Raw genomic sequence first — 57,671 nt, forward strand, 5'->3', positions numbered from 1 at the left:
ACCGAGCAGGAGCAGGTCCTCCAGGATGTCGGCGGTGGCGAGCACACCGTCCACACCGGGGCGGGACAGTGCCAGGCACAGGCGCTCCAGGAGGTCGAGGCGGTTGGCCATGGCCAGCTTGCGGTCGCCGACGGCGAGTGCGCCCCGCGCCGGGTGGTCGGCCGCGATGATCATCAACCGCCCGCTGTCGCCGATCAGGGGGCGGCGGGTGCGGCGCGCCGCGGCCTGGGCGACGGCCTTCGGGTTCCGGGCCCGCAGCGTCACGATGTCGGAGATCCGAGTGGTCAAGGCGGTTCTCACCTTCTGGTGGGACGGGTTCGTACGGGGGCACCGGGCAGGGCGCTCGGATGGGCACTCGGGCGGGCTTTCGGCAGGGCGGAGGCTCGGTGACACTGAGAGGGCCGGGCCGGGCAGTCGGACGTAAGGCGGCCAGACGTACGGCGACCGCCCGCGCGCTCACCGAGCGGCGAGGAACTCCTCGACCTCGGCGCACGTCGGCATGGCGGACGAACAGGCCAGCCGCGACGCGACGATCGCGCCGGCGGCGTTGGCGTACCGCATCATCGGCTCCAGCTCCCAGCCGGACAGCAGCCCGTGACACAGCGCTCCCCCGAAGGAGTCACCGGCACCCAGGCCGTTGACGACCTCGACGGGAGTGGGCGGCACCTCGGCAGTACGGCCGTCACGGTGCATGGCCAGCACGCCCTTGGGCCCCTGCTTGACGACGGCCAGTTCGACGCCCATGTCCAGCAACGTCTGCGCGCACCGCTTCGGTTCGCGGACACCGGTGGCGACCTCGGCCTCGTCGACGTTGCCGACCGCGACCGTCGCACGGGCGAGCGCGGCCTCGTAGTACGGGCGCGCCCGCTCCCTCGCCGCCGCGCCGGTGACGCCGCCGGCACCGGACGCGCCGCCCTCGCCGCCCCAGAACATCGGCCGCCAGTCCAGGTCGAAGACGGTGGTGCCCGCCTTGGCGCGCGCTTCCAGTGCGGCGAGGGTGGCCGTACGGCTCGGCTCCTCGCACAGTCCGGTGCCGGTCATCCAGAACACGCGGGCGGCCCGTACGGCGTCGCGGTCCAGCTCTTCGGGGTGGATGACCAGGTCGGGCGCCTTGGGGCGGCGGTAGAAGTAGAGCGGGAAGTCGTCCGGCGGGAAGATCTCGCAGAAGGTGACGGGCGTCGGGTGCTCCGCGACGGGTGTCACCCAGCGGTCGTCCACGCCGAAGTCGCGGAGCGCTTGGTGAACATATTCGCCGAAGGGGTCACGGCCGGTGCGGCTGATGACCGCCGTCCGCCGCCCCAGACGGGCGGCGGCGACCGCGACGTTGGTGGCCGAACCGCCGAGAAACTTCCCGAACGTCTCGACCTGGGCAAGCGGAACGCCCGTCTGCAACGGGTAGATGTCCACTCCGATGCGGCCCATGGTGATCAGGTCGTACGGGCCGGTCTGTGCGGTCTGCCGCGGCTCGGTCATGTGCGCCCCTCCGGTTCGTCACTGAGCACAGGTCTAACCGGGCGCCCGAGACCCTGTCAATACTTTGTCCTTACATTCTGACGTCGAGGTCCGGGGTGCGGCGGTCGGCGCCACCACGGGGGTACCGGCCCGTACAAAGTCCTTAAGTCCTTATGTCATGACGAAGTCTTGACACTCCCCGGACCGGGATGGAGGCTGTGCCCCACAACCCAGCCCCGCGCCTCCCGGTCACCGGCGACCGGCGAGAGGAGAGCCGCAGCATGTCCGTTCCCCCTGCCGTCCCGCGCGTTCTGGACCGTCTGCGCATCGGATCGGCCCCCGACTCGTGGGGCGTCTGGTTCCCCGACGACGAGCAGCAGGTCCCGTGGCAGCGCTTCCTGGACGAGGTCGCCGAGGCCCAGTACGAATGGATCGAACTCGGCCCCTACGGCTACCTGCCCACCGACCCCGCCGTCCTCCACACGGAGCTCGCCCGGCGCGAACTGAAGGTCTCCGCCGGCACGATCTTCACCTCGCTGCATCACGGCCCGGACGTATGGGACAAGACCTGGGCGCACGTCAGCGAAGTCGCCACCCTCACCCGGGCGATGGGCGCGAAGCACCTGGTGGTCATCCCGTCCTTCTGGCGCGACGACAAGACCGCGGAAGAACTGGAGCCGCGCGAACTGACCACCGAGCAGTGGCACCACCTGAACAGCGGCATGGAACGGCTGGGCAGGCGGGTACGGGAGGAGTTCGGCCTGGACATCGTCGTGCACCCGCACGCCGACACCCACATCGACACCGAGGAACACGTCGAACGCTTCCTCGACGGGACCGACTCCTCCCTGGTCAGCCTGTGCCTGGACACCGGGCACTACGCGTACTGCGGCGGCGACAACGTCAAACTCATCAAGACCTACGGTGAGCGGATCGGCTACCTCCACCTCAAGCAGGTCGACCCGGAGATCCTCGCGGACGTCGTCGCGAAGGGCACGCCCTTCGGGCCCGCGGTCCGGCAGGGCGTGATGTGCGAACCGCCGCTGGGCGTCCCGGCGCTGCCGCCCGTCCTGGAGGCCGCCCAGGACCTGGACGTCGACCTCTTCGCCATCGTCGAACAGGACATGTACCCCTGTCCCGCCGACCAGCCCCTGCCCATCGCGCAGCGCACCCGCCGCTTCCTGCGCTCCTGCGGCGCCTGAGTCCCGACCGTACGGAGCGAGGAGTACCAGAAATGAGCCAGCAGCACGGAACGCTCGGCGTGGCCGTCATCGGCACCGGCCGCATGGGCGCCGACCACGTACGCCGTATCAGCGACGTCATCAGCGGAGCACGGGTGGCCGCGGTCGTCGACATCGACGCGGACCGGGTGAAGCGCGTCGCCGACGCCGTCGAGGGGTGCACGCCCTACACCGAACCGGCGGCCGCCATGGCGGACCCGGACGTCGACGCCGTACTCGTCGCCTCGCCGGGCGTGGCCCACGAGGACGCGCTGTCCGCCGCGTTCGCGCGCGACCTGCCGGTGCTGTGCGAGAAGCCGCTCACCCCGGACCCGGCTTCCGCGCTGCGCGTCCTGGAGGCCGAACAGCGGCTGGGCCACCGGCGCGTACAGGTCGGCTTCATGCGCCGGTACGACGCCGACTACCTCAAACTCAAGTCGCTGCTCGACCAGGGCGCGTACGGCCGCCCCCTGATGCTGCACAACAAGCACCGCAACGCCGGCACACCACCCGGCTTCACCAACGCCATGATGATCCACGACTCGGCCGTCCACGAGATCGACGTGACGCGCTGGCTGCTGGACGACGAGATCACCGCCGTACGCGTACTCCGCCCGACGCCCCTCGGCAACGCGCCCGACGGCCTCAGTGACCCGCAGCTCATCCTCTTCGAGACTGCCGCCGGGCAGATCGTCGACACCGAACTGTTCGTCAACTGCGGCTTCGGATACCAGGTCAGCTGCGAGGTGGTCTGCGAAGGCGGCACCGCGCGGATCGGCGACGACCACGGCGTGTTCGTCAACGCGGCCGGCAAATGGGGCGGCTCCATCACTCCGGGCTTCGTGGAACGCTTCGAGGAGGCGTACGACCGGCAGGTGCAGCGCTGGGTGGACGCCACGCGGCGCGGCGCGGTCGAGGGTCCGAGCTGTTGGGACGGCTACGCGGCGGCCGCGGTGTGCGCGGCGGGCGTACGCGCCCAGGCCGCCGGCGAACGTGTCGAGGTCGAGCTGGGCGAGCGGCCGGCGCTGTATCGCTGAGTCGCGGTCGGTTTCCGTTCCGTACGTGTCGTACGTGCCGTACGCGTCAGCCGTGTCGCCATTCTTGGCATAGCGGCGCGCCGTTGCGTTGTGCCGCGGTCGGCGCGCCGCTGCCTACGAGCGCGGCCTGCGTGCCGCCCGACTTTCGTTGCGACGAGGGTGCGGGCCACTGTCCGTTTCGGCGTGCGCGCTGCCGCTCGTCGCGGTCGGCACATCACGTCGCGTCGCGGCCGGCACAACGTCTCGCGTTACGTCCCGTGCAGCACCTCGCGTTACGGCCTGTGCGGCACCGCACGACCGCAGTTGGCGCGCCCCCTTCACGCCCCACCCGCACGCCCCCGCACGTCCCGGCCGTCTCGCCACCTGCCGCACGTCCCGTGCGCCGCCGCCCCACGCCACAGCGCGCGTTCCGGCCTGCCCCCGAACGATGACGCGGCACGCATCACCGGCCGAAAGGTCTACGTCAAGAAGAACTGGAGCCGCTGCCCATGGCCGCACCCAGCAGGCCCCCCACACCCCCCACGCCTTCTGCCCCCTCTACCTCGTCCACACCACCGTCCACAACTCCCGTGTGCACCACACCATCTGAACCTAACGCCTCTCTTCACCCTTCCTCCTCTCCCGCCCCTCCTGCCCTTCCCGACCCTCGCAACGCCAAGCGCTTCGTCCTCGGTATCGCTGCCATCGCCGCTCTCGGCGGCGCCCTCTTCGGTTACGACACCGGCGTCGTCTCCGGCGCGCTCCCCTTCATGGAGTCACACTTCGGCCTCACCTCACTCGGTGAAGGCATCATCACCAGCGCACTGTTGATCGGTGCCGCGTTCGGCTCGCTGGCCGGCGGGCGCATGTCGGACAAGCTGGGGCGGCGCACCGCGCTGCTGTGGGCGGGCGCGGTGTTCATCGGCGGCGCCGTGGCCGTGGCGCTCGCCCCCACCGTCCCCTTCATGGTCGTGGCGCGCTTCGCGCTCGGTCTCGCGGTGGGCAGTGCCTCGGTGATCACACCGTTGTACCTCTCGGAAATCGCACCCCCGCACATCCGCGGCCGACTGGTCTCCTTCAACTCCCTCATGATCGTCAGTGGCCAGCTGCTGGCGTACCTGATCAACGCGGTGCTCGCCCGCTGGGAAGCGTGGCGCTGGATGCTGGGCCTGGCGGCGCTACCGGCCGTTGCCCTGTTCGTCGGGCTGTTCTTCCTGCCGGACACGCCACGCTGGTACATCAGCAAGGGACGTACGGAGCAGGCCGCGAAGGTTCTGCGGCGCACCCTGCCCGCCGAGGAGGCCGAGGGGGAACTGGCCCGCATCGGCCAGGCCCGCGCGCTGGAGGCCGACGCGCGACGCGGCGCCTGGCAGGAAATGCGTAGGCCCTGGGTACGGCGCATCCTGCTCATCGGCGTCGGGTTGGCGATCGTCCAGCAGATCACCGGTGTCAACGCGGTCATCTACTTCGCACCGAAGATCCTGGAATCCACGGGCCTGGACACCAACGCCGCGATCGCGGCCACCATCGCGGTCGGCGCCGTCTCCGTCATCGCCACCGCAATCGGCATGTCACTGATCGACAAGGTCGGACGACGACCGATGCTACTCACTGGCCTTTCAGGTATGACCATCTCACTGGTCCTCCTGGGAGCCTCCTTCCACCTCCCGAAGTCCACCGGAGTCAGCTGCCTCGTCCTCGGCCTCATGGTCCTCTACATGGGCTTCATGCAGGCGACCTTGAACACCGGAGTCTGGCTGCTGCTCGCCGAAATGTTTCCGCTGACGGTGCGCGGCCTGGCCATGGGCGCGACGGTGTTCGTGATGTGGCTGGCCAACTTCACGGTGGCGCTGGTGTTCCCGGTACTCCTCGACACGGCGGGCGCGAGCATCACCTTCTGGCTCTTCGGCCTGATGTGCGCACTGTCCCTGCTCTTCTGCAAGCGGTACGCCCCGGAAACCAAGGGCATGGCCCTGGAGGACCTGGAGCACGAACTGCGCAGGACGGGTCGCGGAGGCGAAGACGGGAAGTGATGAGGCGAGCAGGTGAGGAGGCGCGGGTGTGAGGTGAGGAAGTGCGGGCGTGAGGTGAGCGGCGGTACGGAGATGTGAGGATCAGCAGCCTCCACCATCCCCCATCCCCCATCCGCCTGCCTCTCCATCTCCCCGACCACTTCTCCACCCATCTCCCCCTTCTCCGCCCCGTGACAGCGATGCCCCGTTCGTCACAGCTGTCACCATTACGCGGGTCTTCCGTCACAGCCGATCAACAGCCCCTCGCCCCTGCTCACCTGATGTCGTTCACCGGGCACAGGCTGAGTGATCACCAAACCGCGCGCGGTTCTTCCGTCGGCTCCCCCGGGTCGTCCCTGCGCGCGGCTGAGGGAGGTGCGAGACAGATGACCGACCGCAGACTCTGGTCGTACAAGGAGATCGCCGCACACATCCGAGTCCAACCGGACACCGTGCGGTCCTACCGGAAACACGGGCTACTGCCGCCACCGGACCTCGTGGAGGGCGGCAGACCGTACTGGTTCGCCGACACCATCCGCACCTGGGTCGCCCAGCGCCCCGGCCACGGCGGGCGCCGCGACAAGGACTGACGCCCCTCCTCCCCCGGGCCCCGCGCAATCGTCGCGCGGGGCCTCCGCACCCCGCCTGCGGCGGCGCTACGCTCGGCACATGCCGCGCATACCCGTACCGGCCGAGCCTGTTCGCATCGCTGTGATCGGTGGCGGCGCGATCGGCGGATTCGTGGCAGCACTGACCCGCCTGACCGGGCACGACGTCACGCTGTGCCTGCGCACACCGGTGGACCGGCTCGTCCTCGAAACGGACGGCGAGGTCATCGACGCCCCCGTACGTTTCGCCGTCGACCCGCAGACGGCCGAGCCCGCGGACTGGGTCTTCCTGGCCACCAAGGCCCAGGACACCGCCGGCACCGCCGGCTGGCTGCGCCGACTCTGCACCTCCGGCACGGTCGTCGCCGTACTCCAGAACGGCATCGACCACACCGAACGCGTGGCCCCGCACGCCCCCGGCGGTACGGACATCCTGCCCGCGGTCATCTACGCATCTGTCGAATGCACCGCCCCCGGCCGCGTCAGGCACTACGCGGGCAACGAGATCCACGTACCCGAAGGACCGTTGGCCACCCGCCTCGCCGGTCTCCTGACCCCCTGCCGCCTCAAGGTCGTGCCCGTACCGGACTTCACGACGGTCTCCTGGCAGAAGCTCCTCGCCAACCTCGCGGCCAACCCTCTCACCGCCCTCCTCCAGCAGCGCATGGGCATCTTCACCGATCCCGGTATGGCCGCCCTCGCCCGGGACATCCTGAGCGAAGCGGCCGCGGTCGCGCGGGCCGAGAGCGCGGACATTCACGACGCCGACATCGACCGCGTACTGGGGATGTACGCGATGGTCCCACCGGACGGCGGCTCGTCGATGCTCTACGACCGCCTGGCCGGCCGCCCCTTGGAGCATGAACACATCACAGGTGCCGTGGTACGTGCCGGGGCTCGCCACGGCATCCGCACTCCGCTCAACGGGATGCTGCTCACTCTTCTGCGCGCGGTCGACCGCGAAATCGCCGCCGGTAAGAACACGGGCGAACAGCACGCGAAGCCGTAGGAAACGCCTCGCCACTGAGCTGTCGGAGCACCCGAGCGCCTACCGCCAGGGGTTGACATCAGTATGTCATTACATGCACGCTGCGGCGGGGCCTCGGCGAGCCCCGGGCGGCCACAGCCCCAAGCCCTAAGCCGCTCGATCCCGAAGCCTCACCCCCCCAAGCGCCGCGAAGAAACGTTCCCTCAACCGGCCGCCGTCCATCCAGACGACAGGAGCTGGCACATGAAGATCGGCCTGATCGGCACCGGACGCATCGGAGCGTTCCACGCCGAGACCCTGAAGTCCGTCCCCGGCGTGGACAGCATCGTCGTCGCCGATGCCGACGCGGCCCGCGCACGCGTGCTCGCGGACACCCTCGGTACCGAGGCAGCCGAGACTCTCTCCCGGCTGTACGCGGGCGGCCTGGACGGCGTAGTGATCACCGCAGCGACGAGCGCGCACGCCGGACTGATCCACCAGGCCCTGGACGCCGAGGTACCGGTCTTCTGCGAGAAGCCGGTGGCATTGGACGTCGCGGGCACGCTCGACGTCGTGAAACGTTGCAGCGCCGCCGGCACCGTTCCCGTACAGATCGGTTTCCAGCGGCGTTTCGACCGCGGCTACCGGGCTGCCCGCGAGGCCCTGCGGTCCGGTGACCTCGGCTGGGTCCACACGCTCCGCGCCTGCACCAGCGACCAGTCGCCGCCGCCCGCGGCGTTCATCCCCTCCTCCGGTGGGCTCTTTCGCGACTGCAGCATCCACGACTTCGACATCCTGCGCTGGCTCACCGGCCGCGAAATCGTCTCCGTGTACGCGCTAGGCGCCAACCGCGGCGACCCCTTCTTCGCCGACGGCGACGACGTGGACACCTGCGCCGCCCTCCTGCGCTTCGACGACGACACGTTGGCCACGGTCACCGCGACCCGCTACAACGGCGCAGGACACGACGTCCGCCTGGAAGTGTGCGGCTCCAAGGGCGCGCGCATCGTCGGGCTCGACGACCGGGCCCCGCTGCCGAGCGCCGAACCGCACGTCTCCTGGCGGCAGTCCGCCCCGTACGCGACGTTCATGGAACGTTTCCGCGACGCGTACATCACCGAGCTGGCCGCCTTCGTCGACGTGGCCGCCGGCCGTACGGAGAGCCCGTGTTCGCCTGCCGAGGCCCTGGAGGCGCTGTACGTCGCCGAGGCGTGCGACCGCTCCCGCCGCTCCGGCGAACCGGTGAGAGTCGCGGATGTGCGCACCGCCGCGTAAGGCACAGAAGGCACAGAAGCCGCAGCGGAAGCGGGTGCGTACGACCCCGACGACGCGCGCTCCCTCGGAAAGCGCGGAGCGGAGCGGAAAGCCCGGGGTGAGCGGCGAGGCCGGAGAGCGCGCGGAGGCCGAAGCGGGCGAGGGAACCTGCCCCGCTCACCAGGACTCCGACGCCCCCTTCCGCGGACCTTCCGGAATCGGCGTCAACCCTTCCGCGCCCGCGCGCAGCCGCATGGCCACCAGCGGGAAGACCAGCACGGAAATCATCGCCGCCCCCACCATGGCCGCCGCCTCGCCGGCGTCGAGCACACCGCTGTCCTGACCGATCGTGGTGATCGCGACGACCAGGGGCAGCGCCGTCGACCCGTACAGCATCAGCGCGGCGCGGTCCTTGCGGCCCAGGTCGCGCGGCGCGAGCAGGACGAGCGGCAGTCCGCGTACGACGAGCAGCAGAACGAGGAAGAGCGGGAGCAGCAGGAGTGAGCGTCCGTTCTCGAACAGGGACGACAGGTCGAACTCGATTCCGGTGACGATGAAGAACAGCGGCACCAGGAAGCCGAACCCCATCGCCTCCAGTCGCCCGAGGATTTCCTGGCTGCTGTCCGGCGCGGCCTCGTGCAGGACGAGGCGCATGATGATCCCGGCCGCGAACGCGCCCAGCAGGATGTCCAGCCCGAACACCTGCGAGATGCCGAGCATCACGGCCAGCAGCAGAACGAACAGCCGGATGGCGAACTGGCCACTGCTGTGCAGCGTGCGGGCGATGATCCGGTAGAACCAAAGGGGGCTGGGCTTCAGAGCCCAGTAGACGGCACCGGCGGTCAACAGGGCGAAGGCGAAGAGCAGGATGGTCGATTCGCCGGGGTCACGTCCGCTGAGCAGCAGCGCCATCGCGATGATCGGCCCGAATTCGCCGACCGCACCGGTGGCCATCATCACCGATCCGAAGCGGGTTCCCAGGTCGCCGGAGTCGCGCAGTACGGGCAGGACGGTGCCGAGCGCCGTACTGGTGAGCGCGGTACCGACCACGATCGCCTTGGTGAAGTCGCCGGCGGCGAATCCGAGCGCGACGGCCAGGCCGAGCACGAGCGCGGCAATCCATGCGTAACCGGCGCGCTTGAGGGTGTCGCCGCGGACCTTGGCGAACTCGATCTCGTACCCGGCGATGAACATCAAGGTGGCCAGCCCGAGGTCGGAGAGGGCGTTGATGACCTCTCCGGAGTGCGCCCAGCCCAGGACGTCCGGGCCGATCAGGATGCCCAGCACGATCTCGAAGATGACCAGAGGTACGGGCAGCCAGCGGCCGAGACCGTACGCGAGGAGCGGAGCGGCCACGGCGATCGCCATGATCAATACGAGCGTTGCGGACTGCGACATAAGCCGCTTTTCTACCACAGAGGACAGAACGGTCTCACTCCGCAGGGCGACAGGCCGGACACCTCTTCCGACTCGTCGACCAATGCGCCCGTCCACCCCGCCATCGCGCACGGCGGACACGGCAGACACAGCAAGCACGTCAGGCCCGACGGATTCGACGGATACGGCGAACGCGGCGAATCCCGGGATACACCGGCATCCCGTTCCCCACCCCTCCATTGCCGCCCCTGGACGGCGCGACGACCGACACGCCGCAGCACCCGTTCAGCACTCGTCCGCAAGGAAGTCCGCTCGGGACCCGCCCCAGGACCACCCGCCTTCACACCCGGTGAAGCATCCCGGACCGTACGGGACCGCCGGAGCACCATGCAACCAGGCACCTCAACAGATCACCGAAGACCGCGCCACCCCTCCCCCCTGCCCCCATCGACACAAGCACACACCTGGCATCCATACCCCCTAGGGGTATAGAGTTGTGGCCGTCGGGAAGCACCGGGGACTCCCGGAACGTCGGAATTCCCGCGCCACACGTGCATGTCAGTGAAAACTTCGAGCACGGCGACCACACGCACCAAGGAGAAACCCATGACTGCCGAACAGACCAACGGTTCCTGCTGCTCCCCCGAGGGTTCCTGCAACTCCGGGGCCACCGACGTCCAGGTGGGCGATGTCACCACCACCTACAAGGTGAGCGGCATGACCTGCGGTCACTGCGAGGGCGCCGTCTCCGCCGAGATCTCCGAGATCCCGGGCGTGCACTCGGTGCAGGCGTCCGCCGCCACCGGCCTGGTGACCGTCGCCTCCAAGGCGCCGCTCGACGAGGCGGCCGTGCGCGCGGCGGTCGACGAGGCCGGCTACGAACTCGAAGGTCCGGCGGCCTGAGTCCGATGAGCGGTACGACCACGCAGGCGCGGGTCGAGCTCGCCATCGGCGGCATGACCTGCGCCTCGTGCGCGGCGCGCGTGGAGAAGAAGCTCAACCGGATGCCGGGCGTGAGCGCCACCGTCAACTTCGCCACCGAGAAGGCACGGGTCGAGTACGGCGACGAAGTCTCTGTCGACGATCTGATCGCGACAGTCGAGAAGACGGGCTACACCGCGCAGCGGCCCGCGCCCGCCGTATCCGCCAATCCGCCGGAGCCCTCCCCGGGCGGCACTTCCGGTCAGGGCGCCGCGGCCTCGTCCACCACGGAGGACGGATCCGGCTCGTTCAACGGCTCACACGACGGCTTTCACGACCGGGAACTGGCCGGGCTGCGCCAGCGGCTCATCATCTCCGCTGCGCTGGCCGTTCCCGTCGTCCTGCTGTCGATGGTCCCCTCGCTCCAGTTCCAGAACTGGCAGTGGCTGTGCCTGACGCTGGCCGCACCCGTCGTGGTCTGGGGCGCATACCCCTTCCACCGGGCCGCCTGGACGAACCTGCGGCACGGGGCCGCCACCATGGACACCCTGGTGTCTCTCGGGACGCTCACCGCCTTCGGCTGGTCCTTGTGGGCGCTGTTCTTCGGCGACGCGGGGATGCCCGGCATGCGGCACGGTTTCGACTTCACGGTGGTCCGCTCGGAGGGCTCCTCGGCCATCTACCTTGAGGCCGCGGCCGGGGTGACGGCGTTTCTGCTGCTCGGCCGCTACCTTGAGGCGCGTTCCAAGCGGAAGGCGGGCGCTGCGTTGCGTGCGCTGATGGAGCTGGGCGCGAAGGACGTGGTGGTACTGCGGGCCGGGCGCGAGGTGCGCGTCCCGGTGGAGCAGTTGGCCGTCGGCGACCGGTTCGTCGTACGTCCTGGAGAGAAGGTCGCCACGGACGGCACGGTCGTGGAGGGCTCTTCCGCCGTGGACGCTTCGATGCTGACCGGCGAATCGGCGCCGGTCGACGTGGCCCCCGGTGACAGCGTGACGGGTGCGACGGTGAACACCAGCGGCCGACTGGTGGTAGAAACCACCCGGGTGGGCAGTGACACGCGACTGGCGCGCATGGCGACTCTGGTCGAGGACGCGCAGAGCGGCAAGGCCGAGGCGCAACGGCTCGCCGACCGCGTCTCCGCTGTCTTCGTCCCTGTCGTGCTGCTGGTGGCGCTCGGCACTCTGGCCGGGTGGCTGTTGGCGACCGGCGATGCGACCGCGTCGTTCACGGCGGCCGTCGCCGTACTGATCATCGCCTGCCCCTGCGCTCTCGGCCTCGCGACGCCCACCGCCCTGATGGTCGGGACGGGCCGGGGCGCCCAGCTCGGCATCCTCATCAAAGGGCCCGAGGTCCTGGAGTCCACCCGCCGCATCGACACCGTCGTGCTGGACAAGACGGGCACGGTGACCACGGGACGGATGAGTCTGTACGAGGCCGTGCCGGCGCCGGGTGTCACGGAGGACGAGCTGTTGCGGCTGGCCGGGGCGCTGGAGCATTCCTCGGAACATCCCATCGCGCGCGCTGTCGCCGAGGGAGCGCGTGAGCGGCTGGGCACGCTCCCGGAGCCGGAACACTTCGAGAACGTGGCGGGTCTCGGTGTACGTGGCGTGGTGGAAAATCGTCGCGTCCTCGTCGGGCGCGAGCGGCTGCTGCGCGAGGACCCGGAAGGCGGGACGGCGTCCGGCACCCTTCCTGAGGCCCTGAGCGCCGCCAGGGACGCCGCCGAGACCGCGGGAAGGACCGCCGTGCTCGTCGCCTGGGACGGGCGGCCACGCGGCCTGCTGTCGGTCGCCGACACCGTCAAGGAGGGCAGTGCCGAGGCGGTACGCCGTCTGCGCGCGCTGGGGTTGTCGCCGGTACTGCTGACGGGCGACAACCAGGCGGTGGCCGACGCCGTGGCGGCCGAGGTGGACATCGACGAGGTGATCGCGGAGGTACTGCCCGAGGACAAGGTGGCGGTGGTCGAACGGCTCCGCGGCGAGGGCCGCAGCGTGGCGATGGTCGGCGACGGCGTCAACGACGCGGCCGCCCTGGCCGCCGCCGACCTCGGCCTGGCGATGGGAACCGGCACGGACGCGGCCATCGAGGCGGGGGACCTGACCCTCGTACGCGGCGACCTGCGGGTCGCGCCGGACGCCATCCGGCTGGCCCGCCGGACACTCGCCACGATCAAGGGAAACCTCTTCTGGGCCTTCGGCTACAACGTCGCGGCCATTCCGCTGGCGGCGGCCGGCCTGCTCAATCCGATGATCGCGGGGGCGGCGATGGCCTTCTCGTCGGTCTTCGTGGTCAGCAACAGCCTCCGGTTGCGGCACTTCCGCTGACGGATGCGCGCGGCGCGGACTTTTTTCGCCTTCACAACTTCCCTACAACTGACACAGCACCCATACGGAAGGGTCTCGATCTGCAGATCGAGGCCCTTGACCGCATTCGCCCAGTTATGGCAAGAGACCCAGATCACACCGCTTCGAACGTAACCATTGTGGGGGGTCGCGAGTCTAACCGTGCGGTGCAGGCACCTCGGCGGGGCCTGTACCGCAACGGCCAGGCTGGTCTTGGGGGACTTTGCCCGGCAACGCGTGGCCGGGGCGACGTGCCCGGGGAGCTTTGAGCGGCCCTCCCGTACGTGCGCGTCCCGGCAGATCGCGGGCACCACCCTGAAGCGCCCGGACGGATCCCGTGGGGGGAATCCGACCCGGGGAACAAGGGAAGCGCCCCGCGCTCCGGACCCGTGGGGGGATCTGGAGGCGGGGCGCTTTCTGCTGGACGGACCGGCCCGGGCCGCCACACGGGCGGCCGGCCGGTCAGCAGCTGTCCCGGCGGACGGAGTCGCTCAGCGCTCCTCGACCGGGACGAAGTCGCGCTCGACGACTCCGGTGTAGATCTGGCGCGGGCGGCCGATACGGGAACCCGGCTCCTTGATCATCTCGTGCCACTGGGCGATCCAGCCGGGCAGCCGGCCGAGCGCGAACAGCACGGTGAACATCTCGGTCGGGAAGCCCATGGCCCGGTAGATCAGACCGGTGTAGAAGTCCACGTTCGGGTAGAGCTTGCGCGAGACGAAGTAGTCGTCGGAGAGCGCGTGCTCCTCCAGCTTGAGCGCGATGTCCAGCAGCTCGTCGGACTTGCCGAGCGCCGAGAGGACGTCGTGCGCCGCCGCCTTGATGATCTTCGCCCGGGGGTCGAAGTTCTTGTAGACGCGGTGCCCGAAGCCCATGAGCTTCACGCCGTCTTCCTTGTTCTTCACCTTGCGGATGAAGGCGTCGACGTCACCGCCGTCGCGCTGGATGCCCTCCAGCATCTCCAGCACCGACTGGTTGGCGCCACCGTGCAGCGGGCCCCACAGCGCGTTGATGCCGGCCGAGATCGAGGCGAACAGGTTCGCCTGCGAGGAGCCGACCAGGCGCACGGTGGAGGTCGAGCAGTTCTGCTCGTGGTCCGCGTGCAGGATGAGCAGCTTGTCCAGAGCGCTGACCACGACCGGGTCGAGGTCGTACTCGGCGGCCGGCACCGAGAAGGTCATGCGCAGGAAGTTCTCGACGTAGCCGAGGTCGTTGCGCGGGTAGACCACCGGGTGGCCGACCGACTTCTTGTACGCGTACGCAGCGATCGTCGGGAGCTTGGCCAGCAGCCGGATCGTCGAGATGTGGCGCTGCCGCTCGTCGAACGGGTTGTGGCTGTCCTGGTAGAACGTCGACAGCGCGCTGACCACGGAGGACAGCATCGCCATCGGGTGGGCGTCCCGCGGGAAGCCGTCGAAGAACCGCTTGACGTCCTCGTGCAGCAGGGTGTGGTAGGTGATGTCCTGCTTGAAGGTCGCCAGCTGGTCGACGGTGGGCAGCTCACCGTTGATCAGCAGGTAGGCGGTCTCGACGAACGTGCTGCGCTCTGCGAGCTGCTCGATCGGGTAGCCGCGGTACCGAAGAACCCCGTTCTCACCGTCCAGATAGGTGATCGCGGATTTGTACGCGGCAGTGTTGCCGTAACCGGAATCCAGGGTCACCAGACCGGTCTGGGCGCGCAGCTTCGAGATGTCGAAGCCCTTGTCGCCGACGCTGCTGTCGACGACCGGGTAGCTGTATTCGCCGTCCCCGTAACGCAGTACTACAGAGTTGTCGCTCACGTCATCCCTCACCGACGTTGTGCCTCTTCTTCGAGGTGCCCTGACTGCCTATACCTTCCCCCATTTGGACCTTGGCTGTGCACTCGGGGTCGGCCATAGGGCCTGTGGGCGGCACTCAGTGCCGCTCCAGCTGCCCATCCTGCTCCCCTTCGCCCCGATTGGGGAAGAGGTGACCACGCACCGCACCGACGAGTCGGTGGCGCAGCGCGGTCCACCTTCGACCGGCGGACACGGTGCGTACAGCCTGCCCCAAAGCCTTGCGCGAGCCGACCAGCACCACCAGGTTCTTCGCCCGGGTGACGGCCGTGTAGAGCAGGTTCCGCTGCAGCATCATCCACGCGCCGGTGGTGACCGGAATCACCACCGCCGGATACTCACTGCCCTGGGAACGGTGGATGGTCACCGCGTAGGCGTGCGCCAGCTCGTCCAGCTCGTCGAAATCGTACGAGATCTCCTCGTCCTCGTCCGTGAGCACCGTCAGCCACTGCTCGTCCCGGTTGATCTTGGTGACGACACCGACCGTGCCGTTGAAGACGCCACTGTGCCCCTTCTCGTAGTTGTTGCGGATCTGCGTCACCTTGTCGCCCACCCGGAAGACCCGGCCTCCGGAACGCCGCTCCGGCGCTTCGGGCCGTGCCGGGGTGAGGGCCTGCTGGAGGAGGCCGTTCAGCGTGCCGGCACCGGCCGGGCCGCGGTGCATGGGGGTGAGCACCTGGACGTCCCGCCGCGGGTCCAGGCCGAACTTCGCGGGGATACGACGCGCGACCACGTCGACCGTGACCCGGCCGGCCTCCTCGGAGTCCTCCTCGACGAACAGGAAGAAGTCGTTCATCCCCTCGACGATCGGCAGGACGCCCTCGTTGATGCGGTGGGCGTTGGTGACCACGCCGGAGTGCTGGGCCTGGCGGAAGATCTGGGTCAGCCGTACGGCCGGGACCGGGCAGTTCTCGGCGAGCAGATCCCGCAGCACCTCACCCGCCCCCACCGAAGGAAGCTGGTCCACGTCGCCCACCAGGAGGAGGTGGGCACCCGGCGGCACCGCCTTGATGAGCTTGTTGGCGAGCAGCAGGTCGAGCATGGACGCCTCGTCGACCACCACCAGGTCGGCGTCGAGCGGCCGGTCCCGGTCGTACGCGGCGTCCCCGCCCGGCTTGAGCTCCAGCAGCCGGTGCACCGTGGACGCCTCGGCGCCGGTGAGCTCCGCCAGCCGCTTGGCGGCCCGGCCCGTGGGAGCCGCGAGCACCACCTTGGCCTTCTTCGCACGGGCCAGCTCGACGATCGAGCGGACCGTGAAGGACTTGCCGCAGCCGGGCCCACCGGTGAGCACGGAGACCTTCTCGGTGAGCGCCAGCCGTACGGCGGCCTCCTGCTCGGGCGCCAGCGAGGCTCCCGTACGGTTGGCCAGCCAGGCCAGCGCCCTGTCCCACGCCACGGTCCGGAACGACGGCATCCGGTCCTCCTGCGTCCGCAACAGCCGCAGGAGCTGCGCCGCGAGAGAGGTTTCGGCCCGGTGGAACGGGACGAGGTAGATGGCCTTTATGGGGCTGCCGCCCTCCGGCGACGGCACGGTCTCGCGGATCACTCCCTCCGGGTCGCCCGCCAGCTCCCCCAGACAGTCGATGACCAGCCCCGTGTCGACCTGGAGCAGCTTGACCGCCGCGGCGATCAGATCTTCCTCCGGGAGGTAGACGTGCCCTTGGTCGGTGGACTGCGAGAGCGCGTACTGCAGGCCCGACTTGACCCGGTCCGGGCTGTCGTGCGGGATGCCGACGGCCTGCGCGATGCGGTCGGCGGTCAGGAAGCCGATGCCCCAGACGTCGGCGGCGAGGCGGTAGGGCTGGTTCTTGACCACGGAGATCGAGGAGTCGCCGTACTTCTTGTAGATGCGCACCGCGATGGAGGTCGAGACGCCCACCCCCTGCAGGAAGATCATGACCTCCTTGATGGCCTTCTGCTCTTCCCAGGCGTCACCGATCATCTTCGTGCGTTTGGGGCCGAGCCCGGGCACCTCGACGAGGCGCTTGGGCTCCTTTTCGATGATGTCGAGGGTGTCGAGGCCGAAGTGTCCGGTGATGCGGTCGGCCATGACCGGCCCGATGCCCTTGATGAGGCCGGATCCGAGGTAGCGGCGTATGCCCTGGATCGTCGCGGGCAGGACCGTCGTGTAGTTCTCGACGGTGAACTGCCGTCCGTACTGCGGGTGGGAGGCCCAGCGGCCTTCCAGCCGCAGCGACTCCCCCGGCTGCGCGCCCAGCAGCGAACCGACGACAGTGAGGAGATCGCCGGAGCCGCCCGTGTCGACACGCGCGACCGTGTAACCGGTCTCCTCATTGGCGTAGGTGATCCGCTCCAGGACCCCTTCGACCACGGCTGGAATGAACATGAACCGACGGTACCGCCGAGGTCCGACATCGCGTTCGGGCCTGTGGATAACTCGGTCGGAAGGCTCTGTGGTGCGGCCCGACGACTGCTGTCCGGCGACTCCCACAACCGTCACGGACAACTTCGCCGCGCCGGATCGCCACCCGCGCCGAGACGCTTCGAGGGGCCCGGTCCGAAGACCGGGCCCCTCGATTCCCCCTCCGTGCGGCCCCCAGATCCCCCCTCGGATCCCCCCGGTTCCCTCTCCCCTCGGGAGCCTGACGACAAGTACGACCCGCCGGGCCCGGGAACGGTTGCACGGATCCGTTGAGTTATCTCATCGTTACCTGGCGTGCATGATGTGACGGGCGAACCGCTCGACGACTTCGGCCAGCACCTCCGTCCCCGGCCGCTCCCACAGCGCCGGATTGAAGATCTCCACTTCGACGGGCCCCCGGTAGCCGGCGGCGTCCACCTGCTCCCGGAACCAGCGCAGGTCCACCACGCCGTCCCCGAGTTGCCCCCGCCCGAGCAGTACGCCGGCGGGCAGTGGCGTCACCCAGTCGGCGAGCTGGAAGGCCGCGATACGGCCTCCGGCGCCCGCGCGGCCGATCTGCGAGCCGATCGTGTCGTCCCACCACAAGTGGTAGGTGTCCACGACCACGCCCACCTGCTCGGCCGGGAACCGTTCGGCCAGCGCCAGGGCTTGGGCGAGGGTGGACACGACGCAGCGGTCCGCCGCGTACATGGGATGGAGCGGTTCGAGCGCGAGGCGCACCCCTGCCTCGGCTGCGTGCGGGACGAGTTCGCCCAGTGCGTCGGCGACACGTTCACGGGCACCGTGCAGATCGCGGCTGCCCGGCGGCAGCCCGCCCGAGACGAGCACGAGGGTGCTGGTCCCGAGAGTGGCAGCTTCCTCGATGGCGGCCCGGTTGTCGGCCAGCGCTTCCGCGCGTTCCTTCGAGTCGAGGGCGGTGAAGAAACCACCGCGGCAAAGGCTGGTGACGGTCAGCCCCGCCTCCCGTACGAGCCGGGCGGCGGCGGCCACTCCGTATTCCTGCGCAGGAGCGCGCCAGAGACCGACGCCGCGTACTCCCGCTTTCACGCAGCCGTCGACGAGTTCGGGCAGGGACCATTGCTTGACGGTCTGCTGGTTGATGCTGAAGCGGGAGAGCAGAGCTTCGTCCGCTTCTTCCGAACGAGGCGGCAGGGCGCTGCTCATTCCGTACCTCCGTACACCGAGGCGAGTCGGCGCATACGGGCCGCCGCCAGCTCCGGGTCCGGGAACAGGTCCAAGGCGTCGGCCAGTTCGTACGCCCGCTTCAGGTGGGGCAGCGAACGTGCCGAGTGGAGGCCGCCGGCCATCGTGAAGTGCGCCTGGTGCCCCGCGAGCCAGGCGAGCAGGACGACGCCGGTCTTGTAGTAACGCGTCGGCGTCTGGAAAAGGTGGCGGGAGAGCGCGACGGTCGGGTCCAGCAGTTTGCGGAAGCCGGCGGTGTCGCCGCCGTCCAGAAGGCGTACGGCGTCAGCCGCCAGCGGAGCGAGCGGGTCGAAGATGCCGAGCAGCGCGTCACTGAAGCCGTGCGCGTCACCGGCGATCAGCTCGGGGTAGTGGAAATCGTCGCCCGTGTAGCAACGCACGCCCTCCGGGAGGCGCCGGCGCAGCTCGACTTCGCGGTCGGCGTCCAGCAACGACACCTTCACACCGTCCACCTTGGCGGGGTGCTCGGTAATGATCTGCAGAAACGTGTCGGTTGCCAGGTCCAGGTCCGGGCTGCCCCAGTAACCCTTTAGAGCGGGGTCGAACATCGGGCCGAGCCAGTGAAGGATCACCGGCGCGGCGGCCTGGCGCAGCAGATGCCCGTAGATTTCCACGTACGGTTCCGGTCCGGTGGCCGTCGCGGCGAGCTGCCGGGAAGCCATGACGACGGCTTGGGCGCCTGCCCCCTCCACGAGTGAGAGTTGCTCCTCATAGGCGGCACGGACATCAGCCAGGCTCGCTTCAGGCACGGTCAGTTGGTCCGTGCCGACTCCACAGGCGATACGCCCGCCCGTTGCCGCGGCTTCGGCGGCGGAGCGGCGGATCAGTTCGGCTGCCGAGGACCAGTCGAGGCCCATGCCGCGCTGCGCGGTGTCCATGGCTTCGGCGACGCCCAGGCCGTGCGACCAGAGGTGGCGGCGGAAGGCCAGGGTGGCGTCCCAGTCGATGACGGCAGGGCCTTCGGGCGTGGTGTCGGCGAAGGGGTCGGCTACCACATGGGCAGCGGCGAAGACGGTACGGGATGGGGTAGGAGGTGTGCCGGCCGTGGATGGCTCGCTGGATGCACCACTCCCCCGACCGCTCATCGCCCGAGCTCCGGTACGTCCAGGCGGCGGCCCTCCGCCGACGACTTCAGTCCCAGCTCGGCGAGCTGGACACCGCGCGCGCCCGCGGCCAGGTCCCAGCGCCAGGGTTCGTCCCGTACGACATGGCGCAGGAACAGTTCCCACTGCGCCTTGAAGCCGTTGTCGAATTCCGCGTTGTCCGGTACCTCCTGCCACTGTTCGCGGAACGGTTCGGTTGCCGGAATGTCGGGGTTCCAGACCGGCTTGGGAGTAGCGGCGCGGTGCTGAACGCGGCACTTCCGAAGCCCGGCGACGGCGGAGCCTTCCGTGCCGTCCACCTGGAACTCGACCAGTTCGTCGCGGTGAATCCGCACCGCCCACGAGGAGTTGATCTGCGCGACGATGCCGCCGTCCAGTTGGAAAATTCCGTACGCGGCGTCGTCCGCGGTGGCCTCGTACGGCTTGCCGTTCTCGTCCCAGCGACGCGGTACGTGGGTGGCGACCTGGGCCTGCACGGTGCGTACCCGGCCGAAGAGTTCGTGCAGGACGTACTCCCAGTGAGGGAACATGTCGGCCGCGATGCCGCCACCGTCCTCGGCCCGGTAGTTCCAGGACGGGCGCTGCGCCGACTGCCAGTCGCCTTCGAAGACCCAGTAGCCGAACTCACCCCGCACGGAGAGGATGCGCCCGAAGAACCCTCCTTCGACCAGGCGGCGCAGCTTGAGCAGGCCGGGCAGGAAGATCTTGTCCTGTACGACGCCGTGCTTGACGCCGGCCTCGTCGGCCAGGCGGACCAGTTCCAGCGCGCCATCGAGACTGGTGGCGGTGGGCTTCTCGCAGTACAGGTGCTTTCCGGCAGCAAGCGCTTTCTTTACGGATTCCTCGCGCGCGGCAGTGATCTGGGCGTCGAAGTAGATGTCGACGCTGTCGTCCGCGAGCACCGTGTCGAGATCGGTGCTCCAGTGCTCCAGGCCGTGGCGCTCGGCGAGCGCCCGCAGCTTGGGTCCGGCGCGGCCCACAAGAATGGGTTCCGGCCAGATCACCGTGCCGTCACCGAGATCCAGTCCGCCCTGTTCTCGCAGTGCGAGGAGGGATCGGACCAGGTGCTGGCGGTATCCCATGCGTCCGGTCACGCCGTTCATGGCGATGCGTACGGTCGTGCGTGTCACGGTCCGGCCCTTCCTTACGGAGCACTCCGCTCACGGGGCACGAGCGCGGTACCAGCGCCGACGCGCACGGCGGGCGGAGGACAGTGGTTGACGTTTCATGACGACGATGGCCAAGCCGACGGCGAGCGCGGGCCAGAAACGCGTAGTAAGCGCTTTCCATCGCCGGAGAAGCTAGCCTGCGGCACGAGGCAAGGACAAGAGGCACGACAGCGGGCGGGGCGATCGATGGCAGTGACACTGGCGGATGTTGCGGCGCGGGCGCGGGTTTCGACGGCGACCGTCTCGCGCGTACTGAACGGCAACTACCCGGTCGCCGAGAGCACCCGAGCGCGCGTGCTGCGCGCCGTGACGGACCTGGAGTACGTGGTCAACGGCCAGGCCAGCGCGCTGGCCGCCGCTACTTCGGATCTGGTGGGCATTCTCGTCAACGACATCGCCGACCCGTTCTTCGGAATCCTCGCCTCGGCCGTGCAATCCGAGGTGAGCGGTGGCTCGGGCACGCCGACGGCCGACGGAATGGGCACACGAACGGATGACGGCGGTGCGCGCCGTCACCCCGGTCCCCCGAACCAGATGGTGCGGATCGACGAAAAGCTGGCCGTCGTGTGCAACACCGGTGGCTGCCCGGAGCGAGAACTCACCTACCTGACGTTGCTCCAACGGCAACGCGCGTCCGCAGTCGTTCTGACCGGCGGCGTGGTGGAGGACGCCGATCACGCTGAGGCTGTCGCCGCGGCACTGACACGGCTCGCCGGTGCGGGTACGAGGGTGGTGTTGTGCGGACGCCCGCCTGTTACGCCAGGGGCAGGCGGCGGGCAGCGCCCTGAGGCCGGTCCGGCCCCGCAAACGCGCACCACCGTGGGACGCTCCCATGACCGTGCCGCCTCTCATGGCGGCCTTTTCGCCCCGCCGCCAGTCCCCCCGCAGCTCGTCACCCTTGCCTTCGACAATCGGGGTGGCGCCCGACGTCTGACCGAGCACCTGGTCTCGCTCGGCCATCGGAACATCGGATACGTCGCCGGGCCGCCCGGCCGTACCACTACCCGCCACCGCCTGGAGGGCCACCGGGCCGCCCTCGCCGCGCACGGCATCCCTGACCCGGCCCACCGCACCGTCCACGGCGCTTACGACCGCGCCGCCGGCTACGACGCCGCCCTGGAACTGCTGCGCCGTGACGCTTCCTTGACGGCCGTCGTCGCGGCCAACGACACCGCCGCTCTCGGAGTGTGCGCCGCGCTGCGCGACCGCGGCCTGCGGATACCCGGCGACATTTCCGTGGCGGGCTTCGACGATCTGCCGTTCAGCGCGGACGCGGCTCCGGCGCTCACCACCGTACGGCTGCCGCTTCAGGAGGCGGGCGCGCGGGCCGGGCGGTTGGCGATGGGGCGTGAGGCGTCGCCGCCGGGAGAAGTCGCGACGCTCCGCGGCGAGTTGATGGTGCGCGCGTCCACGTCCGTCCCATACTCTTGACGCAGTCAACCTTGACTGGGTCAACGGTAAGGCGGGATGCGCCATGTCAGCCCACGAGGTGCAGGAAATCCGCAGGTTCAACCACTTCTACACGAACCTCCTCGGCGCGCTCGACTACGGCCGCCACCTCTACACCCCGTTCACGCTCACCGAGGCCCGGGTCCTTTACGAGATCGCGCACACCCAGCAGGTTGACGCCGCCGACCTGCGCGCCTCGCTCTCCCTGGACGCGGGCTACCTCAGCAGGCTGCTCAGCAGGTTCGAGGAGAGCGGTCTGATCACCCGCGGCCCTTCCGAGCGGGACGGGCGGCGGCAGCGCATCATGCTCACCGAGGAGGGCCGTGCGACAGCGGACCTCCTGGAGGAACGTTCGTGCGACTCCGTGGGAACGCTCCTCAACCGACTTGCCCCCTGGGACCGGGCGCGCCTCGCGGAGTCGATGGCGACCATAAGAGAGCTGCTCGGCGACACGGCGGAGCGCCCGGAGCCCGTGCTGCGGCTGCGCGCCCCCGCGCCCGGCGACCTCGGCTGGATGGTGCAGCGCAATGCGGCCCTGTACGCGCGGGAGTACGGCTTCGACCTCGACTACGAGGCGTTGGTGGCCCGTATCGTCGCCGAATACGGCGAACATCGCGACGCGCGCTGGGACCGCGTCTGGATCGCCGATCTGGACGGCGAACGGGTGGGCGCCGTCATGTGCGTACGGGACGGTATCGACACGGTCATCGCCCCGGCGGACGAGACGCCTCCTCGAACGGCCCGGCTGCGGCTGCTCCTGGTCGAACCGGAAGCACGCGGGCGCGGCGTCGGCCAGGCTCTCGTGTCCGCGTGTGTCGGCTTCGCCCGCCAGGCCGGCTTCCGCGAACTGGTCCTGTGGACGAACTCCGTACTGAGCGCGGCGCGCGTCCTGTACGAGCGCGCGGGCTTCGAGCTGACCGCCGAGAAGCCGCATCACAGTTTCGGGCGGGACCTCGTCGGACAGGACTGGCGTTTGCCGCTCTGATCTGTGTTCACATGGTTCTCATGAGCGATATGCGATATGCGTTCTCGACACTCGGAGTGCCCGGGATGCCGGTGGGCGAGGTCGTGCAGCTTGCGGCCGGCGCCGGATTCGACGGGGTGGAGCTGCGGGCCCACCCAGAGGAACAGGTGCATCCGCGCATCGGGCTGCGCGAACGTGCAGCGGTACGTCAGCAGTTCGCCGACGCCGGAGTGAGCATTCTGGCGGTGTCCGGGTACGCGCGAGTGGCCGCGGCCCATGACGAACGTGGCGAGGAGGAGCTGGCGGCGGAGCTGACCGAGCTGGTCGTGCTCGCTTCGGACATGGGAGCCAAGTTCGTGCGGGTGTTCCCTGGTGGGGGTGACCGTCCCGTCGCGGAAGCCGATGCGGAGGCGGCCCGGCACCTGGCCGCGGTCGCGCCGTTCGCGGCGGAGCGGGATGTACGCGTTCTTCTGGAGACGCACGACTCGCATCCCCGCGGTGCCGACGCGGCGCGGATCGTGGGCCCCGTGGGGCACCGGCACATCGGCGCGCTCTGGGACGTACTTCACCCGTGGCTCGGCGGTGAGGCGCCGGCCGACACGTTTGCGGCGCTCGCCCCGTATCTCGGGTTCGTGCAGGTCAAGGACGTTGCTTCGGCCGAGGACGCCACTCCCCTGGCGCTCGGCGCGGGCACGGTCCCGCTGGCCGACTGCATCGGGGCGCTCGTCCGCGCGCAGTGGGACGGTTGGCTGTGCTGGGAGTACGAGAAGCGGTGGTACCCACGCGCCGCCGACCTTCCCGGGCTGCTGAGCGCGGGGCGCGAGCACCTGGAGCGGCTGGTGGCGTCGGCTGCGGCCTGAGGAGCGCGGCATCGGGAGGCCGTGCCGCGTGCGGCCGTTTGTCGCGCCCGGCCGCGCGGGTGTCGTTCGGTAGAAGGCACCACGTGTTCAGGTACGCGACGGCGGCGGGCGCCGAGCCGGCCCGGACGGGCAGGGATACGGAGGTGCGGGGGCTTCGGAGGTACCGGGTTACGGAGATACGGGGAGTACGAAGCCGCGGCCGTACGAATCCCCGCCCACCACGCCCGTTCCCAGAAACGTTTCTGCACCACTCGCTGCGGCCTCAAGAACACATCGCCCCACATCCGTACCTTTTCCCGTATTCACGCCGAACCGGGGAACCCACCCGGCCCGCCGACCGTCAAAACGGTGTGCTGTGTGACCCCGCAGTGCGGTGTCGGCCTCGCTGCTGGCTGCGTTGCTGACCACCCTCTCCGCCGCCTGCGGCCGGCAGCACCCGCCACCGGTGCACCCCCTCCAACGCGCCGGTGGCGGATCACCGCCCCCCGGGCCGGGCCGTCCGTCACCGGCGACCACCGCGTCCCCCGACTGGCAGAGCCGTCGAACATTGACCGGCCATCCTTTTCCGGCTACTCGTGACTTCTTGGAAGTTTCCTTCGGACCGCCGGGGCAGCACTCGGCGAGGAAGCTTTCCGGAAGGAGCGCCGATGCACTCCAGACGTACCGTCCTGACCACCGCCGCGGCCGCCGCCTGTGCCATGGGTACGGGCGGCGGCGCCGTTCACGCCGCCGCTTCCGGCCCGCGCGCCTCCGGGGCCACCGACGCCCGTGCTCGCGCGGCTCGGCTCGTTTCCCGGATGAATCTGGAGGAAAAGGTCGGCCAGTTGTTCGTGATGCGGGTCTACGGGCACTCCGCGACCGATCCGGACCCCGCCGACGCCGAGGCCAACCGCAAGGAGATGGGGGTCTCCAACGCCGTCGAACTGGTCGCCAAGTACCACCTCGGCGGCATCATCTACTTCGGCTGGGCGCACAACACCCGCGATCCCCACCAGATCGCCGACCTCTCCAACGGTATCCAGCGGGCCGCCGCCGCCCAGCGTGTCCCCGTACCGTTGTTGATCTCCACCGACCAGGAGCACGGGATAGTGGCACGGATCGGCGCGCCCGCCACGCTCTTCCCGGGCGCGATGGCGCTGGGCGCCGGGCGATCGCGCGAGGACGCCCGTACGGCCGCACGGATCGCGGGCGAGGAACTGTGTGCGATGGGCATCCGGCAGGACTACGCGCCGGTCGCCGACGTGAACGTCAACCCCGCGAATCCCGTGATCGGCGTACGCTCCTTCGGTTCCGAGCCGAAGGCGGTGGCGCGGCTGGTCACCGCGCAGGTACAGGGGTACCAGCGCGCCGGGGTGGCCGCGACGGCCAAGCATTTCCCCGGGCACGGCGACACCGGCACCGACAGCCACGTGGGGCTGCCGTACATCCGGCACACCGCCGAGGAGTGGGAGCGGCTGGACGCCCCGCCGTTCCGGGCCGCCATCGAGGCCGGCATCGATTCGATCATGACGGCGCACATCGTCGTGCCCGCCTTCGACGCGAACGAGGACCCGGCCACGCTGTCCCGTCCGATCCTCACCGGCGTCCTGCGCGAGCGTCTCGGTTTCGACGGTGTGGTGGTGACCGACTCGCTCGGAATGCAGGGCGTACGGACGAAGTACGGTGACGCCCGGGTGGCCGTGCTCGCGCTCAAGGCGGGGGTCGACCAGTTGCTCAATCCGCCGGACATCGCCGTCGCTTTCGCGAGCGTGCTCAAGGCGGTACGGACGGGCGAGCTGACCGAGCAGGACATCGACGAGAAACTGATGCGCATTTTCCTGCTCAAGGAGCGGCGCGGGCTGTTCGACGATCCGTACACGACGCACCGCGCGGTGGAACGTTCCGTCGGTACGCGGCGGCACCTCGCCACGGCGGACCGGATCGCGGAGCGTACCACCACGCTGCTCGTCAACGACGGCGGGCCGTTGCCGCTGTCCCGGCGCGCGCAGCGGCGTCTGCTGGTGACCGGCGCCGACGCGGCATCGCCGTCCGGGACCGGGGGCCCGCCCACCAAGGTGCTCGCAGAGGCCTTCAATCAGCTGGGTTTCACGACGACCGCGCTCCCCACCGGCACCGCGCCCACCCGGGAACTGATCGACCGGGCGGTTTCGGTGCTCCGTACGCAGGACGCGGCGATCGTGGCGACGTACAACGTCACGGCGTCGTCGTCGCAGCGCGCCCTGGTCGCGGCACTGCTGGGCACCGGCAAGCCGGTGGTGCAGGTGGCCGTGCGCAATCCGTACGACATCGCGCAGTTGCCGGGCGTACGGGCGGCGCTGGCCACCTACTCCTGGACGGACGTGGAGCTGCGGGCCGCGGCCCGGGTGATCGCCGGGCGGCGCGATCCGCAGGGGAAGCTGCCGGTACCGGTGATGCGTGCTGATGCGCCGGGGAGCGTTCTCCACCCGATCGGGCACGGACTGTCGTACTGAGCCGACGGTGCCGGCGGCGTAAGCGGTACCGACAGTGTCAGCGGTACTGGCGGTGTCAGAGGTGTCAGTGATGCCCACGGCGCCCACGGTGAATCTTCGTACGGGGCTTCGGCGCTGCCGGGCTCCGTACGGACCGTGTACCGCCGGCCCCGCAGCGCTGCGTACTGCGCGGCCCGTACCTCGTGCGCAATGCGTCCGTTACGCCTGGCGTGCCCCCGAATGGGCGGGCCAGGCTGAGGTGCACGCACCGGGGGACGCAGGGGGCCGCGATGCGCAGGGTCAAGGGGTACGGGAACGGCGCCGTGGATTGCGTGATGGCGGCTCTGCTGCTCGTGGCGTTGTCCGCCTGCCAGCGCGACGGCAGTGGCTCGGCCGCGAACGGTGACGGAAATGGGCAGGGGAACGGAAGCGGGGGCGGAAGCGGCGGTGCGGCCACCGCGTCTCCGTATCCGTCTCCGGCAGCAACGTTTCTCGCCCCGGGTACGTGCAGCAGCCGCGGACGTACCGTCTTTCACCAAGTGTCCTGCCGCAGCGAGAGGGCCGCTGCCCTGGTGCTCTCCCGGCACGACGGTCCGCAGGCGCAGGGCCCGCTGTGTCCGGAACGGACGGACTTCGTGCTGCACATCAGCGAACGCCGGCCCGCTTCCGACGAGAACGGTGACGGCGCGGTACCGCAGGGCTACGCCTGTATGCGCAATCTGGAAGCGCCGCACCCCGGTGATCCCGGCGGGGGCGGCGGCCCGCGCACCATCGTCGGGGACTGCGTCCGCCCGTCGCGGCAAGGCGAGGTGAAGGAGACCGCATGTGACGGGACGGGGGCTCGGGCGCCGCAGTTCACAGTGACAGCGGCGGTCCGTTCTCGTTCTGCCTGTCCGGCCGACACGGACTTGTACGTGCAGTTGGGCGGCGGGGCACCGGTAGGGTGCGCCCGCCGCCTGTGAACCGCCGGCCCGTACTCCAGGCCGTCCCTCAGTCGTGACGCGTCTCGCGTCATACGCCACGCGCCACACGTCACAAAGAACGCGTCGCACGAGACGCATCACACGAGACGCGTCACACACCGCGCGCCGACATCACGGACGCAGCATCTGCATCTCCGAGACGTCCCGCTTGTCCAGCTTCTTGTCGTACGGGGCCAGCGGCGCGGCCTCGGCGCCCTGCGGAGCGTCGACGTCCGCCCAGTCGAGCAGGGCCTCGGTCGCCTTCTTGCGGTCGGGCTCCCGCAGCTTCGCGATGTTCGAGCCGTGGTTGCCGCCGGGAACCTTGTAGACGTACGAGTCCTCGGAACCGGAGCCCAGCCGGAACGGCTCGGAGCTCCACGGGTCCCACTCACCGTTGACGAACATCATGCGCTCACCGTGATGACGCACCCACCGGTCCACGTCCCGCATCGCGTTCTTGTCGAAGTGCAGGGGGATGTCGCGCGGCACGAAGGTCCGGGAGTTGTTGATGCCCGGGTAGCGCAGCAGGTCCTTGAGGTGGTCGTACTTGTAGCTGGGCTCGCCGAGCTGGGTGCCCGCCTGGTAGTAGTACGGCAGATTGCGCTCAAGGCCCTGGTCGGTGTAGCTGTCGAAGCCACCGACCTTGTCGATCCACTTCCACAGTTCGTCGGTGGTGGCGGTCTTCTTGGGGACCTCGGGGCAGGCGGTGGCAGCCGGCTGGTACTGCCAGAAGCCGAACACCAGGTCGGTGACGAGGACCTCGTACGCCTTGTCGATGGTGCCGACGAGCTTGAAGGTCTTCTTGTTGTCCTGCGCCCACTTCGCGTAGCGGTTGACGATCTCGCCGCGGCGCAGCAGTGCCTCGCGCTCCAGCGCCGCGAGGTCCTTGCGGCACTGGGCGGTGCCGACGGTGCGGAGGAACCGGTCGTACGCCGAGTCCTCCTTGTTGTTCACGTCGTTCGGCGCGACGTAGGCGACGGTGCCGTCCATGTCGTCCGGGAAGAAACGGCGGTAGTACGTGGCGGTCATGCCGCCCTTGCTGCCGCCGGTGGATATCCAGTTCTGGTCGTAGATCCGGTGCAGCGCCTTGAAGATGCGGTGCTGGTCGTTGGCTGCCTGCCGGATGGTGAGCTTCTTCCAGTCGGCGGGCTGCGGCCGCGACGGCGTGAAGTACCGGTACTCCATCGACACCTGGTTGCCGTCGATGATCTGCGTCGGTTCGCTGCGCCGTACGTCCGTATTGAGGTTGTAGCCCGAGGTGAAGAAGACCGTGGGCCGGTCGACGGACTTGTGCAGCAGGGTCAGCCGCTGCTGGAAGGTCCCCTTGGAGGGGTGCTGGTGATCGATCGGCTGGGTGTAGTTGAGGACGAAGAAGCGGTAGCCGTCGACCGGCTTCTCCTGGACGAGACTCATCCCCGGGATCGCCAGGATCCGGTCCTTGATGTCGGTCGCTTTCGGCTTCACGGCGGTGGCCGCGGTCGCCGACGCCGTGCCCGCACTCGCCGTGCCTATGAGCACCGCGAGTGACAGCAGGCATCTGATGGCCTTGCGCATTGCACCCTCCCCTTGGGACAGCAAAGGTCGGGGTGAACCTATCGGCGCGGCAACGGTCCCACCAGCCCCTTCTTTTCGGAGAGGAACGGTGGTAAGTGGTCGCGCCACCCAGCGCCCAGCGCCCGCCGCCCGCCACCCGGTGCCCGCCGCCCGACGTCGTCGTCCGTCGACGGCGTCCGGTCAGCTCAGCGGCCGACCGGACGCCGGTGCGCACGGCACCTTGGCGGGCAGGGCGTCGTCGCGGGCGTTCAGGCAGCCACCGGCTCTTCCTCGCCCGTGAACGCGCGCCACAGTTCGGCGTAGCGTCCGCCCCTGGCGAGGAGTTCGGCGTGGGTTCCGTCCTCGGCGACCCGGCCGTGGGCGAGGACCACGACCCGGTCGGCGCGGGCCGCGGTGGTCAGGCGGTGCGCCACCACGAGCGTCGTACGCCGTCCAGACAGCCGGTCCGTGGCCTCGTTGACCGCGGACTCGGTGGCCAGATCGAGCGCGGCGGTGGCTTCGTCGAGCAACAGGATGTCGGGATCGACGAGTTCGGCGCGGGCGAGCGCGAGCAGTTGACGCTGGCCTGCGGAAAGGTTACGGCCGCGTTCGGTGACCTCATGGAGATAGCCGCCGTCCAGCCCGGCGATCATGTCGTGGGCGCCGACCGCCCGGGCCGCGGCCTCCACCTCGGCGTCGGTGGCGTCCGGGCGCCCGTACGCGATGGCGTCGCGCACCGTACCGGGGAACAGGTAGGACTCCTGCGGTACGACGCCGAGGCGGTGCCGGTAGCCGGTGAGGTCCAGTTCGCGGAGGTCCGTACCGTCGACGCGGACAGTGCCGGCCGTCGGGTCGTAGAACCGCGCCACCAGCTTGACCAGGGTGGACTTGCCCGCACCGGTCTCACCGACGAAGGCGACGGTCTGCCCGGCGGGGATGGTCAGGTCGATGCCGGAGAGGGCTGTGACGGTGGAGCTGTCGGAGATTTCGGAGGCGTTGGAGCTGTCGGTGGCGTTGGGGCTGCTGGAGGCGTGTGAGGCTCCCGTGGCTTCGGAGACGGTGCCGGTTTCGCTTTCGGAGGCGGCACCCCCGTACCGGAAGTGCACGTCCTCGAAGGTGATCTCGCCCGCCAGCTCGCGCACCGCGCGCGGATTCTCGGCCTGGGGTGTGGTGGTCGGCTCGCGCAGCAGTTCCTGGATGCGGCCGAGCGAGACGGCGGCCTGCTGGTAGCCGTCGAAAACCTGCGAGAGCTGTTGTACGGGGGCGAAGAACAGGTCGATGTAGAGCAGGTACGCGACCAGCGCGCCCGCCGTGAGGGTGCCGGCGCCGACCCGGCCGGCGCCGACGATCAGGACGAGCGCCGCGGCGACGGAGGACAGGAGCTGGACGAACGGGAAGTAGACCGAGATCAGGAACTGGCCGCGGATGCGGGCCGCGCGGTAGGCGTGGCTGCGTTCCGCGAACCGGTCGGCGCCGCTGCGCTCGCGGCGGAACGCCTGCACGATCCGCAGTCCGGCGACGCTCTCCTGGAGGTCGCCGTTGACGACGCTGATGCGTTCGCGGGCGAGTTCGTACGCCTTCACGCTCTGCTTGCGGAAGAAGTACGTACCGATGATCAGCGGCGGGAGGGTGGCGAAGACGACCAGGGCCAGCTGGACGTCGATGACCAGGAGCGCGACGAGGATGCCGAAGAAGGTCAGTACGGAGACGACGGCGGTGACCAGACCGGTCTGCAGGAACGTGGACAGGGCGTCCACGTCCGTCGTCATCCGGGTCATGATCTTTCCGGTCAGTTCGCGCTCGTAGTAGTCGAGGCCGAGGCGCTGGAGCTGCGCGAAGATTTTTACGCGCAGCGAGTAGAGGACGCGTTCGCCGGTGCGGCCCGTCATGCGGTTCGAGCCGATCTGGGCCGCCCACTGGGCGAGTACGACGAACAGCGCGAGGCCGGCGGCCGTCCAGACGCCCGCCAGTTGTGCGCGCCGTACGCCGTCGTCGATGCCGTGCCGGATGAGGACCGGGAGCAGCAGTCCGGCGACGGCGTCGACGGCGACCAGGGCGAGGGCGACGGCCAGCGGGCCGCCGAAACCGCGCAGGAGCCGGCGCAGACCGTAGGACTTCTCGGGGCGGGCGGCCCGCTCCTCGTCGATGTCGGGGGTGTCGGTCGCGGGCGGGAGGGCGGCGACCCGGGCGAGGAGTTCCGGGCTGGCGGCCATGCCGGGCGCGGCTTCGGGGGCTCCGGCGGCCGTGCCGGGCCCGGTGTCAGCTTCCGTGTCGAAGCGTTTCCACAAATGGGGAGTGATGCCGTTGACGCGGTGGTCGGGTACCGCTTCGGACGGAGCGGCCGCGCCGGAATCCGCCGTAACCGGGCGTTCCAGCAAACCGCTCGCCGCGGACTCTCCGCCGAAGCCGGGGCGCTCCAGGCTGGTACCGCCCAGCTCGCCGGAGCCTCCCAGCTCATCGACCCCACCCGGCTCGTCGGCACCGCCTGGTACACCGGTACCGCCTGGTACACCGGTACCGCCCAGCTCGTCCGGATCGGTCAGCAGGCGGCGGTACAGCTCGCAGCGGCCTTCCAGTTCCTCGCGCGTACCGATGTCGACCAGCCGGCCGCCGTCCAGGACGGCGACGCGGTCGGCGAGGGCGAGGGTGGAGGCGCGGTGGGCGATCAGCAGCGTCGTACGGCCCGCCATCACCCCGCGCAGGGCCTCGTGTATCTCGTGCTCGACGCGGGCGTCGACGGCGGAGGTCGCGTCGTCCAGGACGAGCAGCCGCGGGTCGGTGAGGATCGCGCGGGCCAGCGCGACGCGCTGGCGCTGGCCGCCGGAGAGGGTCAGGCCCTGTTCGCCGACCTCGGTGTCGTACCCGTCGGGCAGGGCGGATATGAAGCCGTCGGCCTGTGCGGCACGCGCGGCGATACGTATCTGCTCGTCGGTGGCGTCCGGGGTTCCGTAGGCGATGTTGTCGCGCAGGGAGTCGGAGAACAGGAAGCTGTTCTCCGGTACGAGGCCGATGGCCGCGCGCAGCGACGCGAGGCTCAGGTCGCGTACGTCGTGGCCGCCCACCAGAACCCGGCCCGCGGTCGTGTCGTAGAAACGGGGCAGCAGCAGCGAGACGGTGGACTTGCCGCTGCCGGACGTGCCGACGACGGCGACGGTCTCGCCGGGCTCGATGCGCAGCGAGAAGTCCTCCAGCACGGGCCGCCCGTTGCCGTAGCCGAAGGAGACCTGCTCGAACTCGACAGTGGCCGGCGCGTCGGCGGGGAGTTCGAGCGCGTCCTGGCGCTCTTCGATCATCGGCTCGGTGTCGACGAGTTCGAAGACCCGCTCCACACCGGCCCGTGCCTGCTGTCCGACGGTCAGCATCATCGCGAGCATCCGCACGGGCGCGACGAGCTGCGCGAGGTAGGTGGAGAAGGCGACGAAGGTGCCGAGGGTGATCTGCCCGTTGGTGGCCAGCCAGCCGCCGAGGGCCAGCATGGCGACCTGCCCGAGCGAGGGCACGGCCTGGAGGGCGGGGGTGTAGCGGGCGTTCATCCGTACGGTACGGAGCCGGCCGGCGAAGAGGCGGCGGCTGACCGTACGCAGCTTGCCGGTCTCCTGCTCCTCCTGGCCGAAACCCTTGACGACGCGGACACCGGAGACCGCGCCGTCGACGACGCCCGCGACGGCGGCGGCCTGGCCCTGCGCGTACCAGGTGGCGGGGTAGAGACGGTTGCGGCTGCGCTGGGCGATGAACCACAGGGCGGGGGCGACGGCCAGGGCGACGACGGTGAGCAGTGGGGAGAGCACCACCATCACGACCAGCGAGATCGCGAAGAGCAGTACGTTCCCGATCATCATCGGCAGCATGAACAGCAGGCTCTGGATGAGCTGCAGGTCGCTGGTGGCCCGGCCGACGACCTGGCCGGTGCTCAGTTCGTCCTGCCGGTGCCCGTCCAGCCGCGCGATCGACCGGAACATCCGGGTGCGCAGGTCGTGCTGGACGTCGAGCGCCAGCCGTCCGCCGTAGTAGCGGCGTACGTACGTCAGCGCGTAGACGGCGAGCGCGGCGACGACCAGCAGAGTCGCCCACGGGGCGAGCGGGCGGTCGCGGCTGACGATGACATCATCGATGATCAGCTTCGGGATGAGCGGGACGAGGGCCATCACGCCCATTCCGGCGAGTGACGAGCCGAGTGCGAGCAGTACGTCCTTCTTGTACTGCCAGCACAGGCGCGTCAGCCGCCGTGCCCAGCCGCCGCCCTTTTCCGCTGGACCGCTCCCCGTCCCCGTCACGCGCTGCCTCCCGCGTCTCGTCGTTCACCAGGAGGCTCCAACGCCGTGGGCAGCGGATTTCATTCCGCCGCAACAATCGGGAACGGGAAAACCCTTGACGCCGTCAACGATTAACGGCCGCCGGGCCGCACCGTCAGGCTGTAGAGGCGGGTGATCTGCTTCGGGCTCTCGTTGTCGTCGCTGACCAGGATGACGCGCAGCCGCCCGCCGGGCGCGCGGCCGGTGATCGCCATGCCCTCGATGTTGTCCAGCAGCGGATTGGTCTGCGGCTGGTGTGCGGGGGCGCCCAGGGAGGGGCAGGCGCCGAGGTCGGCGAGGAGCTTCTTGCGGGCGGGGCGTACCGCCTTGCCACCGGGGAGTGCGCCGATGCCGCTGACGTCGCTCGCCCGGCGCGGATCGGCGAGGTAGAGGCGCACCGTGTTGCCGACGCCGGCGGTGAAGCCGCGTTCCAGGACGAGCAGCCGGCCGTCGGTGAGCGCGGCGATCTCGGAGACGCCCAGTCCGGCGTCCACCGGGTACGCGTACTGCCTGCTCAGCCGGTACGGGGCAGGGCGGGTTCCGGAGCCCTGCCGCTGCCAGGTCTGGAAGCGCAGCAGGGGGCGTCCCGCGCTGTCCTTGCCGTCGCCGGTGAGCTGTCCTTCCATGGCGGCGGTCAGCGTGCCGCTGCCGGGGGCGAGCGTGAGGCCCTCGAAGGTCTGGTTGGACTGGGCGCGCCCGGCCGGCGCCACTTGGAGCGCCTCGGGGAGGGGCAGCCGTCCGAGGAGCGCGCCGGAACGGTCGTAACGCCGTACGGAAGGTTCCGTCTCTGACGAGACGAGGTAGCGCCCGCCCGGTTCGACGGCCAGGCCCTCGGCGTCGAGAACGGCCCCCTTCTCGTCAGTGATCTTGGTTGTCCGTGCCGGCCGGTGGCTCCGTCCGTCCAGGCCGATCAGTACGGAACGGTCGGAGAGGGCGGCGAGGGAGCCGTCGGTGTCGCGGGCGAGTGCGGAGAGGTTGCCTACGAAGGTGCCCTGGAAGGTGGTCTTGTCCAGGGCGTCGGAGTAGCGGTCGAGGGAGACGGACGGGGAGCAGGGATGGCCGCCCGCGGCCGAGGAGCGGTCGTTGTGGTCCGAGGGCGCCGAGGATCCCGAGGAGTCCGAGGTCTGGCCGCCGGCGGCTGAGGGGAGGCCGCCGCCCTTGTCCGTACGTGCCGATGCGGTGGACGCTCCCGGAACCGTGGCGGACGAGGCGGTTCGGCCCGCGGTGGCCGAGGCCGAGTCTGCGCCGGCCGATGCCGCCCGGCCCGGCCCCGCCGCCGGTGTCCCCTCGGCGCACGCCGTGAGACAGCCGGCGGCCAGCACTGCAGCGGTGACACGGACAACCGCGGAACGTACGCGCACGAGGGGTCCTCCCGTTCGTCGACGCCCGGGGGCAGGCGTGCCCCCGGGATGCGGGCAGGCCCGACGCGGGCACGCCCCAGTGTCGACCCTTCCCCTCAGCGGCGCGCCGCGAGCACCCTTCGGACAATCGGTCCCGCCGCGTCGCCGCCGTGACCACCCTGCTGGACAACTGCGGCCGCCGCGGCGTCGTTGCGGTAACCGAGGAACCAACTGTTGGCGTCGCCCTGGCCGTCGGCCTCCGCCGATCCGGTCTTCGCGCCGATGTCGCCGCTGAGTCCGGCCATCGCCCGCGCGCCGGTGCCGCTCACGGCCGTACGCCGCATCATGGCGCGCAGCTGCGCGGCGACCGAAGGGGGGAGGGCGCGGCTCGCGTGGGCGACCGGCCGGCCGTCCAGTTCCGGCGAGACCAGGACGGGCTGGGAGAAGTACCCGGCCTTGGCGGTGGCGGCCACGGACGCCATGTTCAGCGGGTTGGCCTGGACGCGGCCCTGGCCGATGAGCGCCGCCGGGGTGTCCGCGCCGTCGCTCTGCGGCACGCTGCCGTCGAACGTCGGTATTCCGGCCTTCCAGTCCTTGCCGAGTCCGAAGACTTCCTGCGCCTCGTTGCTCAGGTCCGTGCCCGAGAGGCGGTCGGCCAGGCCGATGAATGCGGTGTTGCAGGAACGCGCGAAACTGTCGGAGAACGTGCCGCCGCTGATCGCGAACATGCCCTGGTTGTGGAACGAGCGTCCGCCCGCCGACGCGTACTTCGGGCACTCCACGCTCTTGCCCGCGGAGACCAGGCCCTTCTCCATCAGCATCGCGGCCGTGACGACCTTCATCGTGGAGCCGGGTGCCAGCCGGCCCTGGAAGGCCGCGTTGAACTGGTCCGTACGGTGGTTGGCCACCGCGAGGATGTCCCCGCTGCCCGGCTTGACCACGACGACCGACGCCTGACGGTAGTCCTTGACCGCCGCTTCGGCCGCGCGCTGCACATTCGCGTCCAGCGTCGTGCGCAACGTTCCTTCGCGGCCCTTGACGACGGTGTGCAGCGTCTTGCCCGGCTGACCGCTTTCGCCCATGACGCGCACTTCGATGCCCTGGACGCCGCCCGCCTTCTCCCCGTAGCTCTCCCGGAGGGCGGGCAGGATGACACCGAGCGACGGGAGGGCTTCGGCGTCCAGTTCGGTGCCGTTGCGGTCGACCGCCTTGACGGGCGGCGCGCCGTCGGAGCCGGTCTGCAGGCTTTCGCCACGGTGCAGGGCGGGGTGGACCACGGTGGGCTGCCAGTCGACGAGCGCCTTGCCGGTGGTCTTGCCGCGGACGACGCGCAGTGCGGAATCGTACGACCAGGTCGCGTGCTCCGGTACGCCCTTCCCCTTGCCCTCGTCCTTACTCCCGTCCGTACCTTCGGCCTTGTCCTGGCCCTCACCCTTGCCCTTGTTCTCGCCCTTGCCCACCGAGAGTTCGGCGGTGACGTGGAAGGGGACCTTCGCGCCGTTGTTCTGGCCGGCCTCGAAGGTCACCTTCGACACCAGGGCCTCGTCGTGGAAGCCGGTCAGCGCCTGGCGCGCGCCCTCGGCGTTGTCCGTGAGGAGGGCGGCGGCCTCGGTGTCGCCCTTGCTCCAGGCCGCGAGAAAGTCGCGCGCGGTGTTGCGCACTTCTTCCTCGCTCGGCGGACCGGTCTGTCTGGAGGCGGTCGTACCGGCCGTTGACCCGGACGTACCGGAGTCGCCGCCGGCGAATGCCTCGTAGACGTTGTACGCGCCCACGCCGGCCACGCCCACCATCGCGGCGAAGACGCCGCCGACCACGTACTTCACACCCGTACGCACAGTTCCCCTCCCAGGTCAGACACACCGTGCGTGTCCGGACACTATGTGACGGAAGCGGTCACAGATGTCTCGTTCAGGGGACGGATTGGTCACTTTCGGTCCAGACCAATGGCCGGACCAGCGCCCCGGCCAGCGCCCCGGGCCAGCGGCCGACAGCGACCAAATCAATGACTGCGTCAAGGAAAACGGCCCAGATCGCTACGTTCGACGACCTGGACCGTTCCGAGGGAGATCCTGAACCGTTCCCGGCTACTCCCCGGCCGCCGGGCCCACGGCCTTCTGCACCGTCAGTTCCGCGAGCCCGGGGCGCCGGCCGTCCTTCGTCACCTCGGCGCCGCGCATCGTGAGCCGTACGTAGCGGGCCGTCGAGCGCCCGTCGTACCCGGTGCCGTACCAGTGCTTGCCGTCCGTCGAGACCTGCGCCACGTACGAGGCGGGCTCACCGTCCTTCCAGCGCGGAGTGATCTGCCCGATCCGCGACAACTTGCCGAGGTCGACGGTCAGGGTGCCGTCGGGACCGTCCGGCGTCCAGGAGGTGGACGCGTTGCCGTCCACCGCGGCGCCCGCGTACATACCGGGCTCCTCCGACGTGGCGCGCGCCGTGGTGCACCGGGCTGCATTGTCCGTCGTCGCGAGGTCGGGGCGGCGGGTCTTGAGCGTCAGGGGTACGCCGCGGCTCACCACGCGCTCGCCCTCCGGCGACTCGACGCGCATCGGCGCGCCCGCCGTCAGCCGCACCGTCGTGCTGTGCGCACCGATCTCCACGTCGTACGTACGCCCCTGCCAGCGCAGCCCGCGCAGCGTGACGCCGTCGGACAACTGCGGCGGCAGCATCGGGTCCAGGTGCACCCGGTCCTCGCGCATCCGCAGCCCGGTCAGCCCGTTGGTGAAGGTCTGCAGGAAACCGCCCTTGCCGGTGAGGAAGTCCTGCGCGGGCGAACCGGCGTGCGGGTCGCCCGCACCCGCCTTGTCGCCGCGCGCCTCGGAGAACTGGTGGAAGGCGCCGCGTACGAACGGCTTGATGGAACGCATCATGTACGTGTACGTCGAGCAGCCCGGCTCGCCGGCTCCGGCGGCGGCGACGGCGTGCACCGAGTCGGTCATAGCGGGGCCGTCCGGGTCGGTGAGAGCGGCGTAGTGGTCGAGCGTGCTGACCTTGGCGCGCTGCGACATCGGCCATTCCAGCGGGTACATGAGCAGGACGGTGTCGGCCTGCTTGATCATCGTGTTCTTGTAGCCGTCGTACTGCTGGAAGACGTCGCGCTTCGCGTCGTACGGGATGCGGATGCGGTCGGCGATGTCCTTCCAGGCCGCGGGGACGGACCGGCCGAGTAGTGCGGCGGCGCGTCCGGCGTTGCGCAGCGCGGTGACTGCGCCGGCGTTGGTGAAGACGCCGTCGTTCACGCCGTTGCTGTATTCGTCCGGCCCGGCGACGTTTTTGATCGAGTAGCTGCCGTCGGTGTTGCGGGTGACGCGCGACGCCCAGAATTCCGCGATGCCCTTCAGTACCGGCCAGCCGCGTTCCCGCAGCCAGGCGGTGTCCTTGGTGGCGAGGTAGTACTGCCAGGCCGCCAGGGACACATCGCCCATCAGATGGTTCTGGGTCTTGCAGTGCGGCGGTTCCCAGCTGTGGCACTCGTTCCAGAGGTCGCCCTTGCTGCCGCTGGTCCACGGGTAGAACAGACCCTTGTAGCCCAGCTTCTTCGCGTTGGCGGCGGCTCCGGCCCGGGTCTTGTAGCGGTAGTCCACGACGGACTTGGCCAGGTCGGGGTGGGCGGCCAGGAGTCCCGGGTACATCCAGGTCTCGGCGTCCCAGAAGATTTCGCCCGCGTAGTTGTCACTGGTCAGCCCGGCCGGGCTGATGCTGTCGCTGCTGCCGGGACGCGTACTGGACAGCAGCCCGTACTGCGCCGCACGCACCCACGCCTGCACGTCCCGCTGTCCGCGGCCCTTCACTTCGACATCGCTGCGCCACAGTTTCCGCCAGGCGGCGGCGTGCTTCCGGTACAGGGCGTCCCAGCCCCGGTCCGCGGCCCGCTGCGCGGCGGCGGTCGCGGCGGCGCGCGGAGCACGGGAGGTGAGGGCGGTGTCGACACCGACGTACTTGGTCAGCTCGTAGGAACGCCCGGCCCGTACGGGGAACGTCACGCTCTGCTGATTGCTCAGGTCCTTCGCCGCGCCCGCGTGCTGCGCGGTCGCGTCCAGCGGGCGGACCTGGGGGCCGGGGCGCAGGGCCGAGGCGATGGCGCCGTCCGTGTTCGTGCCGTCCGTACGGAAGGTCACGTCCATCGTGCGGCCGCCGCCCGGCCGCGCGCCGCCGCCGGTCTGCGTCATACGGCGCGCGCCGCGTCCGTCGAGACGGTCGGTGGCGGTGGCCCGGCCGTCCCAGTGCGGTGTCATGCGCAGCCGTACGGCGCCGGTGTGCGCGCTGGTGCGGTCCGCGAGTACGTCGTACACGAGGTCGGTGGCGCGGCCGTCGGCGGCTGTCCATGTCAGTGACGTACGGACCAGTCCGCAGCGGATGAACTGCGTCTGGCGGTAGTTCGAGAGGCGGCCCGCCGGGGTCGAGGAGTCGAAGGTCTGCGGGCGGTCGCCGGCGGCGGTGACGTCGAGGCCCGTCCACGTCGGGAGCGCGGCGATGGCCTGGCGGCCCTTCAGCTTCTCCGGGCCGCGTGCGTACAGGCCGGAGACGAAGGAACCGTCGTAGCGCGGTGTCTTCAGCGGCCAGCCGGTCGTCTCACCGGGGGCCGTGTAGCCGGCGCCGTTGGGGGCTATCCGCTGGCCGAGGTAGCCGTTGCCGACGAAGGCGTGGTGGCCGTCCTCGGGGTCGATACGGGTGGCGGTGGGGGTCCAGCCGTCACCGTCGTCCGCGGCGGTCGCGGCGGTCGCGGCGGTCGCGGCGGTCGCGGCGGTCGCGGCGGTCGCGGCGGAACGTTTCCCCTCGGAGGGTCGCGCGCCGGACCGGTCCAGATCCCGCGGAGCGCAGGAGGCACTGGACGGCTGGGCAGGCCCAGCAGGCCCAGCGGCCTGCACCGCCGCTGCCGTCGGAGCGCCCGAAGTCGACGTGGATGCCGGAGTGGATGCCGCCGCCGACGCCGGTGGCAGCGTCGTGACGAGGGCCCCCGCGAGGAGCGGGGCGATCAGTTTGGCCGAGTGAGTCATCGGTCTCCGTCGCAAGTGTCCAACCGGTGCGGCCGTGCGCTCAGCACCACGGACCACACCGAGAACATCATCAACAAACGCCCCAAAAGCATCGGAGCGCCCCACCCGCCACATGACGGAGTTCACAGGATCGCCCGCTGATTGGTCAATAGCCCACTCCATACGGCACACTTTTAGACTGACCAGTCAGATCAAAGGAGGGGCCGTGGACACCACCCGCCAGGGGGCGGCGGTCAACGCCAGGGGAATCGGAGTGAAAGGCCCGCGGGGGTGGGCGTTCAGAGACGTCCACCTCACCGCGGACCCGGGTGCGCTGATCGCCGTCGAGGGCCCTTCGGGCTCCGGCCGCACCTGTCTCCTGCTGGCGCTGACCGGCCGTATGAAGCTCGCCGAGGGCCACGCGACGGTCGCCGGCTTCCCCCTCCCCAAGCGCATGGGTACGGTGCGCAGCCTCACCGCCATCGCGCACGTCCCCGGGGTCGCCGACCTGGAACCGGCGCTGACCGCCGGGGAACACCTGGAGGAGCAGGCCCTGTTGGGCCACCGGATGGCCGGTTCGCTCGGCGCCCGGCTGCCCTGGGGCCGCCGCTACAAGGAGGCGACGCGGGCCCGCATCGAGGCCGCGCTGGCTGCCGTCGGCCTCGACCCCGCCACCCTGCCCAAGGGACTGCGCACCGCCGTACGGGACCTGGAGCGCATCGAGGCGCTGCGGCTCTCGCTCGCGCTGGCCGTCATGCACGGCCCGCGGCTGGTGGCCGTCGACGACGTCGACCTCAAGCTCTCCGAGGACGAGCGTTCGCTGGCCTGGCAGATGCTGCGGGACCTGGCCCTGCACGGCACGACGGTGGTGGCGGCGGCCAGCACCGCCCCGCGCGACGCGGTCGTCGTACGGACCGCGCCCGCGGCCACCGAACCCGCCGCCACCCCCGCCCCCACTTCGACCACCGGCACGGCCGGTACGACCGACATCCACGAGGAGGAAGCAGCCCATGCGCTCGCCGAAGCTCGCCGCGCTTGAGCTCAAGCGCTTCGGCAGGGGCAAGCTCCCCCGGCTGGGCCTCGTCGCCCTGATGCTGATCCCGCTGCTGTACGGCGCGCTGTACCTGTGCTCGTTCTGGGATCCGTACGCGAACCTGGACAAGATCCCGGTCGCGCTCGTCAACGACGACCAGGGCGCCACCGCCGACGGCAAGAAGGTCCGGGCCGGCGACGAACTCGTCAAGAACGTCAAGGACAGCAACACGTTCAACTGGGAGGAGGTCAGCTCCGCCGACGCCGAGAAGGGCGTCGAGAACGGTACGTACTACCTCTCCCTGACCGTTCCGAAGGACTTCAGCGAGCGGATCGCCTCCAGCTCGGGTGACCACCCGGAGACGGGTGCGCTCCAGGTCCGTACGAACGACGCGAACAACTACATCGTCGGCTCGATCTCCAAGACGATCTTCTCGGAGATCCGCGCGAAGACGTCGGCGAAGTCGTCGCGGCAGTTCTACGACAAGATCTTTGTGTCGTTCTCGGATCTGCACGACCAGACCGCGAAGGCCGCGGACGGCGCCACCAAGCTCGACGACGGCCTGGGCAAGGCCAAGGACGGCACGGACAAGCTCGCCGACGGCCTCGGCACGGCCAAGGACAAGAATGGCGAGCTGACGGACGGGCTGGGGAAGCTGGACAAGGGGTCCGGTGACCTGAGCAAGGGCGCCGGGACGCTGCGCGACAAGTCCGGTGAGCTGAGCCAGGGCGCGGGCGCCGTGAACAAGGGCGCCAGGGACCTGAACTCGGGCCTCGGCACCGCTCAGGCCAAGGGCAAGCAGCTCAGCGACGGCGCCGGCCGAGTGGCCGCGGGCACCAAGCAGCTCGCCGACAAGGTCAACGGCATCGCCAAGCAGGATCTGCCGTTCCTGAAGGCGCACAGCAAGGAGATCGCCGACAAGGCGCGCGTCGTCGCCGACCTCAGCAAGGCTCTCAACGACGACCTCGGCAAGCTGCCGGGGAACTCCGCCAAGGCTGCCGCCGAGGCACGGAAGAACGCTGAGGACGCCAAGTCCCTCTACCAGGAGAGCTGCGGTGGCGCTTCCGCCGACAAGGCCGACTGCGCGAAGCTGAAGGGCATCGCGGCAGGCACCGCACTCGCCGCCGACGCAGCGGAAAAGGTTGACGGAGTCATAGGAAAGCTGGACCTCCAGCACCTCCGTACGCAGCTCGGAGAACTGCACAGGGGTGCCGAGCTGGTCGCCGACAAGGCCCCGGGCATCGCCGGCAATGCGGAAAAGGCGATCGGCCAGATCAACGAACTCAACGCCGGTGCCCAGAAGATCTCCCGAGGGGCCGGGCAGTTCGTCCAGGGCATCAACGCGCTCGCCGACGGCAGCGGCAAGGTGGCGGACGGTACGGGCAAGATCGCCGACGGCAACGGAAAGCTCGCCAACGGTGCCGGTGACCTCGCCAACGGCGCAGGCCAGCTCCACAACGGCATCGGCGACGCCAAGAACGGCTCCGGAAAGATCGGCGACGGTCTCGGTCAGCTGGAGGACGGCGCGCTCGACCTCAAGGGTGGCGTCTACAAGCTGAAGGACGGCTCCAACCAGCTCGCCGGTGGCCTGAACAGCGGTGTGGACAAGATCCCGGACTACGACAAGAAGGACCGCGACGCCCGTACCGACGTCATGTCGAACCCGGTCGAGCTGGCCTCGAAGTCGATGCACAAGGCGCCCAACTACGGCACCGGACTGGCCCCGTACTTCATCCCGCTGTCCCTGTGGGTCGGCGCGATGGTCGCGTACATGCTCCTCGCGCCGCTCGGCAAGCGGGCGCTCGCCGCGGGGGCGCCGGGCTGGCGGATCGCGCTCGGGTCCTGGCTGCCGGCCTTCGCCATCGGCGTCGTGCAGGTGCTGGCCCTGATGGCCGTACTGCACTGGGGCCTCGGCCTGGAGATGGAACGCGCGGGGGCCACCATCGGCTTCCTGTTGCTGGCGACGGCCGCGTTCACCGCCATCATCCAGTTCTTCGGCGCGCAGTTCGGTCCGGCGGGCCGCGTACTGACCCTCGTCGTGCTGATGCTTCAGCTGACGTCGGCGGGCGGTACGTACCCGGTGCAGACCAGCCCCGGATTCTTCGGCGCGATCCACCCGTTCCTGCCGATGAGTTACGTGGTGGACGGCCTGCGCCGGCTCATCACCGGCGGTGACCTCGGGATCGTGTGGCAGGGCTCGATCGTCCTGGCCGTCTTCACCATCGCCGCGCTGGCGCTCACCTCGCTGACGGCGCGCAGCCGGCAGGTCGTACGGATGAAGGACCTGCACCCGGAACTGAGCCTGTGAGCGTGCGGACCCAGCACCGGGGCAGGCACGGGAGCGGCGCCGTTCGCGGCGCCGTTCGCGGCGCCGCTCCCGGCGCCGGACCCGAAGCCGTCACCCCGGCCCACGGGCCCCGCCGCGGCGCCACCCGGCGCAAGCTGTTCGACGCCGCGGTCACCCTCATCGCCGAGCAGGGCTTCTCCGCCACCACGGTGGACGAGATCGCCGAACGCGCCGGTGTCGCCAAGGGCACCGTCTACTACAACTTCGCCAGCAAGAACGTCCTCTACGAGGAGCTGCTGCGGGACGGCGTCGACCTGCTCGCCGCCTCCCTCCGGGACGCCGCCGACCGGGCGGTGCGGGTGGACGGCGGTACCCGGGTCGACGCGCTGGACGCGATGATCCGGGCGGGCCTAGACTTCATCGCCGGCTCGCCCTCCCTAACCCAGCTCTACGTGGCGGAACTGTGGCGTACGAACCGGGTCTGGCAGCCGACCTTGCAGTCCGTACGGGGCCGGGCGGTCGCCGTCGTCGAGGACGTGCTGCGGGACGCCGTCGACGTCGGCGAGCTGACCGAGGAACTCGACGTCCCGCTGACGGCCTCCGCCCTCCTCGGCATGGTGCTCGTAGCCGCACTGGACTGGCTGTCGTTCCAGCCGCACCGCTCGGTGGAGGACGTGCACGCCTCCCTGTCGCGGCTGCTTCAGGGCCGGGTCAGTCCCCTCCGCACGGACTGACACCGTATTCACACGGACCAGCCGAGCACGCGTCGTACACGCAGGTCAGAGCCCCGTCCCCGCATCCACCGGATGCGGGGGCGGGGCTCTCGCGTGAGACTGGACGGGGTACCTGAGACCGGCCGGGGTACGTGTGACCGGCCGGGCAGGCGGCAGACGAGCCGGGGAGTGCGGACGTATGAGCAGACAGCCGCGGCTCCCCTGGGTGATGAACGATCCGCTGGTCAACCGCGGAACCGCCTTCACCGCCGCCGAACGTGACCGTCTCGGGCTCGTCGGCCGGCTGCCCGACGCGGTGCTCACGCTGGACCAGCAGGCGCGGCGCGCGTACGAGCAGCTCCGCCGCCAGCCCGACGACCTGGCCGCGTACAACCATCTGGAGCAGTTGCACGACCGCAACGAGGTGCTTTACCACCGGCTGCTCACCGAGCACCTCGCCGAGCTGCTGCCCATCGTCTACGACCCGACCGTGGGCGAGGCGATCAAGACGTACAGCCATGAGTACCGGCGCCCGCGCGGCGTCTTCCTCTGCATCGACCGGCCCCAGGACTTGCGCCGCTCCTTCCAGGAGCTGGGTCTCGGGCCGGACGAGGTGGATCTGGTCGTGGTCACCGACGCCGAGCAGATCCTCGGCATCGGCGACTGGGGCGTGCACGGCATCCAGATCGCCGTGGGCAAGCTGGCGGTGTACACGGCGGCCGCGGGGATCGATCCCGCGCGGTGCCTGCCGGTGGTTCTGGACGTCGGTACGGACAACGAGACGCTGCTCAACGACCCGCTGTATCTCGGCGTACGGCACAGCCGGGCGCGCGGCGAACGTTACGACGCCTTCGTCGCCGCGTATCTGGACACGGTCGCGACGCTGTACCCGGACGCGCTCCTGCACTTCGAGGACTTCGGCGCGGGCAACGCACGGCGCTTCCTGGAGCGGTACGGCGAGCGCTACCGCATGTTCAACGACGACATGCAGGGGACCGGCGCCATCACGCTCGCCGCCGTCCGGGCCGCACTCGACGTCACCGGCGTACCGTTCCGCGAGCAGCGCGTCGTGGTGTTCGGGGCCGGGACAGCCGGCGTCGGCATCGCCGACCAGCTACGCGAGGCCATGGTCCGCGACGGCCTGGACGGCACCGAAGCGACCCGCCGCATCTGGCTCGTCGACCGGCCAGGACTGCTGCTCGACGCCATGGACGGGCTGCGCGACTATCAGCGGGGTTACGCCCGGCGCAAGGAGGAGGTCGAGGGGTGGGGGGACGGTGGAGCTGAACGGGATGACATCGATCTCCTGACGACCGTACGGAACGTGCGCCCGACCGTTCTGATCGGCACCTCGACCGTACGCGGTGCCTTCACCCGGCAGATCGTGCAGGAAATGGCGGAGCACGTCGAGCGGCCCGTCATCTTCCCGCTCTCCAACCCGACCGAGAAGATCGAGGCGATGCCGTCGGACCTGCTGCGCTGGACCGGCGGCAGGGCGCTGACGACAGCCGGCATCCCGGTGGACCCGGTGGAGATCGACGGCGTCCGGCACGTCATCGGCCAGGCCAACAACGCTCTCGTCTACCCGGGGATCGGGCTGGGCGTGGTGGTCTCGCGCGCCGAGCGGCTGACGCCCGGGATGCTGCTGGCCGCCGCGGACGCGGTCGCCGGGCAGGTCGCCGGGCGTGCCGGTGGCGGCCCGGGAGCGCCGCTGCTGCCGCAGGTGGAGAATCTGCGTGCTTCTTCGGCTGCCGTCGCGGTCGCGGTGGTACGGACGGCCGTCGGCGAGGGAGTCGCGCGCGTGGCTCCCGAGGATGTCGTCCAGGCGGTGCAGGACGCGATGTGGCAGCCGGAGTACGGGCAGACGCCGACACCATCCGGTTGACGAGCCGTCGGCCCGCTAGGTCTAATGGGAATGCGTGTGCGCGTGACGTCGGCCAAAGAGCAGTGGGCCGGCCGGCAGTCGGGCGACACACCTTTTCTTTTAGGGACGACGCCATGAGTTCATACTCCACAGGCTGAGCCTGACATCAGCGCGCCGAGTGCGCGCGGCGGTGCGTCACATGCCTGGGCACTGTTCCGGCCCGGTTCCCACCTTCTGGTTTTCGCGTTTCGGTTTCGTTGTTTCGGTTTCGGTGTTCTGCGTACGGCGTGGAACTCGCGGCATCCCATGACACGTACGACACGTAACCGATGACCTCTCCGAACGAGGGCGCGTGCGGCGACTGCCGCACGCCGTGAGCATGCCTGCGCGCTTCCCCCGCACTGCCATTCCTTCTCTTTCCCTCTCTTCCTTCCTCCCTTTCACCTTTCGGAGAGCGACACCAGCATGTCCCAGTCCTTCAATCAATCGGTCATCGCCGAGTTCCGGGCCAACGGTGGAAAAGTCGGTGGCCCGTTCGAGGGCAGTGACCTTCTTCTGTTGACCACCACCGGCGCCACCTCCGGCAAGCCGCACACCGTGCCCCTCGGGTGTGTCCGCGACGTCGGCCTGTTGCTCGTCGTCGGGTCGAATCTCGGCGCACCGGACCACCCCGACTGGTACCGGAATCTGCTCGCGCGCCCGCAGGTGCGGGTGGAGTTCGGCACCGAGGCGTTCGAGGCCATCGCGGTGCCTGTCGAAGGCGAGCGCCGCGACCGGCTGTTCGCGCAGGTGGTGGCCGTGGCTCCCGGGTACGGCGACTATCAGGCGGCGACGTCCCGCACGCTGCCGGTCGTGGTGCTGGAGGCGGCCGAGCCCGAGTACGTGGCAGCGGACGGAGAGAATCCGGCCACCGTCACCTCGCTCGCCGACAAGCTCGTACAGGTGCACACGTGGTTGCGCGCGCAGTTGCGACACGTACGCGACGAGGCGGCAGCCCACCTCGCAGCGTTGGCCGCTCATCAGGGGCCGGGCGCGCCGCCGGCTCCGGGGCTCGGGCTGCAGATCCGGCAGCACTGCCTGGCGTTCTGCCAGAGCCTGGAATTCCACCACACCGGCGAGGACGCGCACATACTGCCCGCCGTCGCCCGCTACCACCCCGAACTGCGGCCCGCCATCGACCGGCTCCAGGAGGAACACCGCACCATCACCCGCATCCAGAACGACCTGCTGGCCCTCCTGGCGGACATCGACACCGCCGATCCGGAACGTTTCCTCACCGATCTGGAACGCATGTCCGCCGCATTGCGGGCCCACCTCGCTCATGAAGAGGAGCAGTTGATCCCAGCGCTGGCCGACATTCCGTGGCCGCCGCCCGCACCGTAACCGGCCGGGGCGGACAGAGCGACCAGGGCCGCCAGGCCGGGCACAGCGACCGAGCCCGTCATGGCGGGCACAGCGACCAAGCCTGTCATGGCGGGCAGAGCGACCAGGACGGGCAGGCCGAGTAAGGCGAGCGGGACAGCCTTCAGCTTCTGGGCCGCGCTTTGAGCGCGCCCGGAGCCGCCGGCCCCACGCACCACACCATCAGGACGACCAGCGCGCATCCACCGTACTGGCTCGCGGTGGGGCGTTCTCCGACCGCAGTTCCGAAGCCGATCGCCAGCACCGGCTGAACGAGCAGCAGCGCGGCACCGGTATCGGGCGGCAGTTTCGGCAACGCGGGCGTCACCATCAGCCAGGCGAGTACCTGCCCGACGAGAGCCAGTACCGTCAACCAGGCCCAGGCGCGACCGTCGAGGGACAGGTCGATGCCCGTCCACGCTCCTCCCAGGAGCGCGGCGGCGGTCGCGGCGGCCGCGGTGGACGTGCACACCGGGCCGACGGTGTGTCCCTGCCCGCCGCCGAGTCGCATCAGGAAGAGGTACCCCGCGTATCCGCAGCCGGCGATCAGCCCGAACACCGCTCCCCGCGCGGGGTCACTGCCCTGGACCGGAGCGCCGACGGCCCCGCTGGCCAGTGCGATTCCCAGCAGCATGACGGGGGCCACGGCAACGAAACGCCGTGGCACGGGAGTACGGGTGAAGAGCCGCGCCAGCAGCGGGTAGATCACCACCTGAATGTTGATGATCACGGTGGTGACGGACGCTCCGACGCTGTGCACCGCCGCGGCCCAGAACACGAAGTCGACACCGAGCGCCAGGCCTGCGGCCAGGTCCAGGCGCCGCAGCCGCCACGTTCGCCGTCCGGCCGTCCGCCGTTCCGCGAGCGCGAGCGGCACCAGGACGGTCAGTGCGATGGCGCAGCGGAAGAAGGCGGCCGTCCCCGCGCTCGTACCGGACAGTTCGACGAAAGCTGCGGACGCGGAGACGCAGAGGCTGCCACCGATCACCATCCATACGGGCATTCCGCGTATGCCGCCGTCGGGCCCCACTGCACCGGTCCGGCCGGTCCGGTGACCGCCGCTCCCTGAATCCGTCATTTCTCCAATCTGGCCCCCACCACTCATCAACAAAAGCGACGTTCTGTCACCACAACTCGGTACCTCCGCTTACGAGTCACTAACCTGAGCGCGTGATCAACTTGGAGCGACTGCGCGCCCTGGCCGCGGTGGACACCCACGGATCCATCGCACGCGCCGCACAGGCCCTGCACATCACGGCGTCCGGCATGAGCCAGCAGCTCAGTAAGCTGGAACGGGAGTGCGGGCACCGCCTCTTGGAGCCGGAGGGACGCAGCGTGCGGCTGACGCACGCCGGCCGGGTCCTGGCGGATCACGCGGCCGCGGTCATGTCCCGCCTGAGCACTGCCGAACAGGACCTGGCCGCACTGGAGACGGAGGTTCTGGGTCCGCTACGGGTCGGCGCCGTGGGCAGCGCCATCCGTACCCTGCTGCCGACCGCGCTGGCCACTCTGGCCGCGCGCCATCCGCGGCTCACTCCGTCGGTGCGCGACGGCGAAGTGGCCGACCTGCTCCCCGCTCTGCTGCACGGCGAGCTGGACCTGCTGCTCATCGAGAACTGGTCGAACCGGCCACGGCACATCCCGGAAGGCGTCGCCGTCCGGACGATCGTCACGGAGGAGGCGCAGGTGGCGCTGCACGCGGACCATCCGCTCGGCGCCCGGATCGTCCTGCGCCTCGCCGACCTCGCCGGCGTTCCGTGGGCGGCGTGCCCGCCGGGGGCGGAACCGCGCGAAGCGCTCGTACAGGCCTTGCGTACCCACGGCGTCGAGCCGGAGATCCGCTACAGCGTCGGTGACCACGCCACCCAGCTCGCCCTGGTGGCGTCCGGTCTGACCGCCGCGCTCATACCGGACGCGGTGCGGCAGCAGGTACCGCCGGGCGTGCTGTGCGTACCGACCGATCCGCCACTGCGCCGCCATGTGCAGGCGGCCTGGCGCCCTCGTACGGAAACGCCGCCCGTCCGCGCCTGCCTCGACGTTCTCACGCACGCGTCCCGGTCGGAAGAATCCGCCACCGTGCTGAAAGCCGCCTCCGAGGAGAACCGCACGGACGGGCGCGACGTGGGTTAAGTTGACCACCGCTGACGCAAACCTTGGCATGATCACCGGCAGAACCCCTGCCGAGGGAGGGGCAATTCATGGCAGAGTCCGACATCTCGGGCCATGTTTCCGGCCAGCCACCCACACCTCCCCCGCCCCCTCCGCCTCCGCCGCACCCGGGTGCGGCGGACGACGGACCACGGCCGGTGCCGACGACGCCGGAGGAAGCGATGGAAATCGGCCGCCGCTACTTCCGCGAAGTCGGGTCACCCGGCGGCCCGTCCGGCCTCTTCGTCCACGAATTCGACGTCGGCTACCTGGTACGCGCGAGCTGGCCGGCGCCGGCGGACCCGCAGGCACCGCCGACCGACCCCGGCGGCAGCAACGTGGCAATCTCCAAGGTCAACGGCGATGTGACCCATCTGCCGAACCATCCGCCGGAGGAAGCAGTGAAGATCTACCACCGCTGGTACCGGCCCAGTACGTCCTGATACGGCACCGCTCGTGACGTACAGGCGATTGAGCCGCTGATGCGAATAATGCCGGTGGCACTTCAGCGTCGCACCGATGTCCGCTCTCGTCGTGGGGGTTGGCAACATCTAGACTTTGGCATGAACATCTCTTTGTGCATCAGGTGACGGCACGGACAACACGGGGGCGTTGTGGGAGCTGGCGGATTCCAGACCGAGGTGGAGTCGCTGAAGACGGAGGGCACCAACTTCGTCAAGCTGGGCGAGGACTTCCAGAGCTCGGTCAAACGGCTGATGGACGGGTTGAGCGCACTGGGCGCGGGCCCGCCCGGGACGCCGCCGGCGGGCGGCGGCCAGAAGGAGCCGGAGAAGTCGTTCGGTGAGCAGTTCGTCAGCGGGCTGACCACGTTCGACAGCAAGGCCGGGGCGCCGCCATGGGGAGATGACGAGATCGGTGAGAAGTTCGGCGTCGTCTACGAGGGCGTACGCGACGGCATGTACGAGTCGATGGGCCACCTGTCGTCGAAACTCGAAGAAATCGGCAAGGCGCTGAGTTCCATGTCCAAGAACTACACGGCGGGCGAGGACTTCAGCGAATCGCTGATCAAGCAGCACATACCGAACGAACAGGGCTGGTCGGACCCGCTCGCCGCCCCGAAGGTCAGCGCACGCCTGGACGGGCCGGCGCACCACTGAGCCGGGGTGGGCCGGGGTGAGGCGGTGCGTTCGGTGGGTTCGGGGGCGGTGGCTCACCGCGGTCGGTACTGGACTCCGGGTCGCTCGTCGCTTCCGGCAGCTCATCGATTATCGCGGCGATCGTCGATTCTGCCGGAGCCCGTCGATTCTGCCGACGCTCGTTGACTCTGCCGACGCTCGTTGTTTCTGGGCGTTCGTCGCTTCAGGCCGTACGCAGCGCCTGGCCGTACGCAGCGTCCGGCCGTTCGCAGCGTCGGTCCGGGCCCCCGGGGTCCGGAGGCTCCTGGGCGACCGCCGCTCCTGAGCCCGCACGCGTCACCGCGCCGCCGCCGTCACGCCCACCGGCCCACCGCCCACCACCACCGACACCGCCGCACAGTGGCCGCCGCCGATCCCCGGCGCGCCGAACACGTACTTTCACGGGGGAGCTCCGCCTTGTCTCTCATGCTGCCGGACTCGCTGGAATGGGTCCTGGACATGCTCGGCTTCAACTGGCCGACCGCCGACGAGGACAAGCTGATCGAATGCGCCCAGGTGTGGCGGCAGTTCGCGGCCGAGGTCACCACCCACCAGACGCGCGGCCACACCGCCGCGAGCAACGTCCTCGCGGCGAACGCCGGGGACGCTGTCGAGGGGTTCAGCAAGGCGTGGGAGAAGTTCGGGTCCGGCTCGGGCTATTTCGACGACGCCCGCCAGGCCGCCGAAGTCATCGCCTTCACCCTGGAGTCCGCCGCAGCACTGGTCATCGGCATGAAAGTGGCGGTCATCGCCCAGTTGGTGATCCTGGCCGCGGAGATCATCGCGGCTCAGGTGGCGGCACCCTTCACGCTGGGTCTGTCCGAGATCGGCGCCGCGGCCGGCACCCTGGCCACCCGCGAGATCGTCCGCCGCATCCTCAAGGAGGTGGCCAAGCAACTGCTGGACGCGATCGCGGAGGCCGCCAAGGAACCGGTCATCTCCGCGCTGGAGGCCATGGCCTCCGACCTGATCGCCCAGACCGTCAACCAGAACTTCGGCGCCCAGAACGGCTACGACCTCAAGCGCACCGCCAAGGAAGGCATCGCCGCCGGCAAGGACGCCCTGAAGAACACCGGCGAGACGCTCGGCGAGAGCCTGCGCGACGGCGCCGGCCACCGGGCCGGTCACCGCGCACGTCACGGCCTGGACTCCGCCGCCGGTCACGGCGACGGCGCGGGAAGCGGTGGCCCACATGCGGGGGACGGGGGCACGGAGGACGCCGACGGAGGCGGTGGCAGGTCCGGGGGCGCGGCAGGGGCCGGAGGTGGAGCCGGCTCCGGTGAGGGAGGTGGCCGCTCCGGTAGCGGGGACAGTGGCGGGAGCAGTGGCGCGGGGGCCGGTGGCGGTACGGGACCGGGCGTCGGAAACGGTTCCGGCACGGGTGGGCCCGGTACGGGTAATTCGGGCATGGGTGGTTCCGGTACGGGTGGATCCGGCAGCGACGGCGGTTCCCGGGCGTACACGGGCGGGGGCGGGACCGGCGACGCCGCCTCCCATGGGGGCGGGGGCACGTCCCACACTCCTCGTCCGGGTGACTCGACCGTCGGTACGGACGCGGAGTCCGGCCGTACGCCCTCCTTCGCGTCCGACAGCTCCGCTCCGGGCCCGGACGGCAATCGCGACGCTCCCCGGGCACAGCCCCTGCCACCCCCGGACCAGCGGTCGCCCTTCGACGCCGGATTCCAGGGCGGAAACGATCACAATCCGTACGGCGGTGCCCACACCGGCAGCCCGGACGGGCAGAACACGCCGGCCGCCGACCACAACATCCCTCAAGAGGCCGTCAGCACCCAGCCGGCACCGGACCGCACCCCGGACGCGGTGCGTCCGGACCCGCACGACAACCCCAACAACAACATCACCACCCAACCCGCTCCGGACACCCCCCCGGACGCGGCCCGCTTCCATCCGGACAACAACCCAAACAACGTCACCACCCAGCCGGCACACGGACCGTCCCCGGACGCGTCCGCTGCCGCTTCCCAGCAGCAGCACACGCCCGCCCACGAGCCGATGGCGGGCAACCCGCCCAGCAACAACGCCGGAGACGGCAGCGGTAACGGTGCGTCGGACAACTCCGGCAACGGCAGCAGCGGCCGTGCGTCCACTCCCCATGTAAGTGCTCCCTCGCAGGGCGCTCCCGTTCAGCACTCGCCGTCCTCCGGCCAGCCGATCCAGCACCGCGACCCGGCTCCTGGCGACCCCATGCCGACGGTGGACGAGAACGACACCTCCGTCTCCACCCAGTCGGCCGCCACCATGACCGCACCGGCCCCCACCCAGCACACCACCGACCCCAGCAGCGCCGGAACACCATCCACGCCGCAGCAGTCACAGCAGCCGCAGCAGAACGTCACCCAGTCCGCCGGTCCGGTCATGGGCGCGCCCACCGTCCCCACGCAAGGCACCACCACTCCACACAACACCAGCCCCACTCCCACTTCACGCACCGACCGTCGCCCCGACGGCTCGCAGGCCATCCGCGACATCAGTCAGCAGCGCGACCCCGAGCGTCCCGCCTACAACCGGCGCCTCGACGGCCCTGTCCGTCCCAACCGGACCGAGACGCCCAACCGGACCGAGGCTCCCGCCCATGCCTCGTCCCAGCAGAACTCCCACCAGAACGTCCAGCCTCAACAGCACCAAACACAGCAACAGACACCACAGACACAGACACAGACACAGCCACAGAACGAGCATCCCCATCCCCCACACCAGCCCCCCGTCGCCCAGGACCCCAGCCGTCCGAGCATTCAGCATGTCCGCGCCGGCCTGAACCACGCGCCGAGCGGGCTGTACTCGCCCTACCCGCACGACCAGCAGGCCCTGGAAGCGAACTTCCCGCGAAATCCGGACGGCAGCCCGCGCGCGTTCAACGACCCGTTCCAGCCGTGGGCCCAGTACCAGAACGACGGGGGCCCCACCGTCCTCGGGCGCTCCAACAACTGCGCCGACTGCACCCGTTCCTTCATGGAGTCCTGGTACGGCAACCCGCAGGTGTCCGCGGTCCGTACCTACGACCCCGACGGCAAGGGCGGGATCGACCGGGCCTCCGGCGAACGGGACGGTACCCGCAACATCGAGCAGTGGGCGGGCACCCCGTTCCGCCATTCCGGTCCGAACTCGCAGGACGCGTACGCCAACATCGCCGACGAACTGCGCCAGGCCGGACACGGCGCGGCGGCCGCCGTCCTCGTCACCTGGCCCAATAACCCGGACGGTTCGGGCGGGGGCGCCCACGTCTTCAACGCCGTCAACCACAACGGGCAGGTCGTCTGGGTCGACAGCCAGACCGGTGAGATCAGCCATCAGCCCATCAACACCGCGGCGGACGGCGTCTGGCACCTCACCCTCGACGCCAACCGCGCCCCGTACGACCCCACCCAGGCCCAGGCCCAGAACCACGCCCAAGCCCAGAACCACGCCCAGGCTCAGAACCACGCCCAGGCTCAGAACCAGACCCAGCAGCCGAATCCCCAGAACCAGCAACCGAACCCGCAGAACCCGACCGGCACACCCGACCCCGCCGACCATGTGCCGGCTTCCCCGGCGCCCAGCACCCCCGGATCCGAACCCTTCCACGACGCGTACGCCTCCGACACCTCTGACGGTGCCCCTGACAACGCCTCCGACGACATCTCAGACGACGCCCCTGACGACACCTACTACGCACCGTCTCTCGACGACCTGCGCAACGAGCTCCGGGACGGCGAGGGCGGGCTCCTTCCCCCGGACCCACGCGACCAGCAGGCGCTGGAGGAAGCGGTTCCGCTGGCGGAGGACGGCACCTTCCAGCGGTACCCCGATCCGTACGGTGAGTGGGCCGACCTCCAGAACGACGGCGGTATCACCGAACCGGGCCGGGACGACAACTGCGCCGATTGCAGCCGTTCCTTCCTGGAGACCTGGTACGGCAATCCGCAGGTGTCCGCGCCCCGGATGGACGACGGCGGCTTCGGGGAGCGGGACGGGGAGAGCAATGTCGAGCGCTGGCTGGGCGCGGAGTTCCAGCACGCGGGTGACGACGCCCGGTCGTACGAGCGGGTCGCCGAGGACCTGCGCAACGCCGGGCACGGTGCCGCGGCCGTCGTCTGGGTCGGCTACCTCGACGAGGACGGGGAGCCCGGCTCCTCCCACCTCTTCAACGCCGTCAACTACAACGGGACCGTCGTCTGGGTGGACACCCAGTCCCGTGAGGTGATGAGCCGCCCGATCAACACCACGGACGTGGGCGAGGTCTGGCACATTCCGCTGGACGCCGATGCCCGGCCGCTGTACCCCCCGACGGAGGCCGAGGCTCCGGCCTCGGACGCCGACACCGCGGACGCCAACGCCACGTACGGGGACCCGGCGTACGGGGACCCGGGCGGCCCCCGGCCCGCAGCGGAATCCCGCCCCCGTACGGACCCCGGCGGCATCCTCGACCCCGACCCCGAGCATCAGCGCATCCTCGAATCGGCCGTCCCCCGTACCCCGGAGGGCGTACCGCAGCGCCACCCCGACCCGTACGAAGGGAACTGGACCGACTACATCAACCAGCCCGGAGCGGACGCGCCGGGCCGGAGCAACAACTGTGTCGATGTGGCGCTGTCCACGGCCGACACGTATGCCGGCACGGCCACCGTCGCCGGTGCCCGTACCCCCGACCTCACTCCCGGCGGGGTGCCGTCCGACCGTGGCGAAGCGGGCGGCCGGGACCGGCTGGAGAGCGCGCTCGGTGCCCGTTTCACTGACTACGGCAACGGTCGGCAGGCTTTCGACGGCCTGGCGGACACTCTCCGGCGCTCCGGTCACGGCTCTCAGGCCGTCATCGTCACGCAGGGCGCGGACGGCCGTGCGCACGCGTGGAACGTCGTCAACCACAACGGCACGATCACCTACATCGACGCCCAGACGGGCCGCCGCGGTGACGCGCCCCTGCACAGCGGCGACCACGGCGTCTTCGCCATCCCGCTCGACGCCAACCGCAAGCCCGTGCCCGTACCCGGGCCCGTGACGCCGCCCGCCGGGAACGGCGATCCGGGTGCCCGGCGCGACGTTTCTCCCCGTACTCCTGAGCGGCGCCCGCCCGGGAATCCCGCGGGGACCGACGGCACCGGCGACGGGCCCAAGAGCATCTACCGGGAACCCGGTATGCCGGACGGGCAGTCGCCCAACCACCTCCCGGAAAACGTCCGGGTCCTGCCGGACAAGGGCCAGCAAGAGCTGCGCGAGAACCTCGATGTCTACGAGACGGACATGGACACCGTCTACGACCGGGTGCGCGACTGGGTGGCCGACGGCAGCGTCGAAGACCTCATCCGGCATCTGACGCCCGAGCAGGGCGAGCCGGCCGCCGGGCCCGACGGATCACCGGGCGACAAGGGCGAACCGGCGAATGAACCGCCTCGTTCCACCCTGACTTCGGAAGAACTCGGCAACCGGCTCGACGGCTTCGCGGATCTGGACGCCGGTCAGCGGGGCGCGGTGGTCTCGATTCTCGCGCGCCTGAGTCTTTCCTTCCACGAGAGCCACGCCGTCGGGGTCTCGCCTTTCCCGGTGGACCGTCCGTACAAGTGGGAGGACGATCCGGAACGCGAGACGCCGCTGCCCCGTGACAAGAAGCGGCAGAGCAACGACGCGAAGGCCGCGGAGGAATCGCTCTCCCGTGGTGTGAAGCAGCACCGCAAGGCGACGTTCTTGGACGGGAAGGACTTTTCCCGGAACGTACGCGATCACCTTTTCGAGACGCTTCAGGACGAAGGACGGGACCGTTCCGAGCTGAAGGAGGCGGCCGGCGGAGAGGGAGCCACCCATACGCGGCCGGACTTCACCGGGCGGAACTACGCCGTCATCGAGGTGTACGACCCGGTGTCCGGGAAGACGAACTACATCGTCGACAGTTCGATTCCGCCGGGTGAGAAAGGGGTGAGCACCGCGCATTCCGAGCCGCACCTCGTGGGATATGTGAAGCGGCTGAACGAGGCGCGGGGCGGTGACCCGGACCAGCACATCCAGATTCACGCCATGTTCACGGAGCGCGAGCCCTGCGGGACCGTCAAGGGCGCCGGACATGCGGAGTGCTCCCCTTACTTGGTGCACCACTCCGACGGAACCACGGTGCACTACGCGACCACGTACCGCAGCGGAGCCTGGGTTCCGGACCCGGATTCCGACGAACCGCAGAACATGACCAAGGCGGACATCAAGCGCATGGTCGACCAGGAGATCCAGGACCATCTCAACATCGTCGGCGAAATCTGGCTCGAATTGCGCGACGCCCAGCAGGCGAATGCGTCGGGGACGGGACCCGGGTCGGAGAACTGATGCAAGAACGGAAGAACGGGGTTCTTCTTGCACCGTATCCATGGCAACTATCGCGATTCCGCAATCCAGTAGGGTGTGACCATGACCGACGGACATGACGAGGAAGCCCATGTCGCCGCGGCCGGCCGGGTTCTGGAAGAGCTTTCGGCGTTCGGCCGCGGGAGCGGAGTGGTCCGGGTGGCCGGTCCGCCCGGTTCCGGGAAGAGCCGGGTCCTGGAGCTCGTCCGCCGGGAGGTGTCCGAGGCCGTCACGGTCGACTGTGCCGGGCTGCGCGCCGACGACGTGGTCCTCCGCGTGCTGGACGCTTGCGGGGTACAGCGTCAGCACACGGTCGGCAGGGAAAGCCTCGACGCCCTGGTGAAGCGGGTACGCGGCAGTCACACCGTGCTGCTGGCGAACGTGCAGGGGGCGGGGACGCTCCGGACCACCGACGAACCCGGGCGCATCGCGCGAGCCATGTCCCGGCTGGGCAGAGCGCGACGGGCGAACGTACACGTCGTCATGGAAACGGCCGAGCCGCGCCGCGCGGCGGGCAGCGGGGCATCACCCCACCTCGTCCGCATGGAATCCGGTATTTCCCTTCCCTCCCCCGAGGCGTTGCCCGCCGAAATCCGCGCCTTGACGCTGGGGGAAATTCCCGTCGTCCCCGTCGACGCCTGGAGTGTGCTCTGCGAAAGCCTGGGGATGGACGGCGAACGCAGCGCTCCGGAAGCGCTCGAAGCGCTTCTGCGGCAACACACCGGCTTGCTGCGACGGGTGCCGGACGATCCCGTCACGGGCGGCGGCGTGGCATTCGTCCATGAAGGAGCGGCCCGCGCGCTGCGTCCGTCCGGCCCGGAGGCTGCCGCGGCACACGTACGGATCGGGGAACTGCTCGGAGAACGGCTCTCGACGCGGCCCTGTCCGGAAGGCTGGGCCGGTGGTGATGCGCTGGCGCGGTACGCCGCCCGGGCCGTACCCGGCCATGCCGCGGCTTCCGCGCGCCTGCGCGAAATGGCGGAGGACCGCCGGCTCCTCGCGTGCCTGTCCCCCGCCGCGGTGATGGAGGCCGTACGCGCCGTTTTCGGCAAGGATGTTCCGCCGGACACCGTCGCCGCGGACCTGTGCTTCGTC

Annotated in this window: 37 protein-coding genes (2 of these 37 running past the window's edge); 23 read left to right on the forward strand and 14 right to left on the reverse strand. The window is 70.0% G+C overall.

The genetic code is table 11. The features are described 5' to 3' along the window. Both AB0A97_RS04965 and iolC read right to left on the reverse strand, forming a co-directional pair. Positions 1 to 288 carry the start of a deoxyribose-phosphate aldolase gene (locus AB0A97_RS04965; protein WP_361144470.1) on the reverse strand. It extends 606 nt beyond the left edge of the window, so only the first 288 of its 894 coding nucleotides appear in the window; it begins with the start codon at positions 286 to 288; its stop codon lies off the left edge, out of view. Between the two features lie 168 nt (positions 289 to 456). Next, on the reverse strand, positions 457 to 1,473 hold the full coding sequence (gene iolC / locus AB0A97_RS04970; RefSeq protein ID WP_361144473.1) for a 5-dehydro-2-deoxygluconokinase: 1,017 nt from the start codon (positions 1,471 to 1,473) through the stop codon (positions 457 to 459). A 260-nt stretch (positions 1,474 to 1,733) separates the two neighbouring features. On the opposite strand from iolC, the gene AB0A97_RS04975 reads away from it, so the two are divergent. From AB0A97_RS04975 to AB0A97_RS05000, 6 genes are all read left to right on the forward strand, one after another. Further along, a complete protein-coding gene (locus tag AB0A97_RS04975) occupies positions 1,734 to 2,654 on the forward strand; it encodes a sugar phosphate isomerase/epimerase (protein ID WP_361144476.1) in 921 nt (306 codons plus the stop codon). Positions 2,655 to 2,686: 32 nt separating this feature from the next. Beyond that, positions 2,687 to 3,709, forward strand: coding sequence for a Gfo/Idh/MocA family oxidoreductase (locus AB0A97_RS04980; protein ID WP_361144478.1), 1,023 nt, complete (start codon positions 2,687 to 2,689; stop codon positions 3,707 to 3,709). A 569-nt stretch (positions 3,710 to 4,278) separates the two neighbouring features. Next, positions 4,279 to 5,721: a sugar porter family MFS transporter gene (locus AB0A97_RS04985; protein ID WP_361144481.1), complete on the forward strand. Its 1,443-nt coding sequence runs from the start codon at positions 4,279 to 4,281 to the stop codon at positions 5,719 to 5,721. A 365-nt stretch (positions 5,722 to 6,086) separates the two neighbouring features. Continuing rightward, positions 6,087 to 6,290, forward strand: a complete 204-nt coding sequence (locus AB0A97_RS04990; protein ID WP_030018934.1) for a MerR family transcriptional regulator — start codon at positions 6,087 to 6,089, stop codon at positions 6,288 to 6,290. Between the two features lie 79 nt (positions 6,291 to 6,369). Continuing rightward, on the forward strand, positions 6,370 to 7,317 hold the full coding sequence (locus AB0A97_RS04995) for a 2-dehydropantoate 2-reductase (RefSeq protein ID WP_361144484.1): 948 nt from the start codon (positions 6,370 to 6,372) through the stop codon (positions 7,315 to 7,317). 222 nt (positions 7,318 to 7,539) lie between these two features. Then, positions 7,540 to 8,550 carry a Gfo/Idh/MocA family oxidoreductase gene (locus AB0A97_RS05000; RefSeq protein ID WP_361144487.1) on the forward strand — a complete coding sequence of 337 codons (1,011 nt, stop codon included), beginning with the start codon at positions 7,540 to 7,542 and terminating at the stop codon, positions 8,548 to 8,550. A gap of 156 nt (positions 8,551 to 8,706) precedes the next feature. On the opposite strand, the gene AB0A97_RS05005 is transcribed toward AB0A97_RS05000, so the two are convergent. Beyond that, the gene (locus AB0A97_RS05005; protein WP_361144490.1) at positions 8,707 to 9,927 is read right to left on the reverse strand and encodes a cation:proton antiporter; all 1,221 of its coding nucleotides are present in this window, start codon (positions 9,925 to 9,927) and stop codon (positions 8,707 to 8,709) included. 585 nt (positions 9,928 to 10,512) lie between these two features. On the opposite strand from AB0A97_RS05005, the gene AB0A97_RS05010 reads away from it, so the two are divergent. Both AB0A97_RS05010 and AB0A97_RS05015 read left to right on the forward strand, forming a co-directional pair. Continuing rightward, the gene (locus AB0A97_RS05010) at positions 10,513 to 10,809 is read left to right on the forward strand and encodes a heavy-metal-associated domain-containing protein (RefSeq protein ID WP_030018930.1); all 297 of its coding nucleotides are present in this window, start codon (positions 10,513 to 10,515) and stop codon (positions 10,807 to 10,809) included. 5 nt (positions 10,810 to 10,814) lie between these two features. Beyond that, entirely contained in the window at positions 10,815 to 13,151 is a 2,337-nt protein-coding gene (locus AB0A97_RS05015; RefSeq protein ID WP_361144492.1) for a heavy metal translocating P-type ATPase, read from the forward strand. Positions 13,152 to 13,660: 509 nt separating this feature from the next. On the opposite strand, the gene AB0A97_RS05020 is transcribed toward AB0A97_RS05015, so the two are convergent. The 5 genes from AB0A97_RS05020 to AB0A97_RS05040 all read right to left on the reverse strand — a co-directional run bounded on the left by AB0A97_RS05020 (position 13,661) and on the right by AB0A97_RS05040 (position 20,805). After that, positions 13,661 to 14,950 (reverse strand): citrate synthase, encoded by a 1,290-nt coding sequence (locus AB0A97_RS05020; RefSeq protein ID WP_030018929.1) that lies wholly within the window; start codon positions 14,948 to 14,950, stop codon positions 13,661 to 13,663. A gap of 115 nt (positions 14,951 to 15,065) precedes the next feature. After that, positions 15,066 to 17,333, reverse strand: coding sequence for an ATP-dependent RecD-like DNA helicase (locus tag AB0A97_RS05025; RefSeq protein ID WP_361144495.1), 2,268 nt, complete (start codon positions 17,331 to 17,333; stop codon positions 15,066 to 15,068). A 321-nt stretch (positions 17,334 to 17,654) separates the two neighbouring features. Next, positions 17,655 to 18,533 carry a sugar phosphate isomerase/epimerase family protein gene (locus AB0A97_RS05030; RefSeq protein ID WP_361144498.1) on the reverse strand — a complete coding sequence of 293 codons (879 nt, stop codon included), beginning with the start codon at positions 18,531 to 18,533 and terminating at the stop codon, positions 17,655 to 17,657. Beyond that, positions 18,530 to 19,657, reverse strand: a complete 1,128-nt coding sequence (locus tag AB0A97_RS05035; protein WP_361144501.1) for a dihydrodipicolinate synthase family protein — start codon at positions 19,655 to 19,657, stop codon at positions 18,530 to 18,532. The genes AB0A97_RS05030 and AB0A97_RS05035 overlap by 4 nt, the downstream gene beginning before the upstream one ends. Further along, positions 19,654 to 20,805, reverse strand: coding sequence for a Gfo/Idh/MocA family oxidoreductase (locus tag AB0A97_RS05040; RefSeq protein WP_361144504.1), 1,152 nt, complete (start codon positions 20,803 to 20,805; stop codon positions 19,654 to 19,656). Before AB0A97_RS05040 ends, AB0A97_RS05035 begins: the two co-directional genes overlap by 4 nt. 225 nt (positions 20,806 to 21,030) lie before the next feature. On the opposite strand from AB0A97_RS05040, the gene AB0A97_RS05045 reads away from it, so the two are divergent. The 5 genes from AB0A97_RS05045 (at position 21,031) to AB0A97_RS05065 (ending at position 27,529) form a co-directional block, all read left to right on the forward strand. After that, entirely contained in the window at positions 21,031 to 22,275 is a 1,245-nt protein-coding gene (locus AB0A97_RS05045; protein ID WP_361145293.1) for a LacI family DNA-binding transcriptional regulator, read from the forward strand. Positions 22,276 to 22,318: 43 nt separating this feature from the next. After that, positions 22,319 to 23,278 carry a bifunctional helix-turn-helix transcriptional regulator/GNAT family N-acetyltransferase gene (locus AB0A97_RS05050; RefSeq protein WP_361144507.1) on the forward strand — a complete coding sequence of 320 codons (960 nt, stop codon included), beginning with the start codon at positions 22,319 to 22,321 and terminating at the stop codon, positions 23,276 to 23,278. Positions 23,279 to 23,307: 29 nt separating this feature from the next. Beyond that, a complete protein-coding gene (locus tag AB0A97_RS05055; protein ID WP_361145296.1) occupies positions 23,308 to 24,117 on the forward strand; it encodes a sugar phosphate isomerase/epimerase family protein in 810 nt (269 codons plus the stop codon). Positions 24,118 to 24,764: 647 nt separating this feature from the next. After that, positions 24,765 to 26,588, forward strand: a complete 1,824-nt coding sequence (locus tag AB0A97_RS05060) for a glycoside hydrolase family 3 protein (RefSeq protein WP_361144510.1) — start codon at positions 24,765 to 24,767, stop codon at positions 26,586 to 26,588. Between the two features lie 269 nt (positions 26,589 to 26,857). Next, positions 26,858 to 27,529, forward strand: coding sequence for a hypothetical protein (locus AB0A97_RS05065; protein WP_361144513.1), 672 nt, complete (start codon positions 26,858 to 26,860; stop codon positions 27,527 to 27,529). 132 nt (positions 27,530 to 27,661) lie between these two features. Here AB0A97_RS05065 and AB0A97_RS05070 read toward each other — a convergent pair whose 3' ends face one another. The 5 genes from AB0A97_RS05070 to AB0A97_RS05090 form a co-directional block, all read right to left on the reverse strand. Continuing rightward, positions 27,662 to 29,083, reverse strand: coding sequence for a S28 family serine protease (locus tag AB0A97_RS05070; RefSeq protein ID WP_361144515.1), 1,422 nt, complete (start codon positions 29,081 to 29,083; stop codon positions 27,662 to 27,664). A gap of 248 nt (positions 29,084 to 29,331) precedes the next feature. After that, a complete protein-coding gene (locus tag AB0A97_RS05075) occupies positions 29,332 to 33,336 on the reverse strand; it encodes an ABC transporter ATP-binding protein (RefSeq protein ID WP_361144517.1) in 4,005 nt (1,334 codons plus the stop codon). Positions 33,337 to 33,446: 110 nt separating this feature from the next. Continuing rightward, positions 33,447 to 34,715 carry an esterase-like activity of phytase family protein gene (locus AB0A97_RS05080; protein ID WP_361144519.1) on the reverse strand — a complete coding sequence of 423 codons (1,269 nt, stop codon included), beginning with the start codon at positions 34,713 to 34,715 and terminating at the stop codon, positions 33,447 to 33,449. A 95-nt stretch (positions 34,716 to 34,810) separates the two neighbouring features. Then, positions 34,811 to 36,529 (reverse strand): penicillin-binding transpeptidase domain-containing protein, encoded by a 1,719-nt coding sequence (locus AB0A97_RS05085; protein ID WP_361144521.1) that lies wholly within the window; start codon positions 36,527 to 36,529, stop codon positions 34,811 to 34,813. A 249-nt stretch (positions 36,530 to 36,778) separates the two neighbouring features. After that, positions 36,779 to 39,691, reverse strand: a complete 2,913-nt coding sequence (locus AB0A97_RS05090) for a glycosyl hydrolase family 65 protein (RefSeq protein WP_361144524.1) — start codon at positions 39,689 to 39,691, stop codon at positions 36,779 to 36,781. A gap of 205 nt (positions 39,692 to 39,896) precedes the next feature. Here AB0A97_RS05090 and AB0A97_RS05095 point away from each other — a divergent pair, with 205 nt between their 5' ends. The 5 genes from AB0A97_RS05095 (at position 39,897) to AB0A97_RS05115 (ending at position 46,950) form a co-directional block, all read left to right on the forward strand. Then, the gene (locus tag AB0A97_RS05095) at positions 39,897 to 40,709 is read left to right on the forward strand and encodes an ATP-binding cassette domain-containing protein (protein ID WP_361144527.1); all 813 of its coding nucleotides are present in this window, start codon (positions 39,897 to 39,899) and stop codon (positions 40,707 to 40,709) included. Further along, positions 40,681 to 43,011: a YhgE/Pip domain-containing protein gene (locus tag AB0A97_RS05100; RefSeq protein WP_361144530.1), complete on the forward strand. Its 2,331-nt coding sequence runs from the start codon at positions 40,681 to 40,683 to the stop codon at positions 43,009 to 43,011. Before AB0A97_RS05095 ends, AB0A97_RS05100 begins: the two co-directional genes overlap by 29 nt. A gap of 134 nt (positions 43,012 to 43,145) precedes the next feature. Then, entirely contained in the window at positions 43,146 to 43,724 is a 579-nt protein-coding gene (locus tag AB0A97_RS05105) for a helix-turn-helix domain-containing protein (protein ID WP_361145298.1), read from the forward strand. A 178-nt stretch (positions 43,725 to 43,902) separates the two neighbouring features. Then, positions 43,903 to 45,588, forward strand: coding sequence for an NAD-dependent malic enzyme (locus AB0A97_RS05110; RefSeq protein ID WP_361144533.1), 1,686 nt, complete (start codon positions 43,903 to 43,905; stop codon positions 45,586 to 45,588). A gap of 444 nt (positions 45,589 to 46,032) precedes the next feature. Further along, positions 46,033 to 46,950: a nitroreductase/quinone reductase family protein gene (locus AB0A97_RS05115; protein ID WP_361144536.1), complete on the forward strand. Its 918-nt coding sequence runs from the start codon at positions 46,033 to 46,035 to the stop codon at positions 46,948 to 46,950. A gap of 142 nt (positions 46,951 to 47,092) precedes the next feature. Here the strand turns inward: AB0A97_RS05115 and AB0A97_RS05120 are convergent, their stop codons facing one another. Then, entirely contained in the window at positions 47,093 to 48,046 is a 954-nt protein-coding gene (locus AB0A97_RS05120) for a DMT family transporter (protein WP_361144539.1), read from the reverse strand. 92 nt (positions 48,047 to 48,138) lie between these two features. On the opposite strand from AB0A97_RS05120, the gene AB0A97_RS05125 reads away from it, so the two are divergent. From AB0A97_RS05125 to AB0A97_RS05145, 5 genes are all read left to right on the forward strand, one after another. Further along, positions 48,139 to 49,098, forward strand: a complete 960-nt coding sequence (locus AB0A97_RS05125) for a LysR family transcriptional regulator (protein WP_361144541.1) — start codon at positions 48,139 to 48,141, stop codon at positions 49,096 to 49,098. A 200-nt stretch (positions 49,099 to 49,298) separates the two neighbouring features. Further along, positions 49,299 to 49,559: a hypothetical protein gene (locus AB0A97_RS05130; RefSeq protein WP_361144544.1), complete on the forward strand. Its 261-nt coding sequence runs from the start codon at positions 49,299 to 49,301 to the stop codon at positions 49,557 to 49,559. A 171-nt stretch (positions 49,560 to 49,730) separates the two neighbouring features. Next, the gene (locus AB0A97_RS05135) at positions 49,731 to 50,234 is read left to right on the forward strand and encodes a hypothetical protein (RefSeq protein ID WP_361144547.1); all 504 of its coding nucleotides are present in this window, start codon (positions 49,731 to 49,733) and stop codon (positions 50,232 to 50,234) included. A gap of 444 nt (positions 50,235 to 50,678) precedes the next feature. Further along, entirely contained in the window at positions 50,679 to 56,558 is a 5,880-nt protein-coding gene (locus tag AB0A97_RS05140; protein WP_361145301.1) for a toxin glutamine deamidase domain-containing protein, read from the forward strand. 81 nt (positions 56,559 to 56,639) lie between these two features. Next, on the forward strand, positions 56,640 to 57,671 hold the start of the coding sequence (locus AB0A97_RS05145; RefSeq protein ID WP_361144549.1) for an SUKH-4 family immunity protein. The gene runs 1,161 nt beyond the window's last position; 1,032 of the gene's 2,193 nt are visible here — the first part of the coding sequence; its start codon is at positions 56,640 to 56,642; its stop codon lies beyond the right edge, outside the window.

The sequence above is a fragment of the Streptomyces sp. NPDC045470 genome, from assembly GCF_040646595.1.
In the GTDB taxonomy this organism is placed as follows: domain Bacteria; phylum Actinomycetota; class Actinomycetes; order Streptomycetales; family Streptomycetaceae; genus Streptomyces.

What these genes read in the sequence shown, in the direction of transcription:
- AB0A97_RS05055 (WP_361145296.1), top strand. Translation starts at nt 23,308, where the DNA reads ATGCGATATGCGTTCTCGACACTCGGAGTGCCCGGGATGCCGGTGGGC.
- AB0A97_RS05070 (WP_361144515.1), bottom strand. Translation starts at nt 29,083, where the DNA reads ATGCGCAAGGCCATCAGATGCCTGCTGTCACTCGCGGTGCTCATAGGC.
- AB0A97_RS04990 (WP_030018934.1), top strand. Translation starts at nt 6,087, where the DNA reads ATGACCGACCGCAGACTCTGGTCGTACAAGGAGATCGCCGCACACATC.
- AB0A97_RS05115 (WP_361144536.1), top strand. Translation starts at nt 46,033, where the DNA reads ATGTCCCAGTCCTTCAATCAATCGGTCATCGCCGAGTTCCGGGCCAAC.
- AB0A97_RS04980 (WP_361144478.1), top strand. Translation starts at nt 2,687, where the DNA reads ATGAGCCAGCAGCACGGAACGCTCGGCGTGGCCGTCATCGGCACCGGC.
- AB0A97_RS05130 (WP_361144544.1), top strand. Translation starts at nt 49,299, where the DNA reads ATGGAAATCGGCCGCCGCTACTTCCGCGAAGTCGGGTCACCCGGCGGC.
- AB0A97_RS05030 (WP_361144498.1), bottom strand. Translation starts at nt 18,533, where the DNA reads ATGAGCAGCGCCCTGCCGCCTCGTTCGGAAGAAGCGGACGAAGCTCTG.
- AB0A97_RS05000 (WP_361144487.1), top strand. Translation starts at nt 7,540, where the DNA reads ATGAAGATCGGCCTGATCGGCACCGGACGCATCGGAGCGTTCCACGCC.
- AB0A97_RS05090 (WP_361144524.1), bottom strand. Translation starts at nt 39,691, where the DNA reads ATGACTCACTCGGCCAAACTGATCGCCCCGCTCCTCGCGGGGGCCCTC.
- AB0A97_RS04995 (WP_361144484.1), top strand. Translation starts at nt 6,370, where the DNA reads ATGCCGCGCATACCCGTACCGGCCGAGCCTGTTCGCATCGCTGTGATC.
- AB0A97_RS05140 (WP_361145301.1), top strand. Translation starts at nt 50,679, where the DNA reads ATGCTGCCGGACTCGCTGGAATGGGTCCTGGACATGCTCGGCTTCAAC.
- AB0A97_RS05060 (WP_361144510.1), top strand. Translation starts at nt 24,765, where the DNA reads ATGCACTCCAGACGTACCGTCCTGACCACCGCCGCGGCCGCCGCCTGT.
- AB0A97_RS05025 (WP_361144495.1), bottom strand. Translation starts at nt 17,333, where the DNA reads ATGTTCATTCCAGCCGTGGTCGAAGGGGTCCTGGAGCGGATCACCTAC.
- AB0A97_RS05050 (WP_361144507.1), top strand. Translation starts at nt 22,319, where the DNA reads ATGTCAGCCCACGAGGTGCAGGAAATCCGCAGGTTCAACCACTTCTAC.
- AB0A97_RS05010 (WP_030018930.1), top strand. Translation starts at nt 10,513, where the DNA reads ATGACTGCCGAACAGACCAACGGTTCCTGCTGCTCCCCCGAGGGTTCC.
- AB0A97_RS05005 (WP_361144490.1), bottom strand. Translation starts at nt 9,927, where the DNA reads ATGTCGCAGTCCGCAACGCTCGTATTGATCATGGCGATCGCCGTGGCC.
- AB0A97_RS05120 (WP_361144539.1), bottom strand. Translation starts at nt 48,046, where the DNA reads ATGACGGATTCAGGGAGCGGCGGTCACCGGACCGGCCGGACCGGTGCA.
- AB0A97_RS05015 (WP_361144492.1), top strand. Translation starts at nt 10,815, where the DNA reads ATGAGCGGTACGACCACGCAGGCGCGGGTCGAGCTCGCCATCGGCGGC.
- AB0A97_RS05045 (WP_361145293.1), top strand. Translation starts at nt 21,031, where the DNA reads ATGGCAGTGACACTGGCGGATGTTGCGGCGCGGGCGCGGGTTTCGACG.
- iolC (WP_361144473.1), bottom strand. Translation starts at nt 1,473, where the DNA reads ATGACCGAGCCGCGGCAGACCGCACAGACCGGCCCGTACGACCTGATC.
- AB0A97_RS04975 (WP_361144476.1), top strand. Translation starts at nt 1,734, where the DNA reads ATGTCCGTTCCCCCTGCCGTCCCGCGCGTTCTGGACCGTCTGCGCATC.
- AB0A97_RS05065 (WP_361144513.1), top strand. Translation starts at nt 26,858, where the DNA reads ATGCGCAGGGTCAAGGGGTACGGGAACGGCGCCGTGGATTGCGTGATG.
- AB0A97_RS05100 (WP_361144530.1), top strand. Translation starts at nt 40,681, where the DNA reads ATGCGCTCGCCGAAGCTCGCCGCGCTTGAGCTCAAGCGCTTCGGCAGG.
- AB0A97_RS05035 (WP_361144501.1), bottom strand. Translation starts at nt 19,657, where the DNA reads ATGAGCGGTCGGGGGAGTGGTGCATCCAGCGAGCCATCCACGGCCGGC.
- AB0A97_RS05110 (WP_361144533.1), top strand. Translation starts at nt 43,903, where the DNA reads ATGAGCAGACAGCCGCGGCTCCCCTGGGTGATGAACGATCCGCTGGTC.